Origin of the sequence: Pseudomonas sp. D(2018), assembly GCF_005502555.1 — a bacterium.
GTDB lineage: Bacteria > Pseudomonadota > Gammaproteobacteria > Pseudomonadales > Pseudomonadaceae > Metapseudomonas > Metapseudomonas resinovorans.
Genome location: NZ_SCOK01000019.1, coordinates 1 through 56,998, shown reverse-complemented (window position 1 = coordinate 56,998; position 56,998 = coordinate 1). Strand labels below are relative to the sequence as shown.

Sequence of the window (56,998 nt, the reverse complement as noted above, 5' to 3'; positions counted from 1 at the left end):
GGAAGCGGAAGTCCCACATGGCCGCCAACAGGGATTCCAGGTAGAAGGTCTTGTCCTCTACCGATACCTCGCGCCCTTCCGGAAGGCGAAGAAAGCTGTCCACCCGTGCTTCGTAGTGATCGAACAGCTCGGCGATGATCTCCTGCTTGTTGCGGAAGTGGTAATACAGGTTGCCCGGCGACATGCCCAGATGTGCGGCGATGTGGTTGGTGGTCACATTGCGCTCGCCTTGGGTGTTGAACAGCGCGAGGCTCTCCAGAACGATGCGGTCGCGAGTCTTGGGTCTTGGGGCCATCGGGTGAATCTTCCTGCAATCGGTGGGGCACGGCGTGCGCCAAAGGTACACCGCCCAGGCGCTGGGAAACACCTGGTGTTACCCGCAGCCACCCCGCCCAGCTTTTCGTTGGGCTGCCGCCGGGCAGTCCGGCAGGCAAGCTATTTGACACTTTAGAGCAATTGCTCTAAAAACCAGCGACACTACAACAACAGAGCCGCTTCGTATCCGCCCCAGTGGATTCGAACGCTTCCGGAACCCCCGAGGAACCGCGCCATGGTCGCCGACATCGCCTACCTGCAACAGAGCCAGCAGCAGATCAGCCAGCTGGAAACCCTCTTCCAGCGCCAGCGCGAGGCATTCCGCGCGAACCCCATGCCCAGCGCAGACCAGCGAATCCAGTGGCTCAACGCCCTTCGTGATCTGCTGCGCGCCGAAAAACAGGCCCTCATCGACGCGATTTCTCAGGATTTCAGCAACCGCTCGGCCAACGAGACCCTGCTGGCCGAGATCATGCCCAGCCTCCATGGCATCCACTATGCCGCCAAGCGCCTGAAGAAGTGGATGAAGCCTTCCCGCCGCGGCGTCGGTCTGGCCTTCCAGCCAGCATCGGCCAAGGTGGTGTACCAGCCGCTTGGTGTGGTCGGCGTGATCGTGCCGTGGAACTACCCCCTGTACCTGGCGATCGGCCCGCTGGTGGGCGCTCTGGCAGCCGGCAACCGGGTGATGATCAAGATGAGCGAATCCACCCCGGCCACCTCCCAGTTGGTCAAGGACCTGCTGGCGCGCATCTTCCCCGAGGACCTGGTGGCCGTGGCACTGGGTGAGGCCGAAGTGGGTGTGGCTTTCTCCCGACTGCCCTTCGACCACCTGCTGTTCACCGGTGCCACCAGCATCGGCAAGCATGTGATGCGCGCCGCCGCCGAGAACCTGACCCCGGTCACCCTGGAACTGGGCGGCAAGTCGCCAGCCATCGTCTCCGCCGATGTGCCCCTGGCCGATGCCGCCGAGCGAATCGCGTTCGGCAAGACCATGAACGCCGGCCAGACCTGCGTGGCACCGGACTACGTGCTGGTGCCGGAAGACCGGGTCGAGGGCTTCGTCGAGGCGTATCGCCAGGCGGTGCAGGGCTTCTACCCGCAGTTGAGCGACAACCCCGACTACACCGCCATCATCAACGAGCGCCAACTGGGCCGCCTCAAAGGCTACCTGAGCGACGCAGAAGCCAAGGGCGCGCGCCTGGTGCCGCTGTTCCCCGAATCCCAGGGCCGCCGCCTGCCCGCCACCCTGGTGCTGAACGCCACCGACGACATGAAGCTGATGCAAGAGGAAATTTTCGGCCCCTTGCTGCCGGTCGTCCCTTACCGCCGTATCGACGACGCCTTCGCCTATATCAACGACCGCCCGCGCCCACTGGCCCTCTACTACTTCGGCTACGGCAAGTCGGAGCAGCAGCGCGTGCTGCACGAGACCCACTCCGGCGGCGTGTGCCTGAACGACACCCTGCTGCACGTGGCCCAGGACGACATGCCCTTCGGCGGGGTCGGCCCCTCCGGCATGGGCCACTATCATGGCCATGAAGGCTTCCTGACCTTCAGCAAGGCCAAGGGCGTGTTCATCAAGCAGCGCTTCAATGCCGCGAAAATGATCTACCCGCCTTACGGCAAGGCCATCCAGAAGCTGGTCTACAAACTCTTCGTCCGCTGAGCCGGGCTTTCGCAGGCAGATAACAAGAATGAGCGAAACCACCTTCGACGCGCCGGGCCTTTCCCGGCGCAACCTGCTCAGGGTCGGCCTGTTCGGCTCGGCCTTCCTCGCCACCGTAGGGGTCACCGCGAGCCTCACCGGCTGTTCGGCCAGCGTGCCGGCGGGCGGCTTCGCCGTGCTGCGTGACTCCGACCTGCCGTTCCTTCGCGCGCTGGTCCCGGTAATGCTCGAGGGCGCCGTGCCCGGCGAAAAGATGGCCCAGGCCGTGGACAGCACCTTGCAGAGCCTCGACTACGCCCTGCACCGTTTGTCGCCGGGAATGCTCAAACTGACCCAGCAGCTCTTCGACGTACTGGCCCTGCCGGTCACCCGCGGCCCATTGACCGGCGTCTGGGGCAGTTGGGAGAAAGCCAGCGCCCAGGACATTCGCGACTTCCTCACGCGCTGGGAAAACAGCTCCATCGGCCTCCTGAAGATGGGCCACGCGTCCCTGCTGCAACTGGTGCTGATGGCCTGGTATGGCCGCCCGGAATCCTGGGTGCACTGCGGTTACCCAGGGCCACCCGCCATCTGATCCACACCATAACGACAAGAACTCGCCCGAGACCCTGACATGCCTGTACCCGATCTGTTCGCCGAGGGCCTGGCCCGTGGCTGGAAAACCCACAACGGCTCACGCCTGGAACAAGACCTGACCCTGGAAGCCGATGTCGCCATCGTCGGCAGCGGCGCCGGTGGCGGCACGACGGCGGAAATCCTCAGCGCAGCCGGTTTCAAGGTGCTGCTGATCGAGGAAGGCCCGCTGAAGACCAGCTCCGACTTCAAGATGCAGGAAGCCGAGGCCTACCCGAGCCTCTATCAGGAAGGCATCGGCCGCATGACCAAGGATGGCGCCATCACCATCCTCCAGGGCCGCGCAGTAGGCGGCACTACGCTCATCAACTGGACCTCCAGCTTCCGCACCCCGGAGCCCACGCTGGAGCACTGGGCCCGCGAGCACGGCGTGAAAGGCCTGTCAGCGGCCGAAATGGCCCCCTGGTTCGAGAAGATGGAACAGCGCCTCGGCGTTGCGCCCTGGGCCATCCCGCCGAACCCGAACAACGATGTGATTCGCCTGGGCTGCGAGAAGCTCGGGCTGCACTGGAAAGTCATCCCACGCAACGTGCGCGGCTGCTGGAACCTCGGCTACTGTGGCATGGGCTGCCCGACCAACGCCAAGCAGTCGATGCTGGTCACCACCATTCCCGCCACCCTGGAAAAGGGCGGCGAGCTGCTTTATCTGGCCCGCGCCAACAAACTGCTGATCGAAGGCGACAAGGTCACCGGCATCGAGTGCCTCGGCCTGGACGACCGTTGCGTGGCGCCCAATGGCCGCAAGATCACGGTCAAGGCGCGCCATTACGTGCTGTCCGGTGGCGGCATCAACACCCCCGGCCTGCTCCTGCGCTCCAACGCGCCGGACCCGCACGGCCGCACCGGCAAGCGCACCTTCCTGCATGTGGTGAACTTCTCCGCCGCGCAGTTCGACCGGGTGATCAACCCCTTCTACGGCGCGCCACAGTCCATCTACTCCGATCACTTCCAGTGGGACGACGGCGCCACCGGGCGCATGTCCTACAAGCTGGAAGTGCCGCCGCTGCAGCCCGCGCTCACCACCACCCTGCTGGGAAGATTCGGCATCGACAACGCCCTGCGCATGGAGCAGCTGCCGCATACCAACGTGATGCTGGCGCTGATGCGCGACGGCTTCCACCCGCACAGCGCCGAGGGCTCGGTAGAGCTGCGCGGCGACGGCAGCCCGGTGCTCGACTACCGTATGACCGACTACACCTGGGACGGCATCCGCCGGGCCTACCACGTCATGGCCGAAATCCAGTTTGCAGCAGGCGCCCGCGCCGTGTTGCCGATGCACAACGACGCCGACTACGTGAAGACCCTGGACCAAGCACGCAACCTGATCGACGGCCTGTCGATGGAGCTCTACCGCGCACGCCTGGGTAGCGCCCACGTGATGGGCGGCTGCGCCATGGGCGAGGACCCGAAGCAGGCGGTCACCGACAGCCTGGGCCGGCACCATCAACTGGCCAACCTGTCGATCCACGACGGCTCGCTGTTCCCCACCAGCATCGGCGCCAACCCGCAGCTGTCGGTCTACGGCCTCACGGCCAAGCTGGCCAGCGCCCTGGCCGAGCGTCTGGGCAAGGCGTGAGATGCCTGCCGCGCGTCCCCGCATGCCAGCTAATCTTGGCCGCGGGGGCCCGCTGCGCTACCATCCGATTCCCTTTCGGTCCCCTGCCAGGACGTCGCGATGAACCGAGTGTTGTATCCGGGCACTTTCGACCCCATCACCAAGGGCCACGGCGATCTGATCGAACGCGCCTCGCGCCTGTTCGATACGGTGATCATCGCCGTAGCCGCGAGCCCGAAGAAGAATCCGCTGTTCAGCCTGGAACAGCGCGTAGAACTGGCCCGCGAAGTCACCAAGCACCTGCCGAACGTCGAGGTGGTGGGCTTTTCCACCCTGCTGGCGCACTTCGTCAAGGAGCAGAATGCGAATGTCTTCCTCCGCGGCCTGCGCGCGGTCTCCGACTTCGAGTACGAGTTCCAGCTGGCCAACATGAACCGCCAACTGGCGCCGGACGTGGAGAGCATGTTCCTCACTCCGTCGGAACGGTACTCCTTCATTTCCTCCACCCTGGTGCGCGAAATAGCGGCCCTGGGCGGTGACATCAGCAAGTTCGTCCATCCGGCTGTCGCTGCGGCATTGGCCGAGCGTTTCAAGCGCTGATACTGAAGGCTCGCCAGCGCCGGTCCTGAACCATGGCGATCGGCGCGTGCGCCGATCACGGCAATCCGGCACAATTCCGCTATTTTCTGTTCAAGGCCGCCGCTGCCTGGCGACGGCAGGAGTTGTTCCCATGTCCCTCAAGATCACCGACGACTGCATCAACTGCGACGTCTGCGAGCCCGAGTGCCCGAACGGCGCGATTTCCCAGGGCGAAGAGATCTACGTGATCGATCCCAACCTGTGCACCGAATGCGTCGGCCACTACGACGAACCCCAATGCCAGCAAGTCTGCCCCGTCGACTGCATTCCCCTCGACGAAACCCATGTCGAAAGCAAGGATGAGCTGATGCAGAAATACCTGAAGCTCACCGGCAAGGCCTGACCCATGGGCCGCCCGGTACGCGGCGCCTACCGTGGCGCACTACTCGCGACGCTGCTGCTGCTCGCGAGCGCCCCGCAGGCCGCCGAGCCGGGCCGGGCGGCGGTAGCCACGCCCCATCCGTCGGCTACCGTGGCGGGCCTGGAAACCCTGGCCCAAGGCGGCAATGCCTTCGATGCTGCCGTGGCCATCAGCGCTGCGCTGGCGGTTGCCGAGCCCTACGGTTCGGGCCTGGGCGGCGGTGGCTTCTTCCTGCTCCGCCAAGGCGGAGACAAGCCCGTCTACCGATTCCTCGATGCCCGTGAACGCGCGCCGCTGGCGGCCAATTCGCACCTTTACGTGCGCGACGGCAAGGTTGACCCGGCGCTGTCCCTGGACGGTCCCCTCGCCGCTGCCATCCCGGGCCTACCAGCAGCCCTGGCGGATCTCGCCAGCCGCTACGGCCGCCTGCCGCTGACCGACAGCCTGACGCCGGCCATCCGTCTGGCCCGCGACGGTATTTCGGTGGATCGCATCTACCGCCAACGCGCCGCCTGGCGCCTGTCGTCGATGCGCGACGACCGCGAGACGGCGCGCCTGTTTCTCGATCACAAGGGTGAGATTCCGGAAGAGTTCAGCCTGCTGCGCCAGCCTGAACTGGCCAACACCCTGGAACGCATCGCCCGCTACGGCAAGGCCGGCTTCTACAGCGGGCCCACCGCCGAGAAACTGGTGCAGGGCGTGAAGGCCGCCGGCGGTATCTGGAGCCTGCGCGATCTCGCCGAGTACAAGACGGTGGAGCGCCAGCCGATCCGCTTCCGCCTCGCCGAAGGCCGCGAACTGATCAGCGCCCCGCCCCCTTCCGCCGGCGGCATCGCCCTTGCCCAGAGCCTGGGCATGCTGCAGGAGCTGCCATGGCGCAAGGCCGACCGCGTGCAACGCGCCCACTACGTGGTGGAAGCGCTGCGTCGCGCCTACCGCGACCGCGGCCTGCTGGGCGACCCGGATTTCGTCGCGATCCCCCAGGCCAGATTGCTCGACGCCAGCTACCTGAAGAAACTCGCCGCCGGCATCGATGCCCGCCGTGCCACCCCCAGCAGCAGCCTGCCACCGTCACCGCCCTGGCGCGAAGGCGACCACACCACCCACTTCGCCGTGATCGACAAGGACGGCAACGCCGTCGCCGCCACCCTGTCCATCAACCTGCCATTCGGCGCCGCCTTCACCGTGCCCGGCACCGGTGTGCTGCTGAACGACGAGATGGACGACTTCGCCGCCAACCCGACTGGTTCCAATGCCTACGGCCTTGCCGCCAGCCAGGCCAATGCCGTCGGTTCGGGCAAGCGCCCGCTGTCGTCCATGAGTCCTACGTTCATCGAGAGCGAAACGGAATTCGCCGCCTTCGGCACGCCCGGTGGCAGTCGGATTCCCAGCATGGTGCTGCTGTCGGTGCTGGAGTACCTCGACGGCCAGCCGGTAAGCCGCTGGCCGGCCGTGGCGCGCTACCACCACCAATACCTGCCGGACCAGATCGAGCACGAGCCAGGCGCCTTCAGCAGCAGCGAAAGCGCCGAACTGCGCGCCCGTGGCTACAGCCTGAAACCGCTTGAGCGCAACTATGGCAACCAGCAGGTACTGCTCTGGAACAAAGCCAAGGGCAACCTTGAAGCCGCCAGCGACCCCCGCGGCCTGGGCCTGTCCGAAACGTTTGAAATCGAGAAGATGAAGTAGGGGCGAATTCATTGGCTATGTCTGCATGACGTGTTGCCAGCTCCTACAAGGTTCTTGGCCCAATGGTAAATCTCTCGCCACAGCTAACGCAGACATAGCGCATTCATTCGCCAAGGGCCGCGCAGCGGCCCCCTACATGCGGGTAGGGGTGCGCCGTGCGCACCCTATGGGCTACGACCGACTCCCCTCGAGCACGATCAGCGATTCGTCATCCTGTTCCAGCCGACGCAGCTCGCGGAACAGCAGTTGCCCCTCACCCAGCATCAAGACGTTACGCAGGCTCTGGAAGATGCGGCTGGCGTAGCCCAGGTCGTTCATCAGCGAGCTGGTCTGCAGGCCATCCAGATCGCCGTTGCGCACAGAATTGAACAGGCGCGTGCGGAAAGCGCCGTCGAAGGCTGCGGCTCTCCCATCCAGCCAGCCCAGGCGCTCGTTCCAGGCTTCCTCGGGCAAGTCGGAGCGGCCCAGCTCGCGCAGCTCGTGGAGCATCGCCAGCAGGTGGCGGCGCAGGTCCACGTAGGCATCCCGGATGGCTGACGGGTCCTGGTCCAGGTAGCGGCCGAGGTTCTTCTGCAGGTGCTTGGCATCCTTCACCGCATCCACCAGTTGCAGTGCCGCCAACTGGCAGCTGACCCAGAATTGCTGGTGTGCTTCGTCCAGCGGCAGATCGAGCCGGCCCATGAAACTCAGCAAATCGCCGTACACGCCCTTGATGTGCCGTTGATAGAGCGCTTCGGCATCCAGGTGATAGCGTTCCGGCCGCGCCCGCAGCAGGCTCTCATCGACCTGCGCACGGGCCAACTGGTCCACCGGCAGGTAGAGCGCGTGGCAGATCACCTCCAGGCTCAGGCGACCCAGGTGGCGCAGTTCGCGCACCACCGCGCTGGCGGCAGCGTCCACCGAATCCAGCGCACGTTCATTGAGGTAGCGCGCCTGGGTGCGCGGCGGCGCTTCTGGACCGGCAGCCAGCTCGGTAATCAGCACCTGCGGTTCTTCGCGCTCCGGCAACCAGTGCACCAGCCAGCCGGCGAGGCGCTCCTGCAGCGGCCAGAACAGCAGCACGCCCATGGCATTGATCAAGCTATGGAACATCGCCAGTTGGATCAGCTCGTTCTCACCCAGGCTCGTCGCGTCGGCAATCCGATCGACCATCCAGCTCAACGGCCCGAGCAGGATGAACGCCAGCGTGCAGGTGACCACGTTGAAGGTTACGTGTGCCAGGGCCAGGCGCTGGCCACTGCGGTTGCCGCCAAGGGAGCCGACGAAGGCGGTGGTGACGCTGCTGCCGACATTGGAGCCGATGGCGATGGCGAAGCCCTGCGCCAGATCCAGCTGGCCGCCGGCCAGGGCGGCCAGGGTCAACATCAGGGTGGCGTGGCTGGACTGCAGTACCACCGTTATCAACAGGCCGATCAGGGCGAACAGCAAGCTGCCCACCAACCCGTCGGCCTGGTAGGCGCTGAGGTCGAGGCCATCTCCGAAGGCGGAAAAGCCTTCCTTGATCTGGTCGATGCCGAGAAAGATGAAGGCGACGCCGAGGACAATGCGCCCAGCCGCCTTGCTCTTTTCGCCCATGAAACCGCCAAGCACACCGAAGACCAGCAGCGGCAGCGCAAGTGGACTAAGGCTGAGATTCTGCCCGGCCAGCGCCAGCAGCCAGATGCCGCTTGTAGCGCCCAGATTCGCGCCAAACAGGATGGCAATGCCCCCGGCGAGCTGGATCAGCCCCGCACTGATGAACGCGATGGTGAGCAGCGACACCAGCGTGCTGGATTGCAGCAGCAAGGTGCCGCAGATGCCGAACATCAGCCCCTTGAAGGAGGTGGCCGTACTGCGCGCCAACAGTTGCTCCAGCTTGCCGCCGGCCAACTGGCGCAAGCCTTCTTCGAGGCACTGCATACCGAACAGGAACAGCGCGAGGCCCGCGCAGAGTTCCAGCCAACCGGAGCTGAACCAGAAGCTCAAGGCCAGGCCGATGGCCGACAGGGCGAGCAGAACGATGCGGGAGTAATGCTTCACGGGCGGTATTCCTTCACCAGACGAGGCCCAGCTATTACCCGATGCAGCGGCCGGCCGGCAACCCGCAGGAAGCCCGAAAACGCCGACGGCCCCGAAAAGGGGCCGTCTCGATGATGCCGGAGCGAGCGGTCAGTCAGCCTTGTAGCCACTGATGGTGCAGCCCAGGCAGCGCACGAAGGTTTCCTTTGCCGGCACCACCACCAGCTCATGAGCAGCCTCACCAACGTTCCCGCCCAGCGCGGAGAACGGCAGGCTGATGATGAACAGGCCGGTACCGATGATGGTGGCCCCCAGCAGCAGCGGTCGGGCGATGATCACGTCGCCGGCCATGCTGTAGCCGCTGGGCGCGTTGACGGTGTACATGGGGTCGCCGCTGGTATTTTCCTGCACCACTTCCGCATGAGCCGGCAGCGCCAGCAGGCCAGTGGTCAGCGCCAGGACAGCAGCGGATGTGCGGAACAGGTTCATGCGGGCGATCCTTCAGCTAGGGGTGTGCGGAAAACTATAACAGTGCATGGCGCATTGACGGCGTGACGGCCTTCAATCGCCATTGAAAGCGTAGTCGGGTTTTTTCGGCACGTACGGGCGATAGAAGGCCAGCAACTGGCGCAGATCGGCCTGTTCGTCGCCCGTGGGGTAGAACGGCTGGCCGAGCACTACCCGGCGGTTGGCGTAGTCCAGCGCAGCCGGAACTATAGGCACTCCGGCGCCGCAGGCGATGTGATAGAAGCCCATTTTCCAGCGATCGACCCGCTTGCGAGTGCCTTCCGGCGAGATCACCAGCATGAACTCGCGGTTCTCACGGAAACGCTCCACGGCCTGATCCACCATGTTCAGCTTGAGGTGACGGCGGATCGGCACGCCGCCCCAACGCTGCATCAATCCAGCGAAAGGCCAGCGGAAGATGGTGTGCTTGCCGAACCAGCGCGCGTTCAGCCGCAGCACGAACTTGACCGCGAGGAAGATCACGAAATCCCAGTTGGAGGTGTGGTGGGCGCCGATCACCACGAACTTGTCCAGTGGCGGCAGGCACCCTTCGATGCGCCACCCCATCAGGCGCAGCACGCCGTGGCCGATCGTTTCGGCAAAGGGATTGCGGGGCAGGTAGTTACCGTACATAGGACAGACTTCTTTCTTGTTCTAGGAATGCTCGACGCCGAGTCTGCCGACCCGGCGAGGGATTAGCGTTGGCAACGCGGGCAGTAGACGCTGGCACGCTGGCCCAGGCGGATTTCCCGCAGGGTCGAGCCGCAGCGTTTGCAGAATTCGCCAGCGCGGCCGTAGACGAACAGTTCCTGCTGGAAGTAGCCCGGCTTGCCGTCGCCGCCGACGAAATCACGCAGGGTGGTGCCGCCGCACTCGATGGCCTGGGCGAGGATGCGTTTGATCTCCACGGCCAGCGTCAGGTAACGCGCCCGCGAGATGGAGCCGGCCTCGCGACGCGGGTCGATGCCGGCGGCGAACAGCGCCTCGCTGGCGTAGATGTTGCCGACGCCTACCACCACTGCGTTGTCCATGATGAAGGGCTTCACCGCCATGCTGCGGCCACGGGACAGCTGGAACAGGCGCTCGCCGTCGAACAGATCGGTCAGGGGCTCCGGGCCCAGATGGCGCAGCAGCTCGTGGTTCAGCGGATCGTCGCTCCAGAGCAACGCGCCAAAGCGACGCGGATCGGTGTAGCGCAGCGCCATACCCGATTCCAGCTCGATATCCACATGCTCGTGCTTGGCCGCAGCCAGTCCGGCCTCCACCAGGCGCAGGCTGCCGGACATTCCCAGGTGGCTGATCAGGGTGCCGACCTCGGCCTCAAGCAGCAGGTACTTGGCACGGCGTTCCACATGCAGGATGCGCTGGCCCGACAGGCGCACATCCAGGTCCTCGGGAATCGGCCAGCGCAGTCGACGCTCACGAACGATCACCCGGCTGACGCGCTGGCCTTCGAGGAAGGGCGCGATGCCACGGCGGGTGGTTTCGACTTCAGGTAACTCAGGCATCGATATCTCGGTTCAGGCAGCGGGACGGCTCAGCTCGTCCCGAGCTCGCGGATGCTTTCCTTGAGGTTCTCGAAGTCGTACTCCGACAACCCCACGTAGTCCAGCACCTGGGAGCGGATGCTCATCCATTCGTAATCTTCGGCCTGATTGCCCAGCACCAGGTGCGACGCGCAGATGTGCTCGGCCATCTTGAGGATCGCCAGCAAGGTCTTGAGCGGCGCATCGCGGCCCGACTCGTCGGTGAAGATGGACAGCGCGTTGTGATGGTTGGCGATCGCCTCGCAGAGATGCTCCGGCAAACGCCAGGACCGCGCGGTGAAGTAGCCGACCACCGCATGGTTGGTGTTCAGCAGGCGATTCTCGGTGTCCACCACACGGCGCTCCGGACCTGCGCTGGCATAGGCCTCTTCCAGCACCATCATGTAGTCGGGGAAGCGCTTGAGCATCAGCGGGATGCCGCAGTTGTGGAACAGCCCCAGGGCATAGGCCTCGTCGGCGGACTGGTAGCCGATGCGCTTGGCCAGGGTCAGGCATGTCATGGCCACGTCCTGGGCGGTATCCCAGAAGCGGTTCAGCGTGACGATGGTCTCATCGGTCATCTCGCCCTTGATCGACTGCGCGTTGATCAGGTTGATCACGGTGTTGCAGCCGAGCAGGTTGACCGCTTGCTGGATCGAGGCGATGCGATTGGTCAGGCCGAAGAAGGGCGAATTGACGATCTTCAGCAACGCGCCCGACAGGCCAGGATCCTGGCTGATGAGGCGGGCGATGGACTTGAGGTCCGGGGACGGCATGACCTGCTCCATTTGCAGGTCGACCATGATCTGCGGCTGCGGCGGCACACTGATGCCCTGCAGGACCTGACGGATCTGATCTGCGGAAAGTTCTTGAGCCATTGGGATGAGAGTGAAGGTTGACCGAGTCGACAGTCTACCCGGTTGCACCCGCCAGTTGCGCGGGATTTCCAGCGATTTTCCGACCATCGTGCCAAGTGCCCCGAAGCGCCGCCGGGCGGACCCCGGAGCACATGCGGGCTAGGGTATAATCCCCGCCTTTTTTCCGGAGAGCGACACATGTCCCTGCCCAGCCTGCGCCTCAAAGCCAACGCCGATCGACGCCTGCGCGCCGGCCACCTGTGGGTCTACAGCAACGAAGTGGACGTGGTCGCCACCCCGCTGAACCTCTTCCAGCCGGGCGATCAGGCCATCCTCGAAGCCGCAGGCGGCAAGCCGCTGGGCGTGGTCGCGCTCTCGCCGAACAACCTGATCTGCGCGCGCCTGGTGTCCCGCGATACCAAGCACACCCTGGACAAATCCCTGCTGGTGCACCGCATCAATGTCGCCCTGAGCCTGCGCGAGCGCCTCTTCGACAAACCCTTCTATCGCCTGGTCTATGGCGACTCCGACCTGCTGCCGGGCCTCGTGGTGGACCGCTTCGGCGATCACCTGGTGGTGCAGCTCGCCTCCGCCGCCATGGAGCGCAACAAGGACGCCGTACTCGACGCCCTGGTACAGGTGCTGAAACCCCGTGGCGTGCTCTGGAAGAACGATTCCAGTGCCCGTGAAGCCGAAGGCCTGGAGCGCTACGTCGACACCGCCTTCGGCGTAGTGCCGGAGTGGGTCGCCCTGGAAGAGAACGGCGTGAAGTTCGAGGCCCCGGTAATGGAAGGCCAGAAGACCGGCTGGTTCTACGACCACCGCATGAACCGCGCGCGCCTGGCACCCTACGTCAAGGGCAAGCGTGTACTCGACCTGTTCAGCTACATCGGCGGCTGGGGCGTGCAGGCGGCGGCCTTCGGCGCTAGCGAAGTGTTCTGCGTCGACGCTTCCGGCTTCGCCCTCGATGGCGTGGAGCGCAATGCCACCCTCAACGGCGTGGCCGAGCAGGTCACCTGCGTGGAAGGCGACGTCTTCGAAGCCCTGAAGGAACTGAAAGCCGCCGAGGAGCGTTTCGACGTCGTGGTCGCCGACCCGCCGGCCTTCATCAAGCGCAAGAAAGACCTGAAGAACGGCGAGGCCGCCTACCGTCGCCTCAACGAGCAGGCCATGCGCCTCCTGAACAAGGACGGCATCCTGGTCAGCGCCTCCTGCTCCATGCACCTGCCGGAAGACGACCTGCAGAACATCCTCCTCAACAGCGCCCGCCACCTGGACCGCAACATCCAGCTGCTGGAGCGCGGCGGCCAGGGCCCCGATCACCCGGTGCACCCGGCCATTGCCGAAACCCGCTACATCAAGAGCCTGACCTGCCGCCTGCTGCCCAACAGCTAAGCACCTCTGCTCGGCACCGGGCCGGCCGCTGCGCCGGCCCGACCGCCAGCCTTTCCCTGCCGGCCGGGCCCGGCGTAGAATCGGGCGATTCCTCGCCAACCATCCTCCGGCGGGCCAGTGAGCCCCGGCCGAGCGAGCGGTGACCCCGCCCCGCCTTCCGGCCACCACCGACCGAATGGCCATCTGCCGTTTGCATCCGGTACGTTCCGCGCTCACGATGAGACTCTTACCGATACCTGATTAGCCGCAGGAAACCGTCATGCCCGATTACCGCTCGAAAACCTCCACCCACGGCCGCAACATGGCCGGCGCCCGTGCCCTGTGGCGCGCCACCGGGATGAAGGACGAGGACTTCAAGAAGCCGATCATCGCCATCTCCAACTCCTTCACCCAGTTCGTGCCCGGCCACGTGCACCTGAAGGACCTGGGCCAGCTGGTCGCCCGCGAGATCGAAAAACACGGCGGCGTGGCCAAGGAATTCAACACCATCGCCGTGGACGACGGCATCGCCATGGGCCATGACGGCATGCTCTATTCGCTGCCGAGCCGGGAGATCATCGCCGACTCCGTGGAATACATGGTCAACGCCCACTGCGCCGACGCCATCGTCTGCATCTCCAACTGCGACAAGATCACCCCCGGCATGCTGATGGCCGCCCTGCGCCTGAACATCCCGGTGGTCTTCGTCTCCGGCGGCCCGATGGAAGCCGGCAAGACCAAGCTGGCCAACCACGGCCTGGACCTGGTCGACGCCATGGTGGTGGCCGCCGACGACTCCTGCTCCGACGAGAAGGTCGCCGAGTACGAGCGCAGCGCCTGCCCCACCTGCGGCTCCTGCTCCGGCATGTTCACCGCCAACTCGATGAACTGCCTGACCGAAGCCCTCGGCCTGTCGCTGCCCGGCAACGGCTCCACCCTGGCCACCCACGCCGACCGCGAACAGCTGTTCCTGCGCGCCGGCCGCCTGGCCGTCGAGCTGTGCCAGCGCTACTACGGCGAAGGCGACGACAGCGTGCTGCCGCGCAACATCGCCAACTTCAAGGCGTTCGAGAACGCCATGACCCTGGACATCGCCATGGGCGGTTCCACCAACACCATCCTGCACCTGCTGGCCGCCGCCCAAGAGGGCGAAGTCGCCTTCGACCTGCGCGACATCGATCGCCTGTCGCGCAAGGTGCCGCAGCTGTGCAAGGTGGCGCCGAACATCCAGAAGTACCACATGGAAGACGTGCACCGCGCCGGCGGCATCTTCTCCATTCTCGGCGAGCTGGCCCGTGGCGGCCTGCTGCACACCGACGTCGCCACTGTGCACAGCCCGAGCATGGCCGACGCCATCGCCCAGTGGGACATCACCCAGACCAAGGATGAAGCCGTCCATACCTTCTTCAAGGCAGGCCCGGCCGGCATCCCGACCCAGGTCGCGTTCAGCCAGTCCACCCGCTGGGACAGCCTGGACGACGACCGCGCCGAAGGCTGCATCCGCAGCGTCGAGCACGCCTACTCCCAGGAAGGCGGCCTGGCGGTGCTCTACGGCAACATCGCCCTCGACGGCTGTGTGGTGAAGACCGCCGGCGTGGATGAGTCCATCCATGTCTTCGAAGGCACCGCGAAGATCTTCGAAAGCCAGGACAGTGCCGTGAAAGGCATCCTCGCCGACGAAGTGAAGGCCGGCGACATCGTGATCATCCGCTACGAAGGCCCGAAAGGCGGCCCGGGCATGCAGGAAATGCTGTACCCGACCAGCTACCTGAAGTCCAAGGGCCTGGGCAAGCAGTGCGCCCTGCTCACCGACGGCCGCTTCTCCGGCGGCACCTCGGGCCTGTCCATCGGCCACGCCTCGCCGGAAGCCGCCGCAGGCGGTGCCATCGGCCTGGTGCAGGACGGCGACAAGGTGCTGATCGACATCCCCAACCGCAGCATCAACCTGCTGGTGTCCGATGAAGAACTGGCGACTCGCCGCGCCGAGCAGGACAAGAAAGGCTGGAAACCCGCCGCCCCGCGCGCGCGCAAGGTGACCACCGCCCTCAAGGCTTACGCCCTGCTCGCCACCAGCGCCGACAAGGGCGCGGTGCGTGACAAGGCGATGCTCGACGACTGATCGTTCGCGACACACGGGAAGCCCGGCCTTGCGCCGGGCTTTCTGTTTTTCGTGGGGGGTGATTTGCCTATGGCCCCCTCGGATTCAGCGGGGCTACTGACGTGTAGGAGCGAGCTTGCTCGCGAAGGATCGTGCTCGGTCTGTTCGCTGGCGAATGTATTGGCTATGTCTGCGTTAACCATTGCGAGAGATTTACCATCGGGCCAAGAACCTTGTAGGCCAATGCATCTGCTTGAAACACGTAATGCAGTCATAGCCAATGAACTCGCCCCCACCAGATCCAGCCTCCCTCACCCAACCTGACCACTCAGGTAGAATCGCGGCTTTTTTGCGGTCGATCGCCATGACTTCACTGGAAAAGCCCCCCGTCACCGAAGCTCGCAACGAGCTGCTCTACGGCCTGGAAGACAAGCCCCGCCCGCTGGCGGCCCTGCTGGCCGCGTTGCAACACCTGCTGGCCATCATCGTTCCCATCGTCACGCCCGGCCTGCTGATCTGCCAGGCGCTGGGCGTGTCGGCGCGGGATACCAACCTGATCGTCTCCATGTCCCTTGTGGTTTCCGGTATCGCCACCTTCGTCCAGTGCAAGCGCTTCGGTCCGTTCGGGGCCGGTTTGCTCATCGTCCAGGGCACCAGCTTCAATTTCGTTGGCCCGCTGATCGCCGGCGGCGCATTGATGGTCAAGCAAGGCACCCCGGTGGAAGCGGTGATGGCTGCCATCTTCGGTGTGGTGATGGCCGGGGCCTTCGTCGAGATGGGCATTTCCCGGGTGCTGCCCTTCGTCAAGCGGCTGATCAACCCGCTGGTGACCGGCATCGTGGTGCTGATGATCGGCCTGACGCTGATCAAGGTGGGCCTGATCAGCATGGGCGGTGGCTTCGGCGCCATGGCCAACGGCACCTTCGCCAATGGCGAGAACCTGCTGCTGTCCGGCACCGTGCTGGGGGTGATCCTGCTACTCAACCGCATCCCGCTGGTGTGGATGCGCAGCTGCGCCATCGTCATCGCCCTGCTCGCAGGCTATGCCCTGGCCGCCTGGCTGGGTCGCCTGGACTTCAGCGGCCTGCATGACGCGCCGCTGGTGCAGGTCCCGGTGCCGTTGCACTTCGGCCTGGGCTTCTCCTGGTCGCTGTTCGTGCCGATGCTGGTGATCTACCTGGTGACCTCACTGGAAGCCATCGGTGACGTCACCGCCACCAGCAAGGTCTCGCGCCAGCCGGTGGAAGGCCCGCTGTGGATGCAGCGGATCAAGGGCGGCGTACTGGTGAACGGCGCCAATTCGCTACTGGCCGGCCTGCTCAACACCTTCCCCAGCTCGGTGTTCGCGCAGAACAACGGCGTGATTCAGCTGACCGGCATCGCCAGCCGCCACATCGGCCTGTGGATCGCCCTGATGCTGGTGCTGCTGGGCCTGTTCCCGGCGGTAGCCGGCGTACTCCAGGCCATTCCCGAGCCGGTGCTCGGCGGCGCCGCCATGGTGATGTTCGGTGCCGTAGCCGCCTCGGGCATCAACATCCTCGCCGGCACCACCCTGGACCGCCGCGCGCTGCTGATCATCGCCGTGTCCCTGGCCCTGGGGCTGGGCGTGTCCCAAGTGCCGGAGTTCCTTGCGCACATGCCCGCGGCGTTGCGCAACATCCTCGAGTCCGGCGTGGCCACGGGCGGCCTCTGTGCCCTGCTGCTGAACTGGTTCCTGCCGGATACCCCGGTGCAGTCTCGCTAAGTGGCAGAATGTGCCCTGTCTCCTGGCAGGGCCCACTTCATGACCTCCCTTCGCATCGGCCTGATCTCCGACACCCACGGCCTCCTCCGCCCCCAGGCCCTCGCGGCGCTAGCGGGCTGCGACCACATCCTCCACGCCGGTGACATCGGTAAACCCGAGATACTCGACACCCTCGCCCAACTGGCGCCGCTGAACGCCGTGCGCGGCAACAACGACCGCGACGCCTGGGCGGATGCCATTCGCGAAGCGGAAGAGCTGCGCCTGGGGGACGTGGGCATCTACCTGGTGCACGACCAGGCGGACATCCCCGACGATCTCGCCGAACGCGGCTTCAAGGTCGTCGTCACCGGGCACTCCCACAAGCCACTGATCGTCGAGCGTGATGGGCTGCTGCACATCAACCCCGGCAGTGCCGGGCCGCGACGCTTCAAGCTGCCGGTATCGGTGGGGTTTCTCCATATACAAGCGCGCGAGGTGAAAGCGGAGCTGTTGGCGCTCCTGCCCTGAGCGGCCGCATCGGCGCGCCGCCTCGCAAGGCCAGCCCGGTCCGTTGAAATCCGCTCCAAACTGCCTGACCATGCTCGCCGGACTCAGGCTTCAGGTTGCTCATGAACACCCCCATGCTGGACATCGACGCCCTACCACACTCCGGTCAGGCACTCCTTTATGCGCTGGCCACAGCCTTCGGCGGCAAAGGCAAGACCGCTCTGCTCAAACTGCTGCAGATGCGCAATGTGACGACTGCTGGCGGCTGGCCGATTTCCAGCGAACATATGCCGGACCTGCTGGACACCCTTGAGCAACTGGGCTGGATCTACCACGAAGAGCTTCCCCGGGGGCGTTTCAATAATCTGGCGCAAGAGCAGCGCAACCGCGTCCTGCTGCACCTCATGCAATCACCCCATGCGGCGAGCTGGCTGGCAACGCTGAAAGCAAGCCTGCCTAGCCGCGACACCTGGCAAGTTCCCAGCAAGAGCCAGGCACAACAGGAGCTCTGGCTGAACCTGCTCAGCGGGGATGCCAGTGCGATGCTGAATTCGTTTCAGCTGCTGTCCCGCCTGCTCCCCCTGAATCAACTACAGGCTATCCACCCCATGCACCAGTTGGGAACGGATCATTGGGGCAAGCAGCTGTTCGATCGTCTTGATGGGTGGATCCGCGAGCTCCTGCTGGAAGACTACCTCGACCTCTGCAATGTCCATCTCGCGCCGACGCAACCTGCCTACGAATGGGGGCTGGAGGCGATCCAGCACCTGCAGGAGGAAGGTGAACTGCATCTGCAACTCCTGCTGCAGGCGCTCTGGCGCGGCGACTGGCAACGCATGGAAAGCCTGGGCGAGCATGGATACAGCCTGTTCCGCGAGGTCATCAGCAGCTTGCTGACCGGTAACGTCCAGCGCTCTCTGGAACTCATCAGGGAATGGCTGGCCGGCGTGCGGAAGCAGACCGGAAAGCGCAAGCTCGACCTGCCTCCTGTCCTCAACCACCTCTACTGCCTGGCCCTGATCGGCGCCTACGAGCCCGGACACAGGGTCGCGCTCAAGCAGACACTGGCAACGGGCGTGAAGAATAATTACGGCCGCGCCTACCCGATCCTCCAGGAACTCTTCGAACGGCTCCAGGGCAACTCGCACCGGAAGTCGACGCTCTTCATTCCCACGGAGCTCAACGGGTTTGACAGCCTGATGCTGGCCCTGGGGCTGTACTGGCTAGACGCACCCGAAGCACGCGCGCCCGCATGGCGCCAGCGTCTTGAGGACTATTGCAGGACGCTCGGTGACGCCGGCTATCTGTGGCTGGCCGCCGAGTTCGACGCGTTGCTGGAAGCACAGTTCGGCCTGCCACGCACCCTTGGCCACGTGCACAAGGACGCGGCCCTTCGCCCCCTGCTGAAGCTCCATGAACGCCAGGAAGCCTGGCAGCAGGCGCTGCAGGCCCTGAGCCAACTCAAGCCCAGATCCGGCGACAAGGCTGCCCCGGCAAAAAGTGCGCGCCTGGCCTGGTTCATCAACCTGGACCGCTACATGACTCGCGTCGAGCCACGAGAGCAAAAGCTCAGCGCCAAGGGCCAGTGGAGCAAAGGGCGGGTCGTCGCGTTGCAACGCCTGGCAGAGGAAGGCGATTCCATCGACTTTCTCAATGAGCAGGACCGCCAGGCCATCCGCAAGATCCAGGTCTCCGCAAACTACTACAGCGACCGCTACGAGCTGCCTACAGACCTGGCCCTGCCGGCACTGGTGGGCCATCCCGCGCTGTTCTGGATGGACAGGCCCGATGTCCGCCTCGAACTGGTGGCCGGACAACCCGGACTGCACCTGCAGGTCGAAGGCGAGTGCATTCAGCTGCGGCTTGCGCCTGAGAGCCTCGTCGCCAACAGCAACCTGGTGATCGAAAAGGAAACCCCGACCCGCGTGCTCGTCTACCCGATCAGCCCGGAGCTGAGGCAGATCGCCGCTATCGTCGGCGATGGCCTGAGCATGCCGCTATCGGCGAAAGCGCAGCTGATCGAGGCCATGGGCGCGATCGCCCCGTTGCTGCCAATCCATTCCGAGATCCCGGAACTGGCCGCTCACCTGGAGACGGTGCCTGCGGATGTGCGGCTGTATGCCCATCTGCTGCCGTTGGAAGCCGGACTGCGCCTGCAGCTGCTGGTGCGGCCACTGACCGAAGGCGGCTGGTTCCGCCCTGGTCAAGGGAGTCGCAACCTGCTCGGTGAACGCGACGGCAAGGCCGTGCAGGTCTGCCGCGACTTGCCGGCAGAACGCGAACTGCTGGAGCGTGTACTAGGCGCCTGCCCTGGGCTGGCCAGGGCCGAGAGCGATGGTCGGGAATGGCAACTGCAGCATCCCGAGGACGCCTTGCAGGTCCTCTGCGAGCTGCAGGCCCAGGACGACGAGTGGTTGCAGTGCGTGTGGCCGGAAGGTGAGCGCATGCGCATCAAGGCCCGCCCCGGCCTGAGCCAATTGCGCCTGGGCCTGAAGCAGCAAGGGGACTGGTTCATGCTGCAGGGCGGGATCACTCTGGATGATGGCAAGGTGCTGCAACTGCGGCAGTTGCTGGACCTGCTCAAGGCCTCGCCCGGGCGCTTCATCCGACTTGACGACCGCGACTGGCTGGCCTTGAGCGACAACCTGCGCAAGCACCTGGAAGACCTGGGGCAACTGGCCGAACGAGTCACCGACCGTGGCCTGCAACTCAGCACACTAAGCGCCCCCCTGCTGGAAACCCTGGCTAACGAGGCAGGCGCCTTCGAGGCCGACAAACGCTGGCAGGAACACCTGGAGCGCCTCGCTTCGATGCGCCGCCACCAGCCGCAGGTGCCGCAGACCCTGCGAGCCCAGCTGCGCGACTATCAGCAGGAAGGCTTCTGCTGGCTATCCCGCTTGGCGCATTGGGGCGTCGGCGCCTGCCTGGCGGACGACATGGGCCTCGGCAAGACCATTCAGATCCTGGCGCTACTGCTTGAGCGGGCGGCGCAAGGCCCCCAACTGGTCGTCGCCCCTACCTCGGTGACCCTCAACTGGCGGGCGGAATGTACCCGCTTCGCTCCCACCCTCAGAGCACGCCTCTACCACGAGACGCGCAGCCTGGAAGACCTGGGCCCCATGGACCTGCTGATCGTCAGCTACGGCCTGCTGCAGCAGGATAGCGAAGCTTTCACCACGCGCCGCTGGACCAGCGCGGTGCTCGATGAGGCACAGGCGATCAAGAACGCCCAGACCAAGCGCTCCCAGGCAGCCATGGCCCTGCAGGCGGATTTCCGCATGGTAGCCACCGGCACCCCGCTGGAAAACCATCTTGGCGAACTCTGGAACCTGTTCCGCTTCATCAACCCGGGCCTTCTCGGTAGCCAGGAAAGCTTCTCGGCGCGCTTCACCACCCCCATCGAACAAGGTGATGCAGCCGCACGCAGGGCCCTCAGGAACCTGATCCAACCCTTCATCCTGCGTCGCCTGAAGAGCCAGGTACTGGACGAGCTTCCACCCCGAACCGAGATCACCTACCGGGTGCCGCTCTCTACAGAAGAGGCGCACCTGTACGAGGCATTGCGCCAACAGGCCCTGGACAGCGTCAGCCAGCTCGACTCGAACGCCAGCCGCCCCCTGCAGGTACTCGCAGAGATCACCCGCCTGCGGCGCTTCTGCTGCCATCCCTCGCTATCAGTGCCCGGCAGCCCGCTACCGGGGAGCAAACTGCAAGCCTTCGCGGAAATCGCCGACGAGTTGCTGGAGAATGGTCACAAGGCACTGGTGTTCAGCCAATTCGTCGACCATCTGGAGATCGTTCGCGCCTGGCTCGAACAGAAAGGCATGCACTACCAGTACCTGGATGGCGCCACACCGGCCAAGGAGCGCCAGAAGCGCATCGACGCTTTCCAGGCTGGCAACGGCGACCTCTTCCTCATCAGCCTCAAGGCTGGTGGCAGTGGATTAAACCTGACGGCGGCCGACTATGTGATCCACCTCGACCCCTGGTGGAACCCGGCCGTCGAGGACCAGGCCAGCGACCGTGCCCACCGCATGGGCCAGCAGCGGCCGGTCACCATCTACCGCCTGGTGACCGAGAACACGATCGAAGAGCAGATCGTTGCCCTGCACCAGAAGAAGCGCGAGCTGGCGGACAGCTTGCTGGAGGGCGGTGAGCTGAGCGCCCGAATGGATGCAGACGCCTTGTTACGCTTGCTGCGCGGCGAGACGAACTGAGCCTGCCGGCAGCCTTGACTCAACGCCTCTCCCAGACCTCGAAGGCGTAGGCGGGCGTGTCGGTCGTCGCCTCGTGCTCGATGCTGGAAGCCAGGCGCCAGTCCTGCTGCGACACTTCAGGGAAGTGAGCATCGCCTTCCGGGGCCAGCTCCACGCGGGTCAGGTAGAGGCGATCGGCCTGGGCCAAGCCCTCGGCGTACAGCTGGGCGCCGCCGATCAGCATCAGCTCCTCGGCCTCTTCCTCGCGCGCCCAGGCGGCAGCGCGTTCGATTGCGGCCTTCAGGCTGGGGAAGACTTCCGCCCCCTCCAGCACCAGTCCGCTCTGGCGGCTGACCACCAGATTGAGTCGGCCAGGCAGCGGGCGACCGAGGGAGTCCCAGGTCTTGCGGCCCATGATGATCGGCTTGCCGAGGGTCATGGCCTTGAAGTGCTTGAGGTCCGCCGGCAGGTGCCAGGGCAGTTGGTTATCACGGCCGATCACGCGGTTCTGCGCGAGGGCGGCGATCAGGCAGAGGGGCAGGGTCTTGTTCATGGCGGCGAGGATACCGACTGCCGCCTGCGAGAGAAAGCCAACGGCGGATGGGCGCCGGCCGCTGCGCGAGTGGGTATCACGGTTCCCATCCAGCCCCTCCGCCATCGCCATTCGTCGACAAGCACCAACCTGACCAAAAGGTCAGGAACATGATTTCCATATTTCGCTGAAATAGGCCGTAAAACTGAGGAGATAGACGAAAAAGGCTGCACGAAAAATTGTATACAAAGTACTAGTCAATAGGCTTAGTAATTGTCTACAGTTGCCAGCACAATAACAAAACCGAGAGCCCACCATGACAGTCCCATCCGCAAGTCCGTCTCCGGTGCAACGCCCGGAAGACGAAAACCTCGGCATTGGAGCCAACCTCGCCTACGGTCTGCAGCATGTGCTGACCATGTATGGCGGCATTGTCGCGGTACCCCTGATCATCGGCCAGGCTGCCGGGCTGTCGCCCGCAGACATCGGCCTATTGATCGCAGCCTCCCTGTTCGCCGGTGGCCTGGCCACCCTGCTACAAACCATCGGCCTCCCCTTCTTCGGCTGTCAGCTACCCCTGGTGCAAGGTGTGTCCTTCGCCGGCGTGGCGACCATGATCGCCATCATCGGCAGCAACGGCGCCGGCGGCATCCCCGCTGTCTTGGGCGCGGTGATCGCAGCCTCGCTGATCGGCCTGCTGATCACCCCGGTGTTCTCGCGGATCACCAAGTTCTTCCCGCCGCTGGTGACCGGCATCGTGATTACCACCATCGGCCTCACGCTGATGCCTGTCGCGGCACGCTGGGCGATGGGCGGCAATAGCCAGTCGCCGGAGTTCGGCAGCATGGCCAACGTCAGCCTGGCCGCCTTCACCCTCGCGACCGTGCTGCTGCTGAGCAAGCTGGGCAGCTCGAGCATCTCTCGCCTGTCGATCCTGCTGGCCATGGTCATCGGTACCGTGGTGGCCGTGTTCTTCGGCATGGCGGACTTCTCCAATGTGCTCGAAGGCCCGCTGGTAGCCCTGCCCACGCCGCTGCACTTCGGCATGCCGGAGTTCCATATCGCGGCAATCCTGTCGATGCTGATCGTGATCATCGTGACCCTGGTGGAAACCTCGGCCGACATCCTCGCCGTCGGCGAAATCATCGGTACCAAGGTCGACTCCAAGCGCCTGGGCAACGGCCTGCGCGCCGACATGATCTCCAGCTCCCTGGCGCCGCTGTTCGGCTCCTTCACCCAGAGCGCCTTCGCCCAGAACGTCGGCCTGGTGGCCGTGACCGGCGTGAAGAGTCGCTACGTCGTGGCCAGTGCGGGCCTGATCCTGGTCACCCTCGGCCTGCTGCCAGTGATGGGTCGCCTGATCGCCGCCGTGCCCACCTCGGTTCTGGGTGGCGCGGGCGTGGTGCTGTTCGGCACCGTGGCTGCCTCCGGTATCCGCACGCTGGCGCAGGTGGACTACCGCAACAACATGAACCTGATCATCGTCGCCACCTCGATCGGCTTCGGCATGATCCCGATCGCCGCGCCGACCTTCTACCACCACTTCCCGGCCTGGTTCGAAACCATCTTCCACTCCGGCATCAGCTCGGCCGCCATCATGGCCATCGCGCTGAACCTCATCTTCAACCACTTGAAGGCCGGCAACTCGGACCAGCAGTCGGTATTCGTCGCCGCCAGCGAGCGCACCCTGCGCTACCAGGACATCGCCGCCCTGCACGAGGGGGACTATTTCCGCGACGGCAAGCTGTATGACTGCGACGGCAACGAAGTCAAGGTAACCGGCCAGGATGATCACCACGACGCGCCACCCACACCGAGGGTGAAGGTCGCGGCCAGTTCCCACAGCCATTGACCAGAAAGGCCGGCGCCCAGCGCCGGCCTTTCTCTTGATGAAGGGGCAGCCCGCAGCGGCTATCCTCACGGCTCACCCTTGGCCAAGAGGCCCTTCGTGAGCGATACCAGCCCTACCTCCCTTTCCCGCCTCGACCAACTCTGGCTGACCGAGGCCGTCCGCCTGCGTGAAGAACATGCCGGCCCACTCGAAGATGCCGAAGCCAATCGCCGCGCCAACGCCGCCGGCGGCGACCTGGGGCAACGTATCCAGGCCCGCGCCCTCTGGCTGGCCCAGCGCGACGGCCAGGTACAGGCCCTGCAGCATTGGCGCCAGGGCGCCCGGCTCGCCGTCCTGCTGCTGGTGGTCCTGGCGCTGGTCAGCGGCACCGGAGCGGCCTTTGCCGCCTTGGGTGACGGCCAACGCCCGGTCAACCTGTTCTGGGCCCTGGGCACCCTGCTCGGACTGCACGTACTGACGCTATTGGGCTGGGCCTTGTCTTTCGCCCTCGGCAGCAGCGCCAGCGCGCTTGGCCGGCTCTGGCTCTGGACGAGCGGCAAGCTGGCTCGCGACGCACAAGCCGCGCATCTGGCCCCGGCCCTGCTCCTGCTGCTGCAGCGCCAGGGACTGACCCGCTGGGGCCTGGGCGCGCTGGTCCATGGCGCCTGGCTGCTGGCGCTGAGCAGCGCCCTGATGGTGCTGTTGCTGCTGCTCGCCACCCGCCGTTACGGTTTCGTCTGGGAAACCACCATCCTCGGCAGCGACACCTTCGTCTTCCTCACCCAGGCGCTGGGCGCCCTGCCCGGCCTGCTCGGCTTCAGCCTGCCGGATGCCGAAACCATCCGCGCGAGCAGCAGCGTGGTCGGCGCGGAGCCTGCACGCCAGGCCTGGTCGGGCTGGCTGCTGGGCGTCACCTTCACCTACGGCCTGCTGCCACGCTTGCTGCTCGCGCTGTTCTGCCTGTGGCGCTGGACGCAGGGGCGCGCGCGCCTGAATCTGGATCTCGGCCTGCCCGGTTACAGCTTGCTGCGCGAGCGCCTGCAGCCGGCCAGCGAGCGCCTGGGCGTCTTTGATGCGGCGCCCGCCGAACTGATGGAACCTCAGGCGGGAAGCCTGAACGGCGAGAGCCAGGGCGCGCTGCTGGTGGCCATCGAACTGGATGACCGCCGCCCCTGGCCACCAGCCCTGCCCAAGGGTGTAGGCGATGCCGGCGTGCTGGACAGCCGTGAGCAACGCCAGCGCCTGCTGGACCAACTCAGCCGCTTCCCACCGGAGCGCCTGGCGGTGGCCTGCGACCCGCGTCGGTCGCCGGACCGCGGCACCCTGGCACTGATTGGTGAACTGGCGCGCAGCGCCGCGCAAACCCGCGTCTGGCTGCTGCCCCCACCATCCGGCGAAGCCCTCGACAGCCAGCGCCTGGAGGACTGGCACCAGGCGCTCGATAGCCTGGCCCTGCCGCATGCCCAAGGGGCGCCGATGAACTGGCTGGAGACCGGCCATGACTAAACCACTGAAGTTGGCCGTGGTCGGCCACACCAACGTGGGCAAGACCTCGCTGCTGCGCACGCTGCTGCGCGACCGCGCATTTGGCGAGGTGTCCCATCGCCCCAGCACCACGCGCCATGTGGAAGGTGCGCGGCTGTCGGTGGAGGGCCAGCCGCTGCTGGAACTCTACGACACCCCCGGCCTGGAAGACGCCATCGCCCTGCTGGACCACCTGGAGCGGTTGGAACGCCCTGGCGAGCGCCTGGATGGCCCCGCCCGACTCGCTCGCTTCCTCGATGGCAGCGAGGCGCGCCAACGCTTCGAACAGGAGGCCAAGGTGCTGCGGCAACTGATGGCCTCCGACGCCGGGCTCTATGTGATCGACGCCCGCGAGCCGGTGCTGGCCAAGTACCGCGATGAGCTGGCGGTGCTCGCCATGTGCGGTCGCCCCTTGTTACCCGTGCTGAACTTCGTCGCCGTCGAAGGCCACCGCGAAGCGGATTGGCGCGAGGCCCTGGCCCGCCTCGGCCTGCACGCCCTGGTGCGCTTCGACAGTGTGGCGCCGCCGCTGGATGGCGAGCAGCGGCTCTATGACAGTCTGGCCCTGCTGCTGGAGCGGGCCCGCCCGCAGCTGCAGCAACTGGTGGACGACCATCAGGCACAGCGTCGCCTGCGCCTGGAGGCCGGCAGCCGGCTGATCGCGGAGCTGCTGCTGGACGTGGCGGCCTGCCGGCGCAGCGTGCCGGCGCAGGACGCCGCCCTGCAGGCCGCCACCGAGGCCTTGCGCCAGCAGGTGCGCCAGCGCGAACAACGCTGCGTGGAAGCCCTGCTGCGGCTCTATGCCTTTGGCCAGGATGACGCCTCCGCCAGCGAACTGCCGCTGCTGGGAGGACGTTGGGGTGACGACCTGTTCAACCCGGAAACCCTCAAGCAGCTTGGCGTGCGCCTGGGCGGTGGCATGGCGGCTGGTGCGGCTGCCGGTGCGGGTGTCGACCTCCTGGTGGGCGGTCTCACGCTCGGTGCCGCTGCTGCGCTGGGTGCCCTGGCCGGTGGCGCCTGGCAGACCTTTGGCCACTACGGCGAACGCCTGTTGGGCAAGATCAAGAGACAGCGAGAGCTGACAGTGGACGACGCAATCCTGCGTCTCCTGGCCCTGCGTCAGCGCAAGCTTCTGGCAGCACTGGATGCCCGTGGGCACGCTGCGTTCGAGGCCGTGCGCATCGATACGCCAGAAGAGAAACAGTGGCGAGAAGGCAAGCTGCCAGCCGTGCTGGCCAAGGCTCGCGCCCATCCGGAATGGTCGTCGCTGAATCCTGGCGCGGAGTTGGAGCAGGCAGAGCGCCAGGGTTGGGTTGCCACCCTGGCGGAAGGTTTGCGGCCCTGAAATCGGGCCCGGCGGTCAGCGGCCGCCGGCCTCGATCAGGATGCGGTCGGCACTGCACTCGCTGCGGTCACGCGCGCGACGCTCGGCGAACTGGCCATCGACCACCCCGACTAGACTGTCAGCCGGCTTCAGCTCACGAGGCAGCGAGACGCGAACTTCCTGCAGGTACTTGCCGCTGCAGATAAGCAGGAAGTTGTTCTGTGCATCGCGGCTGCCGAAGTCCTTTTCCACGCGCTCGTAGAAGGCGCGCTTCGAAATGGCACCACCGATGTTGGTGACGATGTACTGGCCCGCCGCCGATTGGTCGAGCTGCCGCACCAGGTCCACCGCGCGGCGGAAGTAGGCGTCGTCGTCCATCTGGGTCTGGCAGATGCCGTGCTTGTCCCACTGGTAACGGCCGAAGCTGGTGCCGTAGCGGAAGTTCGGCATCCAGGGGCGGACGTAGGCCAGTGTGTCGCCGCTGAGCTTCATCTCTGGCCCGGCGCAGTGGCCGTAGTCCTTACCGCAAGACTGGCGATTGGGCCAGAGGCCATGCAGGGTCAGGTGGGAGATTTGCAGCTCACCGGAATCCAGGCCTTCGCACTCAGGCTTCTTGCCCTTGTAGCGGGCATGTTCACAAAAGCCCGGCTGCCAGGTGGCGGCCAACACGTAGCTGTCGTGCTGGTCCGGCACGTTGCAGGCGCCAGCGCTCTCTCCGGAGGCGGCAGCCTTGCCCGTATTGAACGCAAGCCCCTCGGCCGAGCCGCAGTCGGCAGACACCCAGCGCAATGGCGTGTCACTGCCCGGAACGCGGATACGTAGCCAGTCGTACTCGCGCTTGTTCACCTCCACCACCTCGTAACGCTGGCCCGGCTGCACCTTGAGGTCGTCCGGGTTGGTCTGCTTGCGGATGGACTGGAAGGCTTCGCAATGCTGGCGGGCCACGAAGCTGCCCTGGGCAGGCTCGGCCCAGGCGGAAACGCTCGACCATACACCGACAAGGCCGGCGAGCAGTGCCGCAAAGGGGGCTTTCATGGAGACTCCTGACTGGAGATGCCGGGGCAAGGAGCACCCGGCACAGCGGATCAGACGGCGACCGGGGCCTTGATGTGCGGGTGCGACTGGTAGCCCACCAACTCGAAATCCTCGAACGTGAAGGCAAACAGGTCTTTCACGGCCGGGTTGAGCTTCATCGTCGGCAGCGGCAGCGGCTCGCGGGTGAGCTGCAGGTCGGTCTGCTCAATGTGGTTGGCGTACAGGTGGCAGTCGCCACCGGTCCAGATGAACTCGCCGGGCTCCAGGTCGCACACCTGGGCCACCATCAGGGTCAGCAGCGCGTAGCTGGCGATGTTGAAGGGCACGCCGAGGAAGATATCCGCGGAGCGCTGGTAGAGCTGGCAGCTCAACTTGCCGTCGGCCACGTAGAACTGGAACAGCGCGTGGCAGGGCGGCAGGGCCATCTCGTCCACCAGTGCCGGGTTCCAGGCAGAAACGATCAGCCGGCGCGAGTCCGGGCTTTTCTTGATCATTTCCACGACCTTGGCGATCTGGTCGATGGACTCGCCGTTGGGCGCCGGCCAGGAGCGCCACTGGTAGCCATAGACCGGCCCCAGGTTGCCCTCTTCGTCGGCCCATTCATCCCAGATGGAGACGCCGTTGTCCTTCAGGTACTTGATGTTGGTGTCGCCCTGAAGGAACCACAGCAGCTCATGGATGATGGATTTGAGGTGGCACTTCTTGGTGGTCACCATAGGGAAACCATCGGCCAGATCGAAGCGCATCTGGTGGCCGAACACGCTGTAGGTGCCCGTGCCGGTGCGGTCGCTCTTGAAGGTGCCGGTCTCGCGCACGCGGCGCATCAGGTCAAGGTACTGTTTCATCAGACGACTCCTTGGGCAGCCTGGCGGCGGTGGGCCCAGACGATCATGGCAATGCCACCGAGGATCATGGGCAGGCAGAGGATCTGGCCCATGGTCAGCCAGCCAAAGGCCAGGTAACCGAGCTGGGCATCAGGTACGCGAACGAACTCCACCGTGAAACGGAAAATGCCGTAGAACAGCGCGAACATGCCGGAAACCGCCATGGTCGGCCGGGGTTTGCGCGAGTAGAACCAGAGGATGGCGAACAGCGCCACGCCTTCCAGGGCGAACTGGTAGAGCTGCGACGGATGGCGCGGCAACTGCGCCGGATCGGTAGGGAAGATCATCGCCCAGGGCAGGTCGGTGGCCTTGCCCCACAGCTCGGCGTTGATGAAGTTGCCTATGCGGCCGGCACCCAGGCCGATGGGCACCAGCGGCGCGATGAAGTCCATCAGCTGGAAGAAGCTCTTGTTGTTGCGCTTGCCGAACCAGAGGGTCGCCAGCATCACACCGATCAGACCACCGTGGAACGACATGCCGCCCTTCCAGACTTCGAAGATCAGCAGCGGGTTGGCGATGTAGGCCGACAGGTCGTAGAACAGCACATAGCCGAGGCGCCCACCGGCAATCACACCCAGGGCGACCCAGAACACCAGGTCGGAGAGCTTCTCCTTGGTCCAGGCGGGGTCGAAGGCCTTCAGCCGGCGCGAAGCCAGCCACCAGGCGCCACCGATGCCGATGAGGTACATCAGGCCATACCAGTGGATTTTCAGTGGACCGATAGCCAGGGCCACCGGGTCGATCTGGGGATAAGCCAGCATCACAGCTCCTTAGATCAGGAAGTTCAGGCCCACTGCCAGCAGCAGCAGGGCGAACAGGCGCTTCAGCAGGCGCGGCGACAGCCGATGGGCCAGACGCGCGCCGAAACGGGCGAAAAACATGCTGGTGACGGCAATGCCCACCAGCGCCGGAAGGTAGACGAAACCCAGGCTGTAAGGCGGCAAATTGGCGTTGTTCCAACCCAGCGCCATGAATGACAGCGCGCTCGCCGCAGCGATCGGCAAACCGCAGGCCGCGGAGGTGGCCACCGCCTGCTGGATGGGTACGCTGCGCCAGGTCAGGAAGGGAACGGTCAGCGACCCTCCACCTATGCCGAAGATGGCCGACGCCCATCCGATCACCAGGCCTGCCAGGGTCAGCCCAGGCTTGCCTGGGACATCTCGGCTGGCCTTGGGTTTCAGGTCAAGGCCCATCTGCATCGCTACAAGTATGGCGAAGATACCGATGATCTTCTGCAACATCGGTCCCTGGATGCCAGCTGCTGTCAGGGAACCCAGACCGGCGCCGAGCAGGATGCCGACCGCCATCCAGGCGAAGACCGGCCAACGCACCGCACCCTTGCGGTGATGCTCGCGCACCGAGTTGACCGAAGTGAAGATGATGGTGGCCAGGGAAGTGCCCACGGCCAGGTGAGTGAGGATGCCCGGGTCGAAGCCGTGAGCGGTGAAACTGAATACCAGCACCGGCACGATGATCATGCCGCCACCGACGCCGAACAGCCCGGCCAGCACCCCGGCACAGGCGCCAAGCACCAGGTAGAGCAGGAATTCCATGGACACCCCCGAAAACAAAGCGGCATGTTAACGGAAGGCTGTTTCACGCTCCACCTGGGGCGATGGATACCTGCCGAATGCTGCCGATAACACCCATGGAAAAGCGCGTTCAGCCGATGTAGCTTTCATACCGGCTGCTACACTCCGGCTCACAACAAGGAGAAGACTCCATGTGCCTGATCGTATTCGCATGGCGCCCCGGACACGAAGTCCCGCTGGTGCTCGCGGCAAACCGCGATGAATTCTACGCACGTCCCACCCTTCCCATGGCGAGATGGGAAGACGCGCCCGGCGTGATTGCCGGCCGCGACCTGGAAGCCGGAGGCACCTGGCTTGGCGCCGGGCCCAAAGGTCGCTTCGCCGCACTCACCAACATCCGCGACGCGCGCACGCCCCCGGTTGGCCGAACCCGTGGCGAGCTCTGCGTGCAGTACCTGCGCGGCAGCATGGGGCCGGGAGAGTTCCTCGAAGACGCCTGGCGCCGCGCCAACGACTACGCGGGCTTCAACCTGGTGATCGGGGACGACCGCGAACTCTGGTTCCTCAACCCACGCAGTGGTGGACCGATCAACCTCAAGGCCGGTGTCTATGGTGTTTCCAACGCAGACCTGGACACCCCTTGGCCGAAGGTCGAGCGCGGCAAGGCGGCCATCGCCGAATGCCTGGCGCCGCCGTCCACCGATGCCCTGCTGAACCTGCTGCACGACCCGGAAGTAGCGCCGGATCACATCCTGCCGGACACCGGCGTGGGCCTGAACACCGAGCGCATGCTTTCCAGCGTGTTCATCGCCACCCGCACCTACGGCACCCGCGCCAGCTCGGCGCTGATCGTCCGCGCCGACGGCAGTCGCGAGCTGATGGAACGCAGCTACGGTCCCTACGGTGCCAAGCTGGGGGATGTGAGGGTGGAACTGCAGGACTAGCCCCGGAACCCTGCGGGCCTCATCTCAATCGCGAAGGCATTCGCTGACAAGAAATGGCGCCTTGATTCCCGGAAAAACAAAGGCCACCCGAAGGTGGCCTTTGTGCTTTGCAGCGCTGGATCAGGCGGTCTGGGTAGACGCCGGTTTCCAGTTGGAGGACGAAGCTTCCTCGGCCATGGTTTCCATCGCCTGCTGGATCGCGCGCTTGCGACGCTCCTCGGCCTGACGGGTGAAGAACCAGGCGAAGAAGGTGAACAGCGAGACGGTCAGCAGGATCAGGCTGGCCACCGCGTTGATCTCCGGCTTCACGCCCAGACGCACAGCGGAGAAGACCTCCATCGGCAGGGTGGTGGAACCGGGGCCGGACACGAAGCTCGCCAGCACCAGGTCGTCCAGCGACAGGGCGAAGGACATCATGCCGCCCGCCGCCAGGGAGGGTGCGATCATCGGGATGGTGATCAGGATGAACACCTTCCACGGCCGCGCGCCCAGGTCCATGGCGGCTTCCTCGATGGACAGGTCCAGCTCGCGCAGACGCGCCGACACCACAATGGCCACATAGGCCGAGCAGAAGGTGGTGTGAGCGATCCAGATGGTGACGATGCCGCGCTCCTGGGGCCAACCGATCAGCTGCGCCATGGCCACGAAGAGCAGCAGCAGCGACAGACCGGTGATCACTTCAGGCATGACCAGCGGCGCAGTGACCATGCCGCCGAACAGGGTGCGGCCACGGAAACGCGGGATGCGGGTCAGCACGAAGGCAGCCAGGGTCCCCAGGGCCACAGCGGCGACTGCGGTGTAGAGGGCGATCTCCAGGGAACGACCCACCGAGTTCATCAGTTGGGTATTGTCCAGGAGGCCCACGTACCACTTCACCGACCAGCCGCCCCAGACCGTCACCAGCTTGGAAGCGTTGAAGGAGTAGATGACCAGGATGACCATCGGCAGGTAGATGAACAGCAAACCTGCCCACAGCATCAGCGTGGAGAAACTGAAGCGCTTCATACCTTGCCCTCCAGCTCTTTCGCCTGGTTACGGTTGAAGAGAATGATAGGTATCAGCAGGATCGCCAGCATCACCACTGCCAGGGCGGATGCCACCGGCCAGTCGCGGTTGTTGAAGAACTCCTGCCACAGCACCTTGCCGATCATCAGGGTCTCGGGGCCGCCGAGCAGTTCCGGGATCACGAACTCGCCCACCACCGGGATGAACACCAGCATCGAGCCGGCAATGATGCCGTTCTTCGACAGCGGCACGGTGATCTTCCAGAAGTTGTTGAAGTTGCTCGAACCCAGGTCCGAGGCAGCCTCCAACAGGCTTTGATCATGCTTCACCAGGTTGGCGTAGAGCGGCAGGATCATGAACGGCAGGTACGAATAGACGATGCCGATGTACACCGCCAGGTTGGTGTTGAGGATCTGCAGCGGTTCGTCGATCAGACCAATGCCCATCAGGAAGGCATTGAGCAGGCCGTTGTTGCTGAGGATGCCCATCCAGGCATAGACGCGGATCAGGATCGCAGTCCAGGTCGGCATCATGATCAGCAGCAGCAGCACGGTCTGGGCTTCCTTGCTGGCCCGGGCGATGGCATAGGCCATCGGGTAGCCGATCAGCAGGCAGATCAGGGTGCTGAAGAAGGCAATCTTCAGCGAGCCCATATAGGCCGCCAGATACAGCTCGTCCTCCTGGAGCATCAGGTAGTTGCCCAGATTGAGGATGAGCTGGATCTGGTTTTCCGCCCAGGTGTAGATCTCCGTGTACGGCGGAATCGCCACATCGGCTTCGGCGAAGCTGATCTTCAGCACGATGGCGAAGGGCAGCAGGAAGAACAGGAACAGCCAGAAGAACGGTAGCCCGATGACGAGTTGTCGACCGGACGGCAGCAGGTTTTTCAGTTTGGGAGTTTTCATGACCGCAGCACCACTCCGCTGTCGTCTTCCCACCAGACGAACACTTCGTCATCCCAGGTCGGACGGGCGCCGCGGCGCTCGGCGTTAGCCACGAAGGACTGGACGATGGTGCCGTTCGGCAGCTTGACGTAGAACACCGAGTGACCGCCCAGGTAGGCGATGTCGTGGACTCGGCCGCGCGACCAGTTGTATTCGCAGGTCGGCTGCTCGGTGGTCACCAGCAGCTTTTCCGGGCGCAGCGCGTAGGTGATGCGCTTGTCCTGCACCGAGGTGGTTACACCATGGCCGACGAAGATCGGGCGCTCCAGTTGCGGGCAGGCGATCAGCGCATGGGCCTCGGCGTCTTCCACCACTTCGCCGTCGAAGAGGTTGACGTTGCCGATGAACTCGCACACCAGGCGACTGATGGGCGTCTCATAGATATCCACAGGGCTGCCGATCTGCTCGATGCAACCCAGGTGCATGATGGCGATGCGCTGGGCCATGGTCATGGCCTCTTCCTGGTCGTGGGTCACCATCACACAGGTCACGCCCACGCGCTCGATGATCTCCACCAGCTCCAGCTGCATCTGCGAACGCAGCTTCTTGTCCAGGGCGCCCATGGGTTCGTCGAGCAGCAGCAGCTTCGGACGCTTGGCCAGCGAACGGGCCAGCGCCACACGCTGACGCTGGCCGCCGGACAGCTGGTGCGGTTTGCGCTTGGCGTACTGGGTCATCTGCACGAGCTTGAGCATCTCGTTGACACGCTCGTCGATCTCGGAGCTCGAGAGCTTGTCCTGTTTAAGTCCGAAGGCGATGTTCTGCGCAACAGTCATATGCGGAAAGAGCGCATAGGACTGGAACATCATGTTGATCGGGCGCTCATAGGGTGGCATGTCGGTGATGTCCACGCCGTCGAGCATGATGCGCCCTTCGGTGGGTCGCTCGAAGCCTGCGAGCATACGCAACAGAGTTGATTTACCCGAACCGGAACCGCCGAGCAGGGCGAAGATCTCACCCTTCTTGATGTCCAGGGACACACTGTCCACGGCCACCGTCTCGTCGAACTTCTTGGTTACCCGGTCGATCTTTACCAGCACCTCTTTAGGCTGCTGGTTGCCCTCGAGGGCTTTCTTGTAGGCACCGGAGGCTATTGCCATTACCACACTCCCAGAAATTGCTGCCCGACCACCGCGGCCGGGCGCGCTTATACAGCATGGGCGTGAACCAGGCTTCCTGCCTGGCGCAGCCAGGGTTGACCCGACGGGCCCGCCACACTACGGGCACCGCCGGCCGTGTATCACTTGCCCGACTTGACCTTGGTCCAGCTGCGGGTCATCAGCCGCTGGACTTTCGGCGGCAGTTCCGCCGAAACGTAGAGCTTGTCCAGCACCGCTTGTGGCGGGTAGACGGACTCGTCGGTGCGTACTTCCTGATCCATGAACTCTCCAGCCTTGAGGTTGGGGTTCGCGTAGCCAACGTAGTCGCTGACCTTGGCGATCACCTCGGGCTTGAGCAGATAGTTGATGAAGGCGTGGGCTTCCTTGGCGTTCGCGGCATCGGCCGGGACGGCCAGCATGTCGAACCAGAGGTTGCCGCCTTCTTTCGGGATCGCGTAGGCAATCTCGATACCCTTGCCGGCTTCTTCGGCGCGAGCGGAGGCCTGGAAGATGTCACCGGAGAAACCGGCAGCGACGCAGATGTCGCCGTTGGCCAGATCGCCGATGTACTTGGAAGAGTGGAAATAGGTGACGTAGGGGCGTACCGCCATCAGCTTCTCCTCGGCCTTCTTGTAGTCGTCCGGGTTGGTGCTGTTGGGGTCCAGGCCCATGTAGTTGAGTACGGCTGGGATCATTTCGTCCGCCGAGTCGAGGAAGGCCACGCCGCACTGGCTGAGCTTCTTCATGTTCTCGGGTTCGAAGATCGCCGCCCAGGAATCGATGTGGTCGACGCCGAGCACAGCCTTGACCTTCTCGACGTTGTAGCCGATGCCGTTGGTGCCCCAGAGATAGGGAACAGCGTACTGGTTACCCGCGTCGTTACGCTCGAGCTGCTTGAGCAGGTTGGGGTCCAGGTTCTGCCAGTTGGGCAGTTGGCTGCGGTCGAGTTTCTGGAACGCGCCCGCCTTGATCTGTTTGCCGAGGAAGTGGTTGGACGGCACAACGACGTCGTAGCCGGTGCGGCCCGCCAGCAACTTACCTTCCAGGGTCTCGTTGGAATCGAATACGTCATACACCGGCTTGATGCCGGTTTCCTTCTGGAAATCCGCCAAGGTGGTCTCGCCGATGTAGTCCGACCAGTTGTAGATATGCACCGTCTGGTCCGCCTGGGCCTGTGACGCCAGGGTCAAGGTAGCGGCGGCAGTGATCATCATCTTGCGGATGGGAGATTGCACAGGTTCGTCCTCTTTTTGTGTCCGGCCGGTGCCGGAAGAAGCCCAGGTTCGTCCCGCAACCCAAGCCAGTGAACTTGCGGTCCGCGCACCGGCGGGGCTCCCCCGCCGGGCACGGCAGCCGTACTTACTTGCCCGACTTGATGGTGGTCCAGGCGCGGGTCATGGCGCGCTGCACCTTGGCCGGCAGGTCCGGGAAGGCATAGAGCTTGGCCATGGTTTCCGCACTCGGGTAAATGCCCGGGTCCTGACGGATCGCCTCGTCGACCAGCGGGGTAGCAGCGGCGTTGCCGTTGGGGAACTGCACCTCGTTGGTGATCTCGGCCATGATTTCCGGCTTCATCAGGAAGTTCATGAACGCGTAGGCGGCTTCCGTGTTCGCAGCGTCAGCTGGGATGGCGACCATGTCGAAGAAGGTACCGGCGCCTTCTTTCGGAATGTTGTAGGCCACGGTCACACCAGCCTTGGCCTCTTCGGCGCGGGACTTGGCCTGGTACACGTCACCCGAGTAACCGACCGCCACGCAGAGGTTGCCGTTGGCCAGGTCGGAGATGTACTTGGAGGAGTGGAAGTAGGTCACGTGCGGACGGATCTTCAGGAACAGCGCTTCGGCTTCCTTCAGCTCCTTGGGGTCCTGGCTGACCGGGCTGTAGCCGAGGTAGTGCAGGGCGATCGGCAGTATCTCGGTCGGCGAGTCGAGGAAGGACACACCGCAGGACTTCAGCTTCTCGATGTTCTCCGGCTTGAACAGCAGGTCCCAGGAATTGACCGGGGCGTTGTCGCCCAGAGCGGCCTTGACCTTGTCCGGGTTGTAACCGATGCCGATGGAACCCCACATGTAGGGGAAGGCGTACTGGTTGCCCGGGTCGGAGACTTCGACGGTCTTCAGCAGGTTGGGGTCCAGGTTCTTCCAGTTCGGCAGCTTGGACTTGTCCAGTGGCTGATAGACCTTGGCCTTGATCTGCTTGGCCAGGAAGTTGTTGGACGGCACCACGATGTCGTAACCGGACTTGCCGGCCAGGAGCTTGGCTTCGAGGGTTTCGTTGGAGTCGAAGACGTCGTAGACGACCTTGATGCCGGTTTCCTTGGTGAACTTCTCGACGGTATCCGCTGCAATGTAGTCCGACCAGTTGTAGACGTGCAGCACCTTGTCGTCAGCCTGGGCCATACCGGCCACGGCACCCGCCAGGGTGATGGCGAGCAGGGTCTTGCCGAAGGTTTTGATCATGCGGGTAGCTCCATTTTTGTTGAAGTGTCCGAGTGGCGTCGTACCGAATACGCCACCACTCGGTGAGCCTGGCCAACGCACCAGCGAAGTCTGGCAAGGTAGAGGGCTTGCTTACAACAGGCGGCATCGCGAAATGCCACCACCAAGCCCTCTTTTCTTAACCTTTGACTTCAGCCGCGGTGAGGTCCAGGCACTTGCGTGCCTTGGTCACCAGTTCGTCGACTTCGTCTTTGCTGATCACCAGCGGCGGCGAAATGATCATTGTGTCGCCCACCGCACGCATGATCAGGCCGTTACGGAAGCAGTGCTCGCGGCACAGCATCCCCACACCACCAGCGAAACGCTCACGGGTCTGCTTGTTCTTGACCAGTTCCAGGGCCGCCACCATGCCGACGCCGCGCGCTTCGCCAACCAACGGGTGGTCAGCCAGCTCCTGCCAGCGTTGCTGCAAATACGGTGCCGTCTCGGCCTTGACCCTCTCGACAATCTTTTCTTCGCGCAGGATGCGGATGTTCTCCAGTGCCACCGCTGCCGCCACCGGGTGACCCGAGTAGGTGAAGCCGTGGTAAAACTCGCCGCCTTCGTTGAGCACTTCAACGATCTCATCACGCACGATCACACCCCCCATGGGGATGTAGCCCGAGGTCAGGCCCTTGGCGATCGGCATCAGGTCCGGGGCGTTACCGTAGTACTGGCTGCCAAACCATTCGCCGGTACGGCCGAAGCCGCAAATCACTTCGTCGGCGACAAAAAGGATGTCGTACTTGGCGAGGATCTCGCGGATCTTCGGCCAGTAGGTTTCCGGCGGGACGATCACGCCGCCCGCGCCCTGGATCGGCTCGGCGATGAAGGCCGCAACCTTGTCCTCGCCAACTTCGAGAATCTTCTTCTCCAGCTGCTCGGCGGCCCAGACACCGAACTCGGCGGGCGCCATGTCACCGCCCTCGCCGTACCAGTAAGGCTGGTCGATGTGCTCGATGCCGGGAATCGGCAGGTCACCCTGACCGTGCAGGGCCTTCATCCCGCCCAGGCTGACACCGGCGACGGTGGAGCCGTGGTAGCCGTTCCAGCGACCGATGATGACTTTCTTCTGCGGCTGCCCCTTGGTCGCCCAGTAGTGGCGGACCATGCGCAGCACGGTGTCGTTGGCTTCCGAACCCGAGCCGGTGAAGAACACATGGTTCATGCCTTCCGGCGCGATCTCGGCTATCGCCTTGGAGAGTTCCACCGCTGGCGGGTGCGCGGTCTGGAAGAACAGGTTGTAGAAAGGCAGCTCTCGCATCTGCCGGGTCGCCGCCTGAACCAGCTCCTCGCGGCCGTAGCCGACGTTCACACACCAGAGACCGGCCATGCCATCGAGGATCTTGTTGCCTTCGCTGTCCCAGATGTACACACCTTCGGCCTTGGTGATGATCCTCGCACCCTTGGCGTTCAGCGCCTTGTAGTCGGTGAACGGCGGCAGGTGGTGGTCACGACCGAGCGCTTGCCATTCAAGGGTCTTGGGGTTGGTCACTTGGCTATTCATTTCTCTACCTCAGTAAACACGTATCAGGAGGGCCGGCCGAGGCGGCCGGCCTCCGTTCCGGATCAGACGGAGAGCAGCAGGAACTCGCGTTCCCAGGAGCTGATCACCCGCTTGAAGTTTTCATGCTCGGCACGCTTGACCGCCACATAGGCCGTCACGAACTTGCCGCCCAGGTATTTCTCGATATCCCGGCAGGACTCCATGCGCTCCAGCGCTGCCTCGAGGGTCAGCGGCAGGCGCAGGTTGCGGCGTTCATAGCCGCGCCCCTTGACCGGAGCGCTGGGGTTCACACCCTCTACCATGCCGATGTAACCGCACAGCAAGCTGGCGGCGATGGCCAGGTAGGGGTTGGCGTCCGCCCCGGCCAGGCGGTTCTCCACGCGGCGGTTCTGCGGACCGGCATCCGGTACACGCAGGCCCACCGTGCGGTTCTCCTCGCCCCATTCCACGTTCACCGGCGCGGAGGTGTCCGGCAGGAAACGGCGGAAGGAGTTCACGTTCGGCGCGAACAGCGGCAGCACTTCGGGGATGTACTTTTGCAGACCGCCGATGTGGTTCAGGAACAGCTCGCTCATGGAACCGTCATCGTTGGAGAAGATGTTCTTCCCGGTCTTGATGTCGATCACGCTCTGGTGCAGGTGCATGGCGCTGCCCGGCTCATCGGTGATCGGCTTGGCCATGAAGGTCGCCGCCACGTTGTGCTTGAGCGCGGCCTCGCGCATGGTGCGCTTGAACACCAGGATCTGGTCAGCCAGGTCCAGGGCGTCGCCGTGGCGGAAGTTGATCTCCATCTGCGCCGGACCTTCCTCGTGGATCAAGGTGTCGAGGTCCAGGTCCTGCGTCTCGCACCAGTCGTACATATCCTCGAACAGCGGGTCGAACTCGTTCGCCGCATCGATGGAGAAAGACTGGCGACCGGTTTCCGGGCGGCCCGAGCGACCCAGGGGGGCCTGCAGCGGGAAGTCCGGGTCGTCGCAACGCTTGGTCAGGTAGAACTCCATCTCCGGCGCGACGATGGGCTTCCAGCCCTTGTCGGCATAGAGCTTGAGCACGCGCTTGAGCAGGTTGCGCGGGGACAGCTCGATGGGGTTGCCCTGCTTGTCGAAGGTGTCGTGGATCACCATTGCGGTGGGCTCGATGGCCCAGGGCACCAGGTATACGGCGTTCTCGTCCGGGCGGCAGAACATATCGATGTCCGCCGGGTCGAGCAGCTCGTAATAGATGTCGTCCTCAACATAGTCGCCGGTCACGGTCTGCAGCAGTACGCTCTCGGGGAGACGCATGCCCTTCTCGTCCAGGAACTTGTTGGTCGGCGAGATCTTACCGCGAGCAATGCCGGTAAGATCGCTGATCATGCATTCAACTTCGGTGATTTTGCGTTCTTTCAGCCAGCTAGTCAGCTGGTCGAGCTTGGTAGTCATAAAGACCTCAGGGTTGAGAGCTTCGCTAGGAGGCATCTACAGGTTCGTGCTGTTCACGCTCATCGAGACACCGGCCGCGATCAGTACAGTCCGAACTGCGCGACACGGCAAATCGCCGGTTTCCTGAAGAGTTCTCCCGCTCAGCGTTGCCCCGCCTTCTCCCTGCAAGCCTCACCAAAGGCCTGGAAGATGGCGAGATAGTTCGGGTTGGTCCGCACTTGCCACTCGGGATGCCACTGCACCCCAAGGGCAAAGCTCTTGGCGCCTTCGACCGAAAAGGCCTCGACCAACCCATCGGGCGCCAGAGCCTCTACATGCAGGCCCGGCGCCAGACGTTCAACGCCCTGGCCATGAATGGAGTTGACTTGAATCTCGGACGGCAAGCCGATGCCGTCGAGCACGCCACCCGGCTGCACCCGCAGCAGGTGACGGGGAGCGTATTGCACCTCGAGCGGCTCGTCGGCCGGCTCGCGGTGGTCCATGAATCCTTCTACTTCATGCACGCGCTGGTGCAGGGTGCCGCCAAAGGCCACGTTCATTTCCTGGAAACCACGGCAAATGCCCAGAACGGGAATACCGGCGGCGATGGCCGCACGGACCAGAGGCAGAGTAGTGCGATCCCGGGCGGGATCATGACGGGTGCCGGGCTCGGAAGCGGGGCCGCTATAATGATGGGGCTCTACATTAGAAGGAGAGCCGGTAAAGAGAAGACCGTCCAGGCTGGCCAGCAGGCTCGCCTGGTCCATCAGTTCAGCCAGGGCCGGGATCACTAGCGGAACACCACCAGCTCCGACCGCCACCGCACGAACATACTTGTCACCCGCTATATGATAAGTCTGAGGACCGATCTCTCTGGTGCAAGCGGAGACGCCGATCAACGGCAGGCGAGACATGAGACACCCGTTTTATTTGTCTGTTATGGGTTGCGACCGAGCTTAGCGTTGTTCATTTTTTTACACAATAGGGCTGTAAAAAATTGAACACGCCCCGCTGAGCACCGCAGCCGGCAGGGCTCTGAGAGAGGTTCGGATGCCCCAGAACGCCCCAAAACTGGCCATTGAGCCCGTTTTTGGGGCAAAATAGGGCTCGCTTGACATCGAGGGGTGATTCGGATTGACTCACACCTTAGATAGAGCGTGATTGATATTTTTAACAATAAAGGTGTTGCATCATGTCGGTACCCCCGCGTGCCGTTCAGCTTCAAGAAGCGAACGAGTTCCTTAAGGAGCATCCTGAGGTCCAGTTCGTCGACCTGTTGATTGCAGATATGAATGGAGTGGTACGAGGCAAGCGAATCGAACGCGCCAGCCTGACCAAAGTCTACGAGAAAGGCATCAACCTCCCCGCTTCCATCTTCGCTCTCGATATCAACGGATCCACCGTCGAAAGCACCGGCCTCGGCCTGGACATCGGCGACGCAGACCGCATCTGCTATCCCATCCCCGACACCCTCAGCGACGAACCCTGGCAGAAGCGCCCGACCGCGCAGCTGCTTATGACCATGCATGAGGTCGAAGGCGAAGGCGAACCCTTCTTTGCCGACCCTCGCGAGGTCCTGCGTCGTGTGGTGGAGAAATTCGATGAGCTCGGCCTGACCATCTGCGCCGCGTTCGAACTGGAGTTCTACCTGATCGACCAGGAGAACATCAACGGCCGTCCGCAGCCGCCGCGTTCTCCCATCTCCGGCAAGCGTCCGCAGTCCACCCAGGTGTACCTGATCGACGACCTCGACGAATACGCCGACTGCCTGCAGGACATCCTCGAAGGCGCCAAGGTCCAGGGCATCCCGGCCGACGCGATCGTCAAGGAAAGTGCCCCGGCCCAGTTCGAAGTCAACCTGCATCACGTTGAAGACGCCCTGAAGGCCTGCGACTACGCCGTACTGCTCAAGCGTCTGATCAAGAACATCGCCTACGACCATGAAATGGATACCACCTTCATGGCCAAGCCCTACCCGGGCCAGGCGGGCAACGGCCTGCACGTGCATATCTCGCTGATCGACAAGAAGACCGGCAAGAACATCTTCACCGCCGATGATCCCGAGCAGAACGCCGCTTTGCGTCATGCGGTCGGCGGTGTGCTCGAGACCATGCCTGCATCCATGGGCTTCCTCTGCCCGAACGTGAACTCCTACCGCCGTTTCGGCGCGCAGTTCTACGTGCCGAACGCGCCGAGCTGGGGTTTGGACAACCGTACCGTAGCTGTTCGCGTGCCCACCGGTAGCGCAGATGCCGTGCGCATCGAACACCGCGTGGCCGGTGCCGACGCCAACCCTTACCTGATGATGTCGGCCATCCTTGCGGGCATTCACCACGGTCTGACCAACAAGGTCGAGCCGGGGGCGCCCATCGAAGGCAACTCCTACGAACAGCTGGAGCAAAGCCTGCCGAACAACCTGCGCGATGCCTTGCGCGAGCTGGACGACAGCGAAGTCCTGGCCAAGTACATCAGCCCGGACTACATCGACATCTTCGTCGCCTGTAAGGAAAGCGAGCTGGAGGAGTTCGAGCACTCCATCTCCGACCTCGAGTACAACTGGTACCTGCATACCGTGTAAGCGAGTCCACAACGCCGGCCCCAGGGCCGGCGTTGTCGTATCTGGACCCTTTGCAACATCCGGCGCAACGGACCCTTCCGGCCGCCTGCGCCTTGCAGCACCCGCAAGAAACCACAACAAACAGAACCTGCATGCTTTATCAGGGAGGACGTCATGCCCCGCTTGCTCGCCCCGCTGTTGCTCGCATTGCTCCCCGCACTGGCCCAGGCCGAAGACCTGATCCGTGTCTACAACTGGAACGACTACATTGCCCCGGAGGTGCTGGAAGAGTTCCAGAAAGAAACCGGCATCAAGGTCGAGTACCACACCTTCAGCAGCGCCGAAGAGCTGGACAACGCGCTGGCCAGCGGCGAACCGATCGACGTGGCAGTCCCCTCGCACAACGACCTGCCGCGACTGATCAAGGAAGGCCGCCTGCAACCCCTGGACTTCTCCCGACTGCCCAACCGCCAGCACCTGGACAAGCAACTGCTGAGCAAGCTGGCCGCCATGGACCCGAACAACCAGCATGCCGTGCCCTACCTCTGGGGTGCCGTTGGCCTGGCCGTGAACACGCCCCTGGCGGAGAAGGCCTTTGGCGGCCCGCTGCCCCAGAGCTGGAGCCTGCTGTTCGATGCCGAACAGAGTGCGCGCCTTGGCCAGTGCGGCATCAGCCTGCTGGACGCCCCCGACGAAACCCTCGCCGTGCTGTTCAACTACCAGGGCCGTAACTTCGCCCGCAGCGCGCCAAGCCGGCTCAAGCGCAGCGCCGAGGCACTCAATGGCCTGCGCCCGAACCTGCGCTACATCGACAGCGAGCGCTACATTGCTGATCTCAATGCCGGCAACCTCTGCGTCGCCATGGCCTGGGTCGGCGACGCCCTGAACGCCGCCGCGGCCGGCCAGCCGGTGACCTTCATGGTCCCGGACGAAGGCTCGGTGGTCTTCATCGACAATCTGGCGATCCCCACCAGCGCCAACCGCGCCGACCTCGCACACCGGTTCATCGACTTCATGCTGCGTCCGCAGGTGGCGGCAAAGGTCACCAGCGCCACCCTCTACCCGAGCGGTAACGCTGACGCCCGCCAGTACCTGGATGATTCCCTGCGCAACCAGCCCGGCCTGTACCCGGACAAGGACACCAAGCGTCGCCTGTTCCCGGTCGAGCCAGTGCCGGAGAAGCTCAGCGCCACCCGCGACGAAGTCTGGACGGCGTTTCGCGAAGGCCTATAGGGGCGAATTTATTCGCCAAGCAGGACGCAGTCCGGCCAGAAAATCCTCTCTCCCGCGGCCCTCTGCCGCACGCGGGAGAGGGGGCCATGCATCCGCTCTCTTGCTCCTGAACCACCGCCTGGCGTCCAATAGCGCCTCTTCGGAAAGGAGCCTCCCATGCCGCGTCCCGCCACCGCCCGCAAACCGCGCGCCAGCAGTCAGCTGCGCATCGCCGGGATTCTCGACGCCGCCCGCGCCCTGCTGGCCGAACAGGGCGTGGCCAACCTGTCGATCTACAGCGTTGCCGAGCGCGCAGAGATGCCGCCCTCCTCCGTCTACCACTTCTTCGCCAGCGTGCCGGCGATCCTCGAAGCGCTGACTGCCGACATCCACGCCGCCTTTCGCGCCTGCCTGCAGCAACCCATCGAGCACGACGGCCTGCGCCACTGGCACGACCTCTCGCGGCTGGTGGAAGAGCGCATGCTGTCGATCTACGCCGCCGACGCCGCTGCGCGTCAGCTGATCCTCGCCCAGCACGGCCTCACCGAAGTCACCCAGGCCGACCGCCAGCACGACATCGAACTGGGCCGACTGATGCACGCCCTCTTCGCGCGCCACTTCGAGTTGCCGGTGCTGCCGGATGACGTCGACGTCTTCGCCCTGGCCATGGAACTGGGCGACCGCGTCTACGCCCGCTCGGTGCAGCTGCACGGCGCAATCACCCCGCGCCTGGCTGAAGAAGGCATGCGCGTATTCGACGCCTACCTCGGTCTCTACTTGCCGCCCTACCTGCCCAAGCGCGCCCTTCCGCGGGACGACTGAATTCACGCAAAACCGATATTTATCCGCAAATAAATCAAGAATCAGCCTTTGATAGATAAATCTAGCTTTGAAAGCGGATTTTTATCGGATATAAAGTCGCCATCCGCACGGCGGCACACTCCGCCAGCACGGAAAAACCACCGATTGCCGATAGATATCCGGCAACCGGCCCTGATTCGTACTGACGAGGTGTTCCATGTCCCGCATCGTTACCGTCGCCGCCACCCAGATGGCCTGCTCCTGGAATCGCGCCGCGAATATCGCTAACGCCGAGAAACTGGTCCGCGCGGCTGCCGCCAAAGGCGCCCAGATCATCCTGATCCAGGAGCTCTTCGAGACCCCCTACTTCTGCCAGAAGCCGAACCCGGACTATCTGCAACTGGCCACCCCGACCGAGACCAACGAAGCCATCGCGCATTTCCAGAATGTCGCCAAGGAACTGCAGGTCGTGCTGCCCATCAGCTACTTCGAGCAGGCTGGCCGTGCACGCTTCAACAGCATCGCCATCATCGATGCCGACGGCAGCAACCTCGGCGTCTACCGCAAGAGCCACATCCCGGACGGCCCCGGCTACCACGAGAAGTACTACTTCAACCCGGGCGACACCGGTTTCAAAGTCTGGAACACCCGCTACGCCAAGATCGGCGTGGGCATCTGCTGGGACCAGTGGTTCCCGGAAGCGGCCCGCAGCATGGCCCTGCTGGGTGCCGAGATCCTCTTCTACCCGACCGCCATCGGCAGCGAGCCGCATGATGCGAACATCACCTCGCGTGATCACTGGCAGCGCGTGCAACAAGGCCATGCCGGCGCCAACCTGATGCCGCTGGTGGCGTCCAACCGCATCGGCAAGGAAGAGCAGGACGGCTACGACATCACCTTCTATGGCTCCTCCTTCATCGCCGACCAGTTCGGCGCCAAGGTCGAGGAACTCAACGAGACCGAAGAAGGCATCCTGGTGCACAGCTTCGACCTCGACAAACTGGAGCATGTGCGCAGCGCCTGGGGTGTGTTCCGCGACCGCCGCCCGAACCTATACTCCCCGATCAAGACCCTGGACGGCTCCCTCGAGTCGTAATGCCCGAATCCAGGGGCCAGCCCGATGGCGATGCACTGTTCGCCAGCGGGTTGGCCCCTGCTCCATTTCAGACGGTGAATTGTTGATGAACACACTGAGCAGCCTCCCCCGCGATGACGGCTTCCGCATGCCGGCCGAATGGGAACCCCATACCCGCACCTGGATGGTCTGGCCGGAACGCCCCGACAACTGGCGCCTCGGCGGAAAGCCCGCGCAAGCGGCCTTCACCGCCGTGGCCAAGGCCATCGCCCGCTTCGAGCCGGTGACCGTCTGCGTCTCCGCCACCCAGTACGAGAATGCCCGCGCACGCCTCGACGAACCGAACATCCGCGTGGTGGAAATCAGCACAGACGACGCCTGGGTCCGCGATACCGGCCCGACCTTCGTGGTCAACGACAACGGCGACGTGCGCGGCGTGGACTGGACCTTCAACGCCTGGGGCGGCTTCGACGGCGGCCTCTACTTCCCCTGGAACCGCGATGACCAGGTGGCCCGCAAGGTCCTCGAAATCGAAGGCTGCAAGCGTTACCGCACCGATGGCTTCGTGCTGGAAGGCGGCTCCATCCACGTGGATGGCGAAGGCACCCTGATCACCACCGAAGAGTGCCTGCTGAACAAGAACCGCAACCCGCACCTGACCCGCGACCTGATCGAAGCCGTGCTGCGCGAGCAACTGTCGATCGAGACTGTGATCTGGCTGCCGGACGGCCTGTACAACGACGAGACCGACGGCCATGTGGATAACTTCTGCTGCTACGTGCGCCCGGGCGAAGTCCTGCTGGCCTGGACCGATGACCCGCACGACCCGAACTTCCCGCGCTGCCAGGCGGCCATGAAGGTTCTGGAGCACGCCCGCGACGCCAAGGGCCGCCAGCTGGTAGTGCACAAGATGCCGATCCCCGGCCCGATCTACGCCACCGAGGAAGAATGCGCCGGTGTGGACCTGGTGGAAGGCACCCAGGAACGCGATCCGTCGATCCGCCTGGCTGGCTCCTACGTGAACTTCCTGATCGTCAACGGCGGCATCGTCGCGCCCAAGTTCGACGACGCGAAAGACGCCACGGCCGAAGCCATCTTGAAGCGCGTCTTCCCGCAGCACGAAGTGGTGATGGTGCCCGGCCGCGAGATCCTCCTCGGCGGCGGCAACATCCACTGCATCACCCAACAGCAACCGGCGCCGCAAAAGCGCTGAGCCAAGCTGGAATGAACGAACCCCCGCAGATGCGGGGGTTCGTTTTTTGTATCCGTAGGATGGGTAGAGCCTGCGAAACCCATCGAATGCTGGGCACGCCAGCATGGGTTTCGCTCCGCTCTACCCATCCTACGGAAGCACAGCCTGCATCACAGCTTCGCAATCGACACCTCGGTGGATTTCACGAAGGCAATCACCTCGGAGCCGATGCCCAGTTCCAGCTCGCGCACGGAGCGGGTGGTGATGACGGAAGTCACGATGCCGGCGGCGGTCTGCACGTCGATCTCCGAGAGCACCGGGCCTTCGATGATTTCCTTGATAGTGCCCTTGAACTGGTTGCGGACGTTGATGGCTTTGATGGTCATGGCGGTTATTCCTTTGCTCGGGGTATTGGGGTTTGGGTCAAAGTGCCCAACGCAATTGCGTGGGCAGGGGGGATATGGGTTCGGGTTCCGGCGGGGCCGGCGGTAGCGCCAGCACCCGGTCCAGCACTTCGGCTTCCAGCGCAGCGAGACGGGCCGAGCCACGGGCTCGCGGACGTTGCAGCTCAACCGGTAGATCCAGGCCGATTGCACCGTCCTCGATCAGGATCACCCGGTCGGCAACGGCCACCGCCTCACTCACGTCGTGGGTCACCAGCAGGACAGTGAAACCGTGTTGCTGCCAGAGGCGCTCGATCAACTGCTGCATCTCGATGCGGGTCAGGGCATCTAGGGCACCCAGGGGCTCGTCCAGCAGCAGCAGGCGCGGTTGGTGGATCAGGGCGCGGGCCAAGGCCACGCGCTGCTTCTGGCCACCGGAGAGCGCCGCCGGCCACTCATGCGCACGGTCGGCCAGCCCCACTGCGTCCAAGGCTTCGAGGGCGCGCGGACGCCAGTCGCCGGAGAGGCCCAGGCCGACGTTGTCGATCACCCGTTTCCAGGGCAATAGGCGCGCATCCTGGAACATCAGGCGAGTGTCCTCGCGGGCGTCTTCCAACGGCGCCGAGCCGGCCAGCAGCTCGCCACGGGAGGGCTTGTCCAACCCGGCCAACAGGCGCAGCAGGGTGCTCTTGCCGCACCCGCTGCGACCGACCACCGCAACGAACTGGCCGGCAGGAATCAGCAGGTCGATGCCCTTGAGCACTTCACGCTCGCCAAAGGCCTTGCCGATTCCGCGCAGCGCCAGCGGTATGCCGCGCTTGAGGCGTTGTGGAACCTGGGCAGCGGTCATGCGGCACCTCCCTTGGCCTGGTAAGCCGGGTGCCAGCGCAACCAGACGCGCTCCAGGCCCCGAGCGGCGACGTCGGCCAGCTTGCCGAGCACCGCGTAGAGCAGGATCGCCAGAACCACCACATCGGTCTGCAGGAACTCGCGGGCGTTCATCGCCAGGTAGCCGATGCCGGAGCTGGCGGAAATCGTCTCGGCGACGATCAGCGTCAGCCACATGAAGCCAAGGGCGAAACGCACGCCCACCAGGATCGAGGGCAGCGCCCCGGGCAGGATCATCTGGCTGAACAGTGCGAAGCCGGACAACCCGTAACTGCGCGCCATTTCCACCAGCGCCGGGTCTACGTTGCGGATGCCGTGGTAGGTGTTGAGGTAAATGGGGAACAGGGTGCCGAGGGCAACCAGGAAAATCTTCGCCGATTCATCGATGCCGAACCACAGGATCACCAGTGGAATCAGCGCCAGGTGCGGCACGTTACGGATCATCTGCACCGAGCTGTCCAGTAGGCGCTCGCCCCACTTCGACAGGCCGGTAATGAAGCCCAGCAACAGGCCGAGGCCGCCGCCGATGGCGAAGCCGATACCCGCACGCCAGCCGCTGATGGCCAGATGGGTCCAGATCTCGCCGCTGGACAGCAGGCTCCAGCCCGCCGCCAGCACCGCGCTTGGCGCTGGCAGGATGCGGGTGGAGAGCAGGCCGGTTGCCACTGCACCCTGCCAGATCGCCAGCAGCGCCACGGGCAAGGCCCAGGGCGCCAGGCGCAGGAGTATGGAATTGAATTTCATCCCCGCGCCCTCAGCTCTGCGACGCCAGCTTGGCTTCGGGCAGGGCCTCGTTGGCCACCATCTCGCCGAAGGGGCTGACGAAGCCCAGCCCGTCGTTGGTGCGCGGAGGGGCCACATCCAGGTGCGGGAACAGCAGTTCGGCGACACGATAGGACTCTTCCAGGTGCGGATAGCCGGAGAAGATGAAGGTATCGATGCCGAGGTCGGCGTATTCCTTCACCCGCGCGGCCACGGTCGGACCATCGCCCACCAGCGCCGTACCGGCACCACCGCGCACCAGGCCGACCCCTGCCCAGAGGTTGGGGCTGACTTCCAGCTTGTCGCGCCGGCCGTTGTGCAGGGCAGCCATGCGCTGTTGGCCTACCGAGTCGAAGCGGGCGAAGGCAGCCTGCGCCTTGGCGATGGTGGCATCGTCGAGGTTCTCGATCAGGCGGTCGGCAGCCGCCCAGGCAGCTTCGTTGGTTTCACGCACGATCACGTGCAGGCGGATGCCAAAACGCACCGTGCGACCCAGCTTGGCGGCCTTGGCGCGCACCTGTTCGATCTTCTCTTTCACCGCTGCCGGCGGCTCGCCCCAGGTCAGGTACAGCTCGACCTGCTCGGCGGCGAGGTCCTGGGCGGCCTCGGAGGAACCTCCGAAGTACAGCGGCGGACGCGGCTGTTGCAGTGGCGGGTAGAACAATTTGGCCCCCTTCACCTGGAGGTGCTTGCCGTCGTAATCGACGGTTTCGCCCTCCAGCACGCGGCGCCAGATGCGGGTGAACTCCACCGAGGCTTCGTAACGCTCGGCGTGGTTCAGGTGCAGGCCATCGGCGGCCAGTTCATCCGGGTCGCCACCGGTGACCAGGTTGAACAAGGCGCGGCCACCGGACAGGCGATCCAGGGTCGCCGCCTGGCGCGCGGCCACGGTCGGCGAAATGATTCCGGGGCGCAGGGCCACGAGGAATTTCAGGCGTTGGGTTACCGGGATCAGCGAAGCCGCCACCAGCCAGGAGTCCTCGCAGGAACGCCCGGTGGGGATCAGCACGCCGCCGAAGCCGAGACGGTCGGCTGCCTGGGCGATCTGTTGCAGGTAGCCGTGGTCGACGGCGCGGGCGCCCTCGGAGGTGCCGAGGTAGTGGCCATCGCCGTGGGTCGGCAGGAACCAGAAGATGTTCAAGCTCATGGAGTGGTCTCCTTAAAAACCTCCCCTCTCCCTTCGGGAGAGGGATTCAAGTCACTGCTGCGCGACTTTTGCGGGTGGCGTCCAGATCACGTCGGCGATGCTGAGTTTTTTCGGGATCAGCTTCAGCGCGGTGAAGGTGTCGGCGATCTTCTGCTGCGCAGTGACCACCTCCGGGCTCAGCGGCTGGGCACCGTAGCCCTGGCGCTTCACGGCGATGGAAGTGATGTCCCTGGGCAGGCCCAGCAGCGGCGCGACCTGTTCGGTGACCTTGTCCGGATCGGCCTTGGAGTCCTCGCCCACGGCGCGTACTTCCTCGATCAGGGTGTTGATCACCTGCGGGTGCTTCTGGGCATAGGTGCGAGTGGCCAGGTAGAACTGGTGGTTATCCACAAGCCCTTCGCCATTGCGCAGGGTGCGCGCCTCGAGCTGCTTCTCGGCGGCGGCCTGGAAGGGGTCCCAGATCACCCAGGCGTCTACGCTGCCGCGTTCGAAGGCGGCGCGGGCGTCGGCCGGGGGCAGGTAGACGGGCTGGATATCGCTGTACTTCAGACCGGCCTCCTCCAGCGCACGCACCAACAGGTAGTGCACGTTGGAACCCTTGTTCAGGGCGACCTTCTTGCCGGCCAGTTCCTTCACCGACTGGATGGACGACCCCTTGGGCACCAGGATCGCTTCGCTCAGCGGCGCCGGCGGCTCATAGGCCACGTAGAGCAGATCGGCACCAGCGGCCTGGGCGAATACCGGCGGGGTTTCGCCGGTCACGCCGAAGTCAATGGAGCCCACGTTGAGGCCTTCCAGCAGCTGCGGGCCGCCGGGGAACTCGGTCCATTTGACGTCGATGCCCTGTTCGGCCAGACGCTTCTCCAGCGTGCCCTTGGCCTTTAGCAGCACCAGGGTGCCGTATTTCTGGTAGCCGATTCGCAGGGTTTCGGCCTGTGCTTGAGTGATGGCGCCGAAAGCCAGGGCAGCCGCGAACAGGGCAGCCAGGCTCCGACGCAAAGTGATGGTGCGCATGGCGCTCTCCTCATGACTTTGCTTGTGATGTCGTTGCCTGCTGGCCCGTTGGCGGGTGAGTAAGGCGGGGTCGTTAAGTGCGCGCGAGGCGCCGGATGGATCAGCGGTTGGGTTGCGGCGTCAGGCGCAGGTAGGGCCGGACCGCCTTGTAGCCGCGCGGGAAGCGCTGGCGGATTTCGTCTTCATCCTTGAGCGAGGGCACGATCACCACGTCGTCACCGTCCTGCCAATTGGCTGGGGTGGCGACCTTGTGGTTGTCGGTCAGTTGCAGGGAGTCGATTACCCGCAGGATCTCGTTGAAGTTGCGCCCGGTGCTGGCCGGGTAGGTGATGATCAGGCGCACTTTCTTGTTCGGGTCGATGATGAACAGCGAGCGCACGGTGAGGGTGTCGTTGGCGTTCGGGTGGATCAGGTCGTAGAGGTCGGACACCTGGCGGTCGGCGTCGGCGATGATCGGGAAATTCACCAGGGTGCCCTGGGTGTCGTTGATGTCATCGATCCAGCGGTGATGGGAATCCACCGGGTCGACCGACAAGGCGATCGCCTTCACGCCACGGGCGGTGAATTCATCCTTGAGCTTGGCGGTGAATCCCAGTTCGGTGGTGCACACCGGCGTGAAGTCAGCGGGGTGCGAAAACAGCACGCCCCAACTACCGTCCAGCCATTCATGGAAGCGGATGCGGCCTTCGCTGGAGTCCTGTTCAAAGTCGGGGGCGATGTCGCCGAGGCGGATACTCATGGTGCGGCTCCTGTGTCTGGGTGTCGTTCCGTGGGGCCCACTATGCGTAGCTGCACTGCAAATTAATAAGAATAAATAACGATTTATTTATGCGATTTAGAGATATAAAAATACAAACGTGAAGAAGCCGGGAAGGCCTCTGGAATGAGGTTCCCGGCGGTCTCATGGTGCTCACTGCGGGCCGTCGCCCTCACCCCAACCCTCTCCCGGAGGGAGAGGGGGCTGTCAGTGCCAGGAGGGCGAATTCATTCGCGATCGTAGGGTGGGCTTCAGCCCACCACCGGCCTTACAGCAACGTCAGGGTGTAGCTCAGGATCAGGCGGTTCTCGTCCTGGTCACGGGCGGCATCACTGCGCAGCGCGGCGTTGCGCCAGGACACGCCTAGGCCTTTCAGCGGACCGCCCTGCAGCACGTAGTCGAGGCGAAAATCGCGCTCCCACTCGCCCTGGTCGCTGCCCTGGGTCTCGATGTTGCTGCCCTTCAGGTAGGTGCCCACCGCCTTCAGGCCCGGCACGCCGAGCTTGGCGAAGTCGTAGCCGTATTCGGCCACCCAGGTGCGCTCGCCGGCGCTGAGGAACTTGCCGATCTGGCGGTCGGTGATCAGGTAGGCGGTGGCGCCATCACCCTGGTTGAGGAAGGGGAAGGCGCTGTCGCCGGAGACCTGCTGGTAGCCCAGGCTGGCCGCGTGGCCACCGAGGGTGTAGGTGAACAGGGCGCTCCAGGTGCGGTTGTCGACTTCAAAGCGGTCCGGATCGTTGGCCGCCCAGTTGCCCGAGCTGCGGAAGCCTTCGCGGCGGCCGGCGACGCTGGCGTTCTTGCCGTCGGAGTCGCTGTAGAAGTAGCGCAGGTCGGACTTCAGCGCGCCCACCGGCAGCGCCCAGTTGTGGGTCAGGCCGAGAAAGTGCTGGTTATAGAAGTCTTCCAGGTTGCCGTAGTAGTACTGCGCGAGCAGGTTGTCGCTGACCTTGTAGTCGCCACCGGCGAAGTAGAACGTGTTGACGAACTGGCCGGTACGGGCGTTGTTCGCGCCGGCGATGGACAGGCCGCGGGCGTCGCTGGAGTTACGCCCCTTGGCGTGTTCCAGCTGGCCACCGACCAGGGTCAGGCCGGCGATCTCGCTGGAGGTCACCTGGCCACCCTCGAAGGTCTGCGGCAGCAGGCGACCGTCGTTGTAGGTCACCACCGGCAGCTTCGGCAGCAGCGTGCCGATGCGCGCTTCGGTCTTGGAGATACGCACCTTGCCGGTCACACCGAGGCTGCCGAAGTCGTCCTCGGCGCGACCGTCATTGTCGGTGGGAAACACGGTGCCGCCGTAGCTGGCGCTGGTCGGGTTGTAGTGGCGGCCCTTGCCGGAATCCAGCTTCACCCCCAACAGGCCGAGCGCGTCGACGCCCACGCCAACGGTGCCTTCGGTGTAGCCGGAGGCGTAGTTGAACAAGAAGCCCTGGCCCCACTCTTCCTGCTTGGAAGGTGCGTCGGCGAACTGGCGGTTGTCCGAGTTGATGTAGAAGTTGCGCAGGGCCAGGCTGGCCTTGCTGTCTTCGATGAAACCGCCAGCGGCGGCCTGCTGGGCCAGCACGCCGAGGGCGACGGCCAGGGCGAGGGACGACTTGTTCATGCTCGATGCTCCATTGCGATCTTGTAGGGGAGTGAGATGCCCGGAGCAGGAGCAGACGCGATGCGCCGCCGCGTGACCTTCGAAGCCACTGTCGTTTTCACAGGCTCCGGTGCATAAGCGATGCGGCGGTCCGCTTTCGGCAGGCCGCCACTCTAGAAGGCGAATGCTAATTTCTAAAAAGAATTATTTTTTTGATAAAGATAACTTTTAGAAATAAGCAATTGTGCGCAGACCGCTCCTCTCCCCCGATTCGTCGGACCTAAGCTAATTCTAAAAAATTATTTATTTCTTATTTTTTAGATCAATTAGCTTGTCTCTACCGGACCACCGGACACCCAGAACGCAATACCCCTGTCCCGTGGACCGGCCTCCTAGACCGGCCCCAGCCCGTTGAGGAGCACCCCATGCTTTCGTCCCAGTTTCCCCGTCGCCTGCTGGCGGCCCTGACCCTTGGCGGCCTGGCCCTGAGCGCCCAGGCCGCGGATTTCACCGTCGCCTACCAGACCACCGTCGACCCGGCCAAGGTCGCCCAGGCCGATGGCGCCTATGAGAAGGCGAGCAAATCCAGCATTGACTGGCGCAAGTTCGACAGCGGCGCTGAAGTCATCACCGCCGTCGCCTCCGGTGACGTGCAAATCGGCTATGTCGGCTCCAGCCCGCTGGCCGCCGCCGCCACTCGCCAGCTGCCGATCCAGACATTCCTCATTGCCACCCAGATCGGCGACGCCGAAGCCCTGGTGGCGCGCAATGGCGCCGGTATCACCAAGCCCGAAGATCTGATCGGCAAGAAGATCGCCGTGCCCTTCGTTTCAACCGGCCACTACAGCCTGCTGGCCGCCCTCAAGCACTGGCAGATCGACCCCACCAAGGTCACCATCCTCAACCTCGCACCGCCAGCCATCGTCGCCGCCTGGCAGCGTGGCGACATCGATGCCACCTACGTCTGGGATCCGGCCCTGGGCGTTGCCAAGTCCAACGGCAAGGTGCTGATCAGCTCCGGTGAGCTGAGCAAGCTGGGCGCGCCCACCTTCGACGCCTGGATCGTGCGCAAGGACTTCGCCAAGAAGCATCCGGAAGTCGTCCGCGCCTTCGCCAAGGTGACCCTCGACGCCTACGCCGCCTACCGCAAGGACCCGAAAGCCTGGCTGGCCGACAAGGCCAACATCGACAAGCTGGTGAAACTGTCCGGCGCCAAGGCCGAGGACATCCCGCTGCTGCTGCAGGGCAACGTCTTCCCGCTCGCCGCCGACCAGGTAACCGCCCTCGGTGCACCGACCACCCAGGCCATCAGCGAGACCGCGCGCTTCCTCAAGGAGCAAGGCAAGGTCGACGCCGTGCTGCCTGACTACGCCCCGTACGTAAGCTCCAAGTACGTCCAGAACTGATTCACCCCGCCTGCCCGACACGTCGGGCAGGCCCTTTCGAGACCCTGCAGAAAATGGCCTTACTCCAGCTGGAGCGCATCAGCGCACAGTACCCAGGCGCGGCCGAGCCGGTACTGACCGACATTTCCTTCGACCTCGGCCCCGGCGAGCTACTGGTAGCCCTCGGCCCGTCCGGCAGCGGCAAGACCACCCTGCTCAATCTCATTGCCGGTTTTGTCAGCCCCAGCGCCGGTCGCATCAGCCTCGACGGCGTGCCCGTCAACGGCCCCAGCGCCGAACGCGGCGTGGTGTTCCAGGACGATGCCCTACTGCCCTGGCAGGACGTGCTCGGCAATGTCGCCTTCGGCCTCGAACTCGCCGGCGTGCCCCGTGCCGAGCGTGAGGCACGTGCCCGCGAAATGCTCGCCCTGGTGGACCTCGTCGGCTTCGACAAGCGCCGCATCTGGGAACTTTCCGGTGGACAGAAACAGCGCGTCGGGATCGCACGTGCCCTGGCCGCCGACCCGCGCGTGCTGCTGATGGACGAGCCCTTCGGCGCCCTCGATGCCTTTACCCGCGAACAGATGCAGGAGCTGTTGCTGCAAGTCTGGCGACGCGCGGCCAAACCCGTTTTCCTGATCACCCACGACATCGAGGAAGCGGTTTTCCTCGCCACCGAACTCATCCTGCTGTCGCCCAACCCGGGCCGCATCAGCGAACGCCTGCGTCTGGACTTCGGCCAGCGCTACGCCGCCGGGGAAAGTGCACGGGCGATCAAGTCCGATCCGCAGTTCATCGAGACGCGCGAACATGTACTCGCCCAGGTCTTCGCCGAACGCCAGAGGAGAAGCACATGAGTAGTCTCGACCTGACCCTGGCCAGCAAGACCGCCACGACTGTGAAACCACGCCAGCGCCGGCCCCTGAGCACCCTGTCCATCAGCCTGCTGACCCTCGGCAGCCTGCTGCTGGCCTGGTGGGCCGTGACCACCGCCGGCCTGATCGAACCCCTGTTCCTGCCCAGCCCGCAGGCCATCGCCCGCAAGGGTTGGGTGCTGCTGACCCAGGGCTACATGGACGCCAGCCTCTGGCAGCATCTGAGCGCGAGCCTGGGACGCATCGGCGCCGCGCTGCTGGCTGCGGTACTGACCGCCGTTCCGCTGGGGATCGCTATCGGCCGCAACCGCATTGCCCGTGGCATCTTCGACCCGCTGATCGAGTTCTATCGGCCCATTCCACCGCTGGCCTACCTGCCCCTGATCGTCATCTGGTGCGGCATCGGCGAGCTGTCCAAGGTGCTGCTGATCTTCCTCGCGATCTTCGCCCCCATCGCCATCGCCACCGCCACCGGCGTGCGCAATGTCGACCCGGCGCGGTTGCGTGCGGCGCAGTCGCTGGGTGCCAGCCAGGCCCAACTGATCCGCCATGTGATCCTGCCCAGTGCCCTGCCGGACATCCTCACCGGCGTGCGAATTGGCCTTGGCGTCGGCTGGTCCACCCTGGTGGCCGCCGAGCTGGTGGCCGCCACCCGTGGCCTGGGCTTCATGGTGCAGTCGGCGGCGCAGTTCCTGGTCACCGATGTGGTGATCCTCGGCATCCTCGTCATCGCCCTGATCGCCTTCGCCCTCGAACTCGGCCTGCGCGCCCTGCAACGCAAGCTCGTGCCCTGGCACGGGCAAAGCCACTGATCCCGCATTTCCCCCTCTCCCTCCGGGAGAGGGTCGGGGTGAGGGGAATCCCCGCTCCGCGCTATCTGGAGATTCACTGCCATGACCCTGCATATCACCCCGCTCTCCCCCGCCCTCGGCGCCGTGGCCGAAGGCCTCGACCTCAGCAAGCCGCTCGACGCCTCGCAGCGCGTTGCAGTGGAGCAAGCCCTGCTCAACCACCAGGTACTGTTCTTCCGCGACCAGCCGCTGAACCCGCAGCAGCAGGCAGCCTTCGCCCGCAACTTCGGTGACCTGCACATCCACCCGATCTATCCGAACATTCCCGAGCAGCCGGAGGTGCTGGTACTCGACACCGCCGTCACCGACGTGCGCGACAACGCCCTCTGGCACACCGACGTGACCTTCCTGGAAACCCCGGCGCTCGGCGCGGTGCTCGCCGCCAAACAGCTCCCGCCCTACGGCGGTGACACCCTCTGGGCCAGCAGCAGCGCGGCCTATGACGCATTGTCGAAACCCATCCAGGAGCTACTGGATGGCTTGACCGCCACCCACGACCTGTCCCGTTCCTTTCCCGAGGAACGCTTCAGCCTCACAGCCGAAGAGCACGAGCGTCTGGAAGACGCCAAGCGCAAGCACCCGCCTCGCAGCCATCCGGTGGTGCGCGCCCATCCGGTCACCGGACGCAAGGGCTTGTTCGTCAACGAAGGCTTCACCACCCGCATCAACGAACTGTCGGCCACGGAAAGCGATGCACTGCTGCGCCTGCTCTTCGCCCATGCCACCCACCCGGCATTCACCATCCGCTGGCGCTGGCAGGCCAATGACGTGGCTTTCTGGGACAACCGCATCACCCAGCATTTCGCGGTCGACGACTACCGTCCGCAGCGTCGCGT

At 64.4% G+C, this 56,998-nt stretch carries 50 protein-coding genes (1 of these 50 cut by a window edge); 24 read left to right on the top strand and 26 right to left on the bottom strand.

Going from position 1 to position 56,998, the window contains the following annotated elements; all coding sequences use genetic code 11:
* Positions 1-295, bottom strand: partial view of a TetR/AcrR family transcriptional regulator gene (locus tag FFS60_RS14310; protein ID WP_028629056.1) — the beginning only. Its footprint begins 371 nt before the window's first position; only the first 295 of its 666 coding nucleotides appear in the window; the start codon lies at positions 293-295; its stop codon lies off the left edge, out of view.
* Positions 296-550: 255 nt separating this feature from the next.
* On the opposite strand from FFS60_RS14310, the gene FFS60_RS14305 reads away from it, so the two are divergent.
* The 6 genes from FFS60_RS14305 (at position 551) to ggt (ending at position 6,858) form a co-directional block, all read left to right on the top strand.
* Positions 551-1,981, top strand: coding sequence for a coniferyl aldehyde dehydrogenase (locus FFS60_RS14305; protein ID WP_137822336.1), 1,431 nt, complete (start codon positions 551-553; stop codon positions 1,979-1,981).
* A 28-nt stretch (positions 1,982-2,009) separates the two neighbouring features.
* Positions 2,010-2,555 (top strand): twin-arginine translocation pathway signal protein, encoded by a 546-nt coding sequence (locus FFS60_RS14300; RefSeq protein ID WP_137822335.1) that lies wholly within the window; start codon positions 2,010-2,012, stop codon positions 2,553-2,555.
* A 39-nt stretch (positions 2,556-2,594) separates the two neighbouring features.
* Positions 2,595-4,190, top strand: a complete 1,596-nt coding sequence (locus tag FFS60_RS14295; RefSeq protein ID WP_137822334.1) for a GMC family oxidoreductase — start codon at positions 2,595-2,597, stop codon at positions 4,188-4,190.
* A gap of 99 nt (positions 4,191-4,289) precedes the next feature.
* Positions 4,290-4,769 (top strand): pantetheine-phosphate adenylyltransferase, encoded by a 480-nt coding sequence (gene coaD, locus FFS60_RS14290; protein WP_028629060.1) that lies wholly within the window; start codon positions 4,290-4,292, stop codon positions 4,767-4,769.
* A gap of 130 nt (positions 4,770-4,899) precedes the next feature.
* Complete coding sequence (locus FFS60_RS14285) at positions 4,900-5,151, top strand: YfhL family 4Fe-4S dicluster ferredoxin (RefSeq protein ID WP_028629061.1); 252 nt, start codon at positions 4,900-4,902, stop codon at positions 5,149-5,151.
* 3 nt (positions 5,152-5,154) lie between these two features.
* Positions 5,155-6,858: a gamma-glutamyltransferase gene (gene ggt / locus FFS60_RS14280; RefSeq protein ID WP_137822333.1), complete on the top strand. Its 1,704-nt coding sequence runs from the start codon at positions 5,155-5,157 to the stop codon at positions 6,856-6,858.
* Between the two features lie 171 nt (positions 6,859-7,029).
* On the opposite strand, the gene FFS60_RS14275 is transcribed toward ggt, so the two are convergent.
* From FFS60_RS14275 to FFS60_RS14255, 5 genes are all read right to left on the bottom strand, one after another.
* On the bottom strand, positions 7,030-8,877 hold the full coding sequence (locus tag FFS60_RS14275; RefSeq protein WP_137822332.1) for a Na/Pi cotransporter family protein: 1,848 nt from the start codon (positions 8,875-8,877) through the stop codon (positions 7,030-7,032).
* A 129-nt stretch (positions 8,878-9,006) separates the two neighbouring features.
* Entirely contained in the window at positions 9,007-9,345 is a 339-nt protein-coding gene (locus FFS60_RS14270) for a hypothetical protein (protein ID WP_028629064.1), read from the bottom strand.
* A 72-nt stretch (positions 9,346-9,417) separates the two neighbouring features.
* Positions 9,418-9,996, bottom strand: a complete 579-nt coding sequence (locus FFS60_RS14265) for a lysophospholipid acyltransferase family protein (RefSeq protein WP_028629065.1) — start codon at positions 9,994-9,996, stop codon at positions 9,418-9,420.
* 62 nt (positions 9,997-10,058) lie between these two features.
* Positions 10,059-10,871: a bifunctional DNA-formamidopyrimidine glycosylase/DNA-(apurinic or apyrimidinic site) lyase gene (mutM, locus tag FFS60_RS14260; protein WP_137822331.1), complete on the bottom strand. Its 813-nt coding sequence runs from the start codon at positions 10,869-10,871 to the stop codon at positions 10,059-10,061.
* A 29-nt stretch (positions 10,872-10,900) separates the two neighbouring features.
* Positions 10,901-11,713 (bottom strand): HDOD domain-containing protein, encoded by an 813-nt coding sequence (locus tag FFS60_RS14255; RefSeq protein WP_162144822.1) that lies wholly within the window; start codon positions 11,711-11,713, stop codon positions 10,901-10,903.
* Positions 11,714-11,944: 231 nt separating this feature from the next.
* Here FFS60_RS14255 and FFS60_RS14250 point away from each other — a divergent pair, with 231 nt between their 5' ends.
* The 5 genes from FFS60_RS14250 to FFS60_RS14230 all read left to right on the top strand — a co-directional run bounded on the left by FFS60_RS14250 (position 11,945) and on the right by FFS60_RS14230 (position 21,665).
* On the top strand, positions 11,945-13,141 hold the full coding sequence (locus FFS60_RS14250) for a class I SAM-dependent rRNA methyltransferase (protein ID WP_028629068.1): 1,197 nt from the start codon (positions 11,945-11,947) through the stop codon (positions 13,139-13,141).
* A gap of 259 nt (positions 13,142-13,400) precedes the next feature.
* A complete protein-coding gene (ilvD, locus tag FFS60_RS14245) occupies positions 13,401-15,239 on the top strand; it encodes a dihydroxy-acid dehydratase (protein WP_028629069.1) in 1,839 nt (612 codons plus the stop codon).
* Positions 15,240-15,582: 343 nt separating this feature from the next.
* Positions 15,583-16,962, top strand: a complete 1,380-nt coding sequence (locus tag FFS60_RS14240; RefSeq protein ID WP_137822330.1) for a nucleobase:cation symporter-2 family protein — start codon at positions 15,583-15,585, stop codon at positions 16,960-16,962.
* Between the two features lie 39 nt (positions 16,963-17,001).
* Entirely contained in the window at positions 17,002-17,469 is a 468-nt protein-coding gene (locus FFS60_RS14235) for a metallophosphoesterase family protein (protein ID WP_137822329.1), read from the top strand.
* A gap of 101 nt (positions 17,470-17,570) precedes the next feature.
* Complete coding sequence (locus FFS60_RS14230) at positions 17,571-21,665, top strand: DEAD/DEAH box helicase (RefSeq protein WP_137822328.1); 4,095 nt, start codon at positions 17,571-17,573, stop codon at positions 21,663-21,665.
* Between the two features lie 19 nt (positions 21,666-21,684).
* Here FFS60_RS14230 and FFS60_RS14225 read toward each other — a convergent pair whose 3' ends face one another.
* A complete protein-coding gene (locus FFS60_RS14225) occupies positions 21,685-22,197 on the bottom strand; it encodes a dihydrofolate reductase (RefSeq protein ID WP_137822353.1) in 513 nt (170 codons plus the stop codon).
* Positions 22,198-22,492: 295 nt separating this feature from the next.
* On the opposite strand from FFS60_RS14225, the gene FFS60_RS14220 reads away from it, so the two are divergent.
* The 3 genes from FFS60_RS14220 (at position 22,493) to FFS60_RS14210 (ending at position 26,876) form a co-directional block, all read left to right on the top strand.
* Positions 22,493-24,028 carry a nucleobase:cation symporter-2 family protein gene (locus FFS60_RS14220; RefSeq protein WP_028629074.1) on the top strand — a complete coding sequence of 512 codons (1,536 nt, stop codon included), beginning with the start codon at positions 22,493-22,495 and terminating at the stop codon, positions 24,026-24,028.
* 96 nt (positions 24,029-24,124) lie between these two features.
* Entirely contained in the window at positions 24,125-25,513 is a 1,389-nt protein-coding gene (locus FFS60_RS14215) for a DUF2868 domain-containing protein (protein ID WP_137822327.1), read from the top strand.
* Positions 25,506-26,876 carry a GTPase/DUF3482 domain-containing protein gene (locus FFS60_RS14210; RefSeq protein WP_137822326.1) on the top strand — a complete coding sequence of 457 codons (1,371 nt, stop codon included), beginning with the start codon at positions 25,506-25,508 and terminating at the stop codon, positions 26,874-26,876. The genes FFS60_RS14215 and FFS60_RS14210 overlap by 8 nt, the downstream gene beginning before the upstream one ends.
* A 15-nt stretch (positions 26,877-26,891) precedes the next feature.
* Here the strand turns inward: FFS60_RS14210 and FFS60_RS14205 are convergent, their stop codons facing one another.
* The 4 genes from FFS60_RS14205 to FFS60_RS14190 are packed head-to-tail and all read right to left on the bottom strand — an operon-like array spanning position 26,892 to position 30,327.
* On the bottom strand, positions 26,892-27,890 hold the full coding sequence (locus FFS60_RS14205) for a ribonuclease T(2) (RefSeq protein WP_137822325.1): 999 nt from the start codon (positions 27,888-27,890) through the stop codon (positions 26,892-26,894).
* 50 nt (positions 27,891-27,940) lie between these two features.
* Positions 27,941-28,735 carry a thymidylate synthase gene (locus FFS60_RS14200; RefSeq protein WP_137822324.1) on the bottom strand — a complete coding sequence of 265 codons (795 nt, stop codon included), beginning with the start codon at positions 28,733-28,735 and terminating at the stop codon, positions 27,941-27,943.
* A complete protein-coding gene (gene lgt, locus FFS60_RS14195; protein ID WP_028629079.1) occupies positions 28,735-29,535 on the bottom strand; it encodes a prolipoprotein diacylglyceryl transferase in 801 nt (266 codons plus the stop codon). Before lgt ends, FFS60_RS14200 begins: the two co-directional genes overlap by 1 nt.
* 9 nt (positions 29,536-29,544) lie before the next feature.
* Positions 29,545-30,327: a sulfite exporter TauE/SafE family protein gene (locus FFS60_RS14190; protein ID WP_028629080.1), complete on the bottom strand. Its 783-nt coding sequence runs from the start codon at positions 30,325-30,327 to the stop codon at positions 29,545-29,547.
* A gap of 170 nt (positions 30,328-30,497) precedes the next feature.
* Here FFS60_RS14190 and FFS60_RS14185 point away from each other — a divergent pair, with 170 nt between their 5' ends.
* Complete coding sequence (locus FFS60_RS14185) at positions 30,498-31,250, top strand: NRDE family protein (RefSeq protein ID WP_028629081.1); 753 nt, start codon at positions 30,498-30,500, stop codon at positions 31,248-31,250.
* A gap of 120 nt (positions 31,251-31,370) precedes the next feature.
* Here FFS60_RS14185 and FFS60_RS14180 read toward each other — a convergent pair whose 3' ends face one another.
* The 8 genes from FFS60_RS14180 to FFS60_RS14145 all read right to left on the bottom strand — a co-directional run bounded on the left by FFS60_RS14180 (position 31,371) and on the right by FFS60_RS14145 (position 40,598).
* Entirely contained in the window at positions 31,371-32,255 is an 885-nt protein-coding gene (locus FFS60_RS14180; RefSeq protein WP_137822323.1) for an ABC transporter permease subunit, read from the bottom strand.
* Positions 32,252-33,133 carry an ABC transporter permease subunit gene (locus FFS60_RS14175; protein WP_256658086.1) on the bottom strand — a complete coding sequence of 294 codons (882 nt, stop codon included), beginning with the start codon at positions 33,131-33,133 and terminating at the stop codon, positions 32,252-32,254. The genes FFS60_RS14180 and FFS60_RS14175 overlap by 4 nt, the downstream gene beginning before the upstream one ends.
* A gap of 23 nt (positions 33,134-33,156) precedes the next feature.
* Positions 33,157-34,299: an ABC transporter ATP-binding protein gene (locus FFS60_RS14170; protein WP_137822321.1), complete on the bottom strand. Its 1,143-nt coding sequence runs from the start codon at positions 34,297-34,299 to the stop codon at positions 33,157-33,159.
* 140 nt (positions 34,300-34,439) lie between these two features.
* Positions 34,440-35,510: a polyamine ABC transporter substrate-binding protein gene (locus tag FFS60_RS14165; protein WP_371926428.1), complete on the bottom strand. Its 1,071-nt coding sequence runs from the start codon at positions 35,508-35,510 to the stop codon at positions 34,440-34,442.
* A 148-nt stretch (positions 35,511-35,658) separates the two neighbouring features.
* On the bottom strand, positions 35,659-36,759 hold the full coding sequence (locus FFS60_RS14160) for a polyamine ABC transporter substrate-binding protein (RefSeq protein WP_137822320.1): 1,101 nt from the start codon (positions 36,757-36,759) through the stop codon (positions 35,659-35,661).
* Between the two features lie 157 nt (positions 36,760-36,916).
* Positions 36,917-38,284: an aspartate aminotransferase family protein gene (locus FFS60_RS14155; RefSeq protein WP_028629087.1), complete on the bottom strand. Its 1,368-nt coding sequence runs from the start codon at positions 38,282-38,284 to the stop codon at positions 36,917-36,919.
* Between the two features lie 62 nt (positions 38,285-38,346).
* Positions 38,347-39,705: a glutamine synthetase family protein gene (locus FFS60_RS14150; protein ID WP_028629088.1), complete on the bottom strand. Its 1,359-nt coding sequence runs from the start codon at positions 39,703-39,705 to the stop codon at positions 38,347-38,349.
* A 140-nt stretch (positions 39,706-39,845) separates the two neighbouring features.
* Positions 39,846-40,598 (bottom strand): gamma-glutamyl-gamma-aminobutyrate hydrolase family protein, encoded by a 753-nt coding sequence (locus FFS60_RS14145; protein WP_028629089.1) that lies wholly within the window; start codon positions 40,596-40,598, stop codon positions 39,846-39,848.
* Between the two features lie 278 nt (positions 40,599-40,876).
* Between FFS60_RS14145 and FFS60_RS14135 the strand changes: the two genes are divergently transcribed.
* From FFS60_RS14135 to aguA, 5 genes are all read left to right on the top strand, one after another.
* Complete coding sequence (locus tag FFS60_RS14135; RefSeq protein WP_028629090.1) at positions 40,877-42,262, top strand: glutamine synthetase family protein; 1,386 nt, start codon at positions 40,877-40,879, stop codon at positions 42,260-42,262.
* 153 nt (positions 42,263-42,415) lie between these two features.
* Entirely contained in the window at positions 42,416-43,474 is a 1,059-nt protein-coding gene (locus FFS60_RS14130) for a polyamine ABC transporter substrate-binding protein (protein WP_028629091.1), read from the top strand.
* Positions 43,475-43,630: 156 nt separating this feature from the next.
* Positions 43,631-44,275: a TetR/AcrR family transcriptional regulator gene (locus FFS60_RS14125; RefSeq protein WP_028629092.1), complete on the top strand. Its 645-nt coding sequence runs from the start codon at positions 43,631-43,633 to the stop codon at positions 44,273-44,275.
* A gap of 196 nt (positions 44,276-44,471) precedes the next feature.
* Positions 44,472-45,350 (top strand): N-carbamoylputrescine amidase, encoded by an 879-nt coding sequence (aguB, locus tag FFS60_RS14120; RefSeq protein WP_028629093.1) that lies wholly within the window; start codon positions 44,472-44,474, stop codon positions 45,348-45,350.
* An 85-nt stretch (positions 45,351-45,435) separates the two neighbouring features.
* On the top strand, positions 45,436-46,542 hold the full coding sequence (gene aguA, locus FFS60_RS14115; protein ID WP_028629094.1) for an agmatine deiminase: 1,107 nt from the start codon (positions 45,436-45,438) through the stop codon (positions 46,540-46,542).
* Between the two features lie 149 nt (positions 46,543-46,691).
* Here the strand turns inward: aguA and FFS60_RS14110 are convergent, their stop codons facing one another.
* From FFS60_RS14110 to FFS60_RS14080, 7 genes are all read right to left on the bottom strand, one after another.
* Positions 46,692-46,907, bottom strand: coding sequence for a molybdopterin-binding protein (locus tag FFS60_RS14110; protein WP_003455791.1), 216 nt, complete (start codon positions 46,905-46,907; stop codon positions 46,692-46,694).
* A 37-nt stretch (positions 46,908-46,944) separates the two neighbouring features.
* A complete protein-coding gene (ssuB, locus tag FFS60_RS14105) occupies positions 46,945-47,754 on the bottom strand; it encodes an aliphatic sulfonates ABC transporter ATP-binding protein (RefSeq protein WP_028629095.1) in 810 nt (269 codons plus the stop codon).
* Entirely contained in the window at positions 47,751-48,536 is a 786-nt protein-coding gene (ssuC, locus tag FFS60_RS14100) for an aliphatic sulfonate ABC transporter permease SsuC (protein ID WP_137822318.1), read from the bottom strand. The genes ssuB and ssuC overlap by 4 nt, the downstream gene beginning before the upstream one ends.
* Positions 48,537-48,546: 10 nt before the next feature.
* Positions 48,547-49,701, bottom strand: coding sequence for an FMNH2-dependent alkanesulfonate monooxygenase (gene ssuD, locus FFS60_RS14095; protein ID WP_137822317.1), 1,155 nt, complete (start codon positions 49,699-49,701; stop codon positions 48,547-48,549).
* Positions 49,702-49,752: 51 nt separating this feature from the next.
* Positions 49,753-50,715, bottom strand: a complete 963-nt coding sequence (locus tag FFS60_RS14090) for a sulfonate ABC transporter substrate-binding protein (RefSeq protein ID WP_137822316.1) — start codon at positions 50,713-50,715, stop codon at positions 49,753-49,755.
* Between the two features lie 100 nt (positions 50,716-50,815).
* Entirely contained in the window at positions 50,816-51,454 is a 639-nt protein-coding gene (locus tag FFS60_RS14085) for a peroxiredoxin (RefSeq protein ID WP_028629099.1), read from the bottom strand.
* A gap of 286 nt (positions 51,455-51,740) precedes the next feature.
* Positions 51,741-53,072, bottom strand: coding sequence for an OprD family porin (locus FFS60_RS14080; protein WP_028629100.1), 1,332 nt, complete (start codon positions 53,070-53,072; stop codon positions 51,741-51,743).
* A gap of 404 nt (positions 53,073-53,476) precedes the next feature.
* Here FFS60_RS14080 and tauA point away from each other — a divergent pair, with 404 nt between their 5' ends.
* The 4 genes from tauA to tauD all read left to right on the top strand — a co-directional run.
* Entirely contained in the window at positions 53,477-54,457 is a 981-nt protein-coding gene (gene tauA / locus FFS60_RS14075) for a taurine ABC transporter substrate-binding protein (protein WP_028629101.1), read from the top strand.
* A 53-nt stretch (positions 54,458-54,510) separates the two neighbouring features.
* Positions 54,511-55,293: a taurine ABC transporter ATP-binding subunit gene (tauB, locus tag FFS60_RS14070; protein ID WP_137822315.1), complete on the top strand. Its 783-nt coding sequence runs from the start codon at positions 54,511-54,513 to the stop codon at positions 55,291-55,293.
* Positions 55,290-56,123, top strand: coding sequence for a taurine ABC transporter permease TauC (tauC, locus tag FFS60_RS14065; protein WP_028629103.1), 834 nt, complete (start codon positions 55,290-55,292; stop codon positions 56,121-56,123). Before tauB ends, tauC begins: the two co-directional genes overlap by 4 nt.
* Before the next feature lie 81 nt (positions 56,124-56,204).
* On the top strand, positions 56,205-56,998 hold a 794-nt coding region (gene tauD, locus FFS60_RS14060; protein WP_137822314.1), incomplete at its 3' end, for a taurine dioxygenase.

Bases quoted from the DNA above. Each gene is read 5' to 3' on its own strand.
- FFS60_RS14305 (WP_137822336.1), top strand. From the start codon at position 551: ATGGTCGCCGACATCGCCTACCTGCAACAGAGCCAGCAGCAGATCAGC.
- FFS60_RS14300 (WP_137822335.1), top strand. From the start codon at position 2,010: ATGAGCGAAACCACCTTCGACGCGCCGGGCCTTTCCCGGCGCAACCTG.
- FFS60_RS14295 (WP_137822334.1), top strand. From the start codon at position 2,595: ATGCCTGTACCCGATCTGTTCGCCGAGGGCCTGGCCCGTGGCTGGAAA.
- coaD (WP_028629060.1), top strand. From the start codon at position 4,290: ATGAACCGAGTGTTGTATCCGGGCACTTTCGACCCCATCACCAAGGGC.
- FFS60_RS14285 (WP_028629061.1), top strand. From the start codon at position 4,900: ATGTCCCTCAAGATCACCGACGACTGCATCAACTGCGACGTCTGCGAG.
- ggt (WP_137822333.1), top strand. From the start codon at position 5,155: ATGGGCCGCCCGGTACGCGGCGCCTACCGTGGCGCACTACTCGCGACG.
- FFS60_RS14270 (WP_028629064.1), bottom strand. From the start codon at position 9,345: ATGAACCTGTTCCGCACATCCGCTGCTGTCCTGGCGCTGACCACTGGC.
- FFS60_RS14265 (WP_028629065.1), bottom strand. From the start codon at position 9,996: ATGTACGGTAACTACCTGCCCCGCAATCCCTTTGCCGAAACGATCGGC.
- mutM (WP_137822331.1), bottom strand. From the start codon at position 10,871: ATGCCTGAGTTACCTGAAGTCGAAACCACCCGCCGTGGCATCGCGCCC.
- FFS60_RS14250 (WP_028629068.1), top strand. From the start codon at position 11,945: ATGTCCCTGCCCAGCCTGCGCCTCAAAGCCAACGCCGATCGACGCCTG.
- ilvD (WP_028629069.1), top strand. From the start codon at position 13,401: ATGCCCGATTACCGCTCGAAAACCTCCACCCACGGCCGCAACATGGCC.
- FFS60_RS14240 (WP_137822330.1), top strand. From the start codon at position 15,583: ATGACTTCACTGGAAAAGCCCCCCGTCACCGAAGCTCGCAACGAGCTG.
- FFS60_RS14235 (WP_137822329.1), top strand. From the start codon at position 17,002: ATGACCTCCCTTCGCATCGGCCTGATCTCCGACACCCACGGCCTCCTC.
- FFS60_RS14230 (WP_137822328.1), top strand. From the start codon at position 17,571: ATGAACACCCCCATGCTGGACATCGACGCCCTACCACACTCCGGTCAG.
- FFS60_RS14225 (WP_137822353.1), bottom strand. From the start codon at position 22,197: ATGAACAAGACCCTGCCCCTCTGCCTGATCGCCGCCCTCGCGCAGAAC.
- FFS60_RS14220 (WP_028629074.1), top strand. From the start codon at position 22,493: ATGACAGTCCCATCCGCAAGTCCGTCTCCGGTGCAACGCCCGGAAGAC.
- FFS60_RS14210 (WP_137822326.1), top strand. From the start codon at position 25,506: ATGACTAAACCACTGAAGTTGGCCGTGGTCGGCCACACCAACGTGGGC.
- FFS60_RS14205 (WP_137822325.1), bottom strand. From the start codon at position 27,890: ATGAAAGCCCCCTTTGCGGCACTGCTCGCCGGCCTTGTCGGTGTATGG.
- FFS60_RS14200 (WP_137822324.1), bottom strand. From the start codon at position 28,735: ATGAAACAGTACCTTGACCTGATGCGCCGCGTGCGCGAGACCGGCACC.
- lgt (WP_028629079.1), bottom strand. From the start codon at position 29,535: ATGCTGGCTTATCCCCAGATCGACCCGGTGGCCCTGGCTATCGGTCCA.
- FFS60_RS14190 (WP_028629080.1), bottom strand. From the start codon at position 30,327: ATGGAATTCCTGCTCTACCTGGTGCTTGGCGCCTGTGCCGGGGTGCTG.
- FFS60_RS14185 (WP_028629081.1), top strand. From the start codon at position 30,498: ATGTGCCTGATCGTATTCGCATGGCGCCCCGGACACGAAGTCCCGCTG.
- FFS60_RS14180 (WP_137822323.1), bottom strand. From the start codon at position 32,255: ATGAAGCGCTTCAGTTTCTCCACGCTGATGCTGTGGGCAGGTTTGCTG.
- FFS60_RS14170 (WP_137822321.1), bottom strand. From the start codon at position 34,299: ATGGCAATAGCCTCCGGTGCCTACAAGAAAGCCCTCGAGGGCAACCAG.
- FFS60_RS14165 (WP_371926428.1), bottom strand. From the start codon at position 35,510: ATGATCACTGCCGCCGCTACCTTGACCCTGGCGTCACAGGCCCAGGCG.
- FFS60_RS14160 (WP_137822320.1), bottom strand. From the start codon at position 36,759: ATGATCAAAACCTTCGGCAAGACCCTGCTCGCCATCACCCTGGCGGGT.
- FFS60_RS14155 (WP_028629087.1), bottom strand. From the start codon at position 38,284: ATGAATAGCCAAGTGACCAACCCCAAGACCCTTGAATGGCAAGCGCTC.
- FFS60_RS14150 (WP_028629088.1), bottom strand. From the start codon at position 39,705: ATGACTACCAAGCTCGACCAGCTGACTAGCTGGCTGAAAGAACGCAAA.
- FFS60_RS14145 (WP_028629089.1), bottom strand. From the start codon at position 40,598: ATGTCTCGCCTGCCGTTGATCGGCGTCTCCGCTTGCACCAGAGAGATC.
- FFS60_RS14135 (WP_028629090.1), top strand. From the start codon at position 40,877: ATGTCGGTACCCCCGCGTGCCGTTCAGCTTCAAGAAGCGAACGAGTTC.
- FFS60_RS14130 (WP_028629091.1), top strand. From the start codon at position 42,416: ATGCCCCGCTTGCTCGCCCCGCTGTTGCTCGCATTGCTCCCCGCACTG.
- FFS60_RS14125 (WP_028629092.1), top strand. From the start codon at position 43,631: ATGCCGCGTCCCGCCACCGCCCGCAAACCGCGCGCCAGCAGTCAGCTG.
- aguB (WP_028629093.1), top strand. From the start codon at position 44,472: ATGTCCCGCATCGTTACCGTCGCCGCCACCCAGATGGCCTGCTCCTGG.
- aguA (WP_028629094.1), top strand. From the start codon at position 45,436: ATGAACACACTGAGCAGCCTCCCCCGCGATGACGGCTTCCGCATGCCG.
- FFS60_RS14110 (WP_003455791.1), bottom strand. From the start codon at position 46,907: ATGACCATCAAAGCCATCAACGTCCGCAACCAGTTCAAGGGCACTATC.
- ssuB (WP_028629095.1), bottom strand. From the start codon at position 47,754: ATGACCGCTGCCCAGGTTCCACAACGCCTCAAGCGCGGCATACCGCTG.
- ssuC (WP_137822318.1), bottom strand. From the start codon at position 48,536: ATGAAATTCAATTCCATACTCCTGCGCCTGGCGCCCTGGGCCTTGCCC.
- ssuD (WP_137822317.1), bottom strand. From the start codon at position 49,701: ATGAGCTTGAACATCTTCTGGTTCCTGCCGACCCACGGCGATGGCCAC.
- FFS60_RS14090 (WP_137822316.1), bottom strand. From the start codon at position 50,715: ATGCGCACCATCACTTTGCGTCGGAGCCTGGCTGCCCTGTTCGCGGCT.
- FFS60_RS14085 (WP_028629099.1), bottom strand. From the start codon at position 51,454: ATGAGTATCCGCCTCGGCGACATCGCCCCCGACTTTGAACAGGACTCC.
- FFS60_RS14080 (WP_028629100.1), bottom strand. From the start codon at position 53,072: ATGAACAAGTCGTCCCTCGCCCTGGCCGTCGCCCTCGGCGTGCTGGCC.
- tauA (WP_028629101.1), top strand. From the start codon at position 53,477: ATGCTTTCGTCCCAGTTTCCCCGTCGCCTGCTGGCGGCCCTGACCCTT.
- tauB (WP_137822315.1), top strand. From the start codon at position 54,511: ATGGCCTTACTCCAGCTGGAGCGCATCAGCGCACAGTACCCAGGCGCG.
- tauC (WP_028629103.1), top strand. From the start codon at position 55,290: ATGAGTAGTCTCGACCTGACCCTGGCCAGCAAGACCGCCACGACTGTG.